We start from the raw sequence: 56,345 nt of genomic DNA, 5'->3' as shown, positions 1-56,345 counted from the left end.
GAAGGCGGTGCCGGCCTCGCCCCACGCGAGGGCGGCCTCGATCCTGGGCTCGGCCCAGTGGCGCAGGATCTCGCCCTGGCGGGTCAGGAACGTGTCCGCCCCGCCGTCGTGCTGGATCGCGGAGTCGGTGGTCGGGTTCTTGCGGGCCATGTCTGCCTCCCGTGCAGTCGGATGTTCGCTGGACTGGTCGTCTCCGGATCAGCCTAGTGGCGTGCGGTGGCCATGGCACGGTCCGAGCGCGCCCCTTCTTCGAGCACCGCCCCGCCGGGGCGCCGCGATTCGGCCCACCGCGAAGACGCGGAGGGCGCGTCGGTCGAGCCGGGGCAGGCGGGGGCCGCGGGTGGAACAATGACGCCCATGACCGCCAACGCAACGCATACCGCGACCATCCACACCAACCACGGCGACATCGTCGTCGAGCTCTTCGGCAACCACGCGCCGAAGACCGTGAAGAACTTCGTGGGCCTCGCCACCGGCGAGCAGGAGTGGACCCACCCCCAGACCCGCGAGAAGAACAACGGCGCCCCGCTGTACTCCGGCACCGTGTTCCACCGCATCATCAAGGACTTCATGATCCAGGGCGGCGACCCGCTGGGCATGGGCGTCGGCGGCCCGGGCTACCAGTTCGGGGACGAGATCCACCCCGAGCTCCAGTTCGACCGCCCCTACCTGCTCGCCATGGCCAATGCCGGCCCCGGCACCAACGGCTCGCAGTTCTTCATCACCTCCGTGCCCACCGGCTGGCTCAACGGCAAGCACACCATCTTCGGCGAGGTGAAGGACGAGGCCTCGAAGGAGATCGTGGACCAGCTCAACGCCGTCGCCACGGACCCGCGCGACCGCCCGCTCGAGGACGTCGTGATCGAGTCCATCGAGATCGCCGAGGCCTGAGCGGCCCGCTCCCGGTGAGCACCACCCCCGAAGGACCGCACGGCCCGGAGTCCGCGCACGGCACACCCCCGGTGTGCCCGCGGCATCCGGGCCGTGCGGCGTATGTGACCTGTCCCGCGTGCGGCCGCCCCGCGTGCCTCGAGTGCCAGCGCCCCGCCGGCGGCGCCATGGTGTGCGCGGACTGCGCCGCGGCGCCCGGCAGCGGCGCCGCCCCGACGCCGTCGTCCGCCCCCGCGCGGGCGTCCCGTGGGCGCGGCGGCGTCCTCGGCGCCCTGACCGCGGCACCGACGACGACCGGCCTCATCGTGCTCACCGCCCTCGTGTACGCGCTGCAGTGGCTGTACCGGGACCCCGTCACCGGCGTGACGCCGTCCCTCTGGTACGCAGGCCTCTACACCTCGCCGCTGGCCTTCGAGCCGTGGCGCCTGCTGACCTACGCCCTCGTGCACGACGTCTCCGGGCCCACTCACCTGGCCCTGAACCTGCTGGCCCTGTGGGTGATCGGCCGCGTGCTCGAGCCGGTGCTGGGCCTGTGGCGATTCCTCGCCCTGTACGCGATCTCGGCGGTCGGCGGAGCCGTGTTCGCCCTGTGGACCTCCGACCCGCTGCAGCCGGTGGTGGGCGCCTCCGGCGCCGTCTACGGGCTCTTCGCGGCGCTCTTCCTCCTCACGCGGATCGGCGGCGGTCAGGTGCGCTCGATCGCGGTGCTCATCGGCCTGAACCTCGCGGCCTCCTTCGCCCTGCCGGGGATCTCGTGGCAGGTCCACGTGGGCGGCCTGCTCACGGGAGCGGCGGTCGCCCTGGTCCTCACCCGGCTCGGCCCGCTGCCGGGCACTCCCGGGCGGGGGCGCGGCGGGGTGGGCGCCCAGGTGGCGGGCCTCGTGGTCGTGCTGGCGGCACTCGGGGGCCTCACCGCCCTGGGTGCCTCCCGGATCGGACTCGACGCGCTGGTGATGTGAGCCGTGCCGGTCCGCCACCGCGCGGGCCGGCAGGCCGGCCCGCGCGGTGGCGGACTGTCCACAGGGGCCCTGTGCAGGAGTGGCCCAGTCACCGTCCACACCTGTGGACAAACCCGGGGACAACTGCTTCAGCCGCGTCAGCGGGCCGATGAAGTTCTCCACAGGGTTGTCCACCGCTGTGGAGAATCACACCCGTGTCATTCGCTCCAGCGGGACATCATGAGGAACCCGAGAAGGGCGAGGCCGAAGCCGATGAGGATGTTCCAGCCGCCGAGGCCCACCAGCGGGAAGAGCCCCTGCGTGAGGTAGTAGGTGCAGACCCACAGCAGGCCGAGGATCATCAGGCCGAACATGACGGCCTTGTACCAGCGGGGCAGGGGAGCGGGCCCGGCGTCGACGACGCCGAGGTCGGTGCTCACGGAGGAGGCGCGGGCGCCGGAACGGGCCCTCTCGAGCTCGGCGCGCTTGCGGCGGGCCGAGTCCTTGCGCTTGCCGGAGGGGGCTGCCACGGTGATGCTCCTTCTGCTGCCCGGGTCCGGGCGTCGCGGGTGGGACGTGGGGGTCCAGGGGCCACGCGGTATCCTTCCCTGACCTGCCGAAGGACCGGCGCGCGGCGTGCCGGGCCAGTCTATGCACCCCGCCCTCGCGCGGCGGGGAGGAAGAAGCGGCCCTCGTGAGCGACTCTCCGGTCTCCGTGCTCGTCGTCGACAACTACGACAGCTTCGTCTACACCCTGGTGGGCTACCTCCAGGAGCTGGGCGCCCGCACCACCGTGATCCGCAACGACGAGGTGGACGCCGAGCGCGTCCTCGCCCTGGCCGCGGAGCACACGGCGGTGCTCATCTCGCCCGGGCCGGGCGCGCCCGCCGACGCCGGCGTCTCCCTCGACCTCATCCGCTCCGCGGCAGACGGCGGCCGGCCGCTCTTCGGGGTGTGCCTGGGCCACCAGGCGATCGCGGAGGCGTTCGGCGCGACCGTGACGCACGCTGAGACGCTCATGCACGGCAAGACGTCCGTGGTGCGCCATGACGGGCATGCGACCTTCACGGGGCTGCCGGAGCGCTTCACGGCCACCCGCTACCACTCGCTCGCCGCCGTGCGCGACACGGTGGACGAGTCCGTCCTGGAGATCACCGCGGAGACCGACGACGGGGTCGTGATGGGCCTCGCGCATCGCACGGCCCCGCTGTGGGGCGTGCAGTTCCACCCCGAGTCGGTGCTCACCGAGGGCGGCTACCGCATGCTGGGCAACTGGCTCGAGTCGGTGGGGCTGGACGGCGCCGCCGAGCGCGGCGCGCAGCTCACGCCGCTCGTCCGCGAGGACGCCTGACCACGAAGGCCCACGAGGACGGCTGAGCGGTCCCCGCCGCCCCGCGGCTCACGTGGAGGGCGTCGGCTCGATCGAGGGCTCGGGGACCACGGGCTCCACGCCGCCCGAGGTCGAGGGGTCCGGATCGGCCGGTGCGGTCGGCTCCGGGTCGGGTGCCGGGCCACTGGGTGAGGGCTCCGAGGGGTCCGGGCCGGGCACTGGATCGCTCGGCGGTTCAGTGCTCGGGTCCGGGGTCGGCTCGACGGAGGTGCTCGGCTCCGGGTCGTCGCTGCTGGGCCGCGGGTCGCTCGGAGGCGCCGGGGCCGCGGTGGTCGGATCCGGCCGCGGGGCCGTGGCGGGCGGCTCCGCCGGCGGGGGGTCCCGCGTCGGCTCGGGCTCGATCCAGGACGGGGCGGGCGCGGCCGGGTCCTCCACCAGGGCGGGTCCCTCCACGGTCGCGATCGCGGAGGAGGACGTGGTCAGCGTGATCGCGGACCGGGTGTCCACGCGAGTCCCCGCGGGCGGATCCTGGCCCACCACGACGCCGGTGTCCACGGCCCCGCCCTCGTCGGACTGGACGCGGGTCGCCAGGTCCGGGGCCGTCCGGCGCAGCGTCGCCTGGGCGTCCTCCACCGTCATCCCCACCAGGTCCGGGACCGGCACCATGCCGGAGGAGAGGTAGAGGACCACGGGAGTGCCGGAGTCCACGCCGCTGCCGAGCGACGGGTCCGTGCGCACGAGCCGGCCCCGCGCCATCCCGCCGGCGTCCTGGTACTCCACGGAGGACACGGACAGTCCCAGCCGCTCCAGCTCCGCGCGCACCGTGGACTCGGGCGCGCCCTGCAGGGACTCCGGGACCACGACGTCGGCGGGGCCGCGGGAGACGTGCACGCGCACCTCGGCGCCCCGGTCCACGGCGGCGCCGGCGGCAGGATCGGTGTCCACCACGTGCTGGGCGGGCACGGAGGCGTGGAACACCGGGACGATGGCGGCGGTGAGGCCCGCGTCCGAGAGCGCCGCCACGGCCTCCGCCTCGGTCCGGCCTTGCAGGTCCGGCACCGTCGAGGGGCCGAGGCCCCGCCCGCCCAGCGTCAGGGAGAGGACGGCGGCCAGGAGCAGCAGCACCGCCCCCATGGCGCCCACGAGGGCCAGGAGCCGACGGCGGGACGTCCCCGGCTCGGGCGGCGGCGGCGCGGCATGGGAGCCCGCGGGCGTCGGGGCTGCGGGCGCGAGCGCCAGGGGCACGGTGGTCGGGCGGGCCGGGGCCACCGCGTGGTGCGAGCCGGTGCTGGGGGAGCGTCCGTCCACGGAGGCCGCGGCGGCGAGCTGGGCGGCCGAGGGTGCTCCGGGCAGGGAGGTGCCGGCCACGGCGTGCCCGGCCACAGCCTGGGTGTCCGCGTCGTCGGGCGCGTCGTCGGGCCGTCCCCCCTCGCCCACGGCGGGCGGCGCCGCCGGGAGCGCGCGGGTGACCGGTCCCTCCTCGGCGAGGGGGAGCGCGGTGGGGTCGGCGACGGCGGCCTCGAGGGCACGGCGGAACTCGGTGGCGGAGGCGTACCGCTCGGCCGGGTCCTTGCGCAGGGCGCGCAGCACCACGGGGTCCAGCGCCGGCGGCAGCCCGGAGGCCACCTCCGAGGGCGCGGGAGGGGTTTCGCGCACGTGCTGGTAGGCGACCGCCAGAGGGGTGTCCCCCGTGAACGGCGGCCGTCCCGTGAGCAGCTCGAAGAGCACGCAGCCCGCCGAGTACAGGTCGGCGCGGGCGTCCACCGCGCGCCCCGTGGCCTGCTCGGGGGAGAGGTAGAGGGCGGTGCCGACCACGGTCTGCTGGGACGTGTTCGCCGAGGTGTCCGCGAGGGCGCGGGCGAGTCCGAAGTCCGTGACCTTCACGTCCCCGGCGGGGGTCACCATCACGTTGGCGGGCTTCACGTCCCGGTGGACGATCCCCTCCGCGTGCGAGTGCTCGAGGGCCTCGAGCACGCCCACCGTCCACGCGGCGGCGCGCCGCCATGGCACGCACCCGTCGTCGAGGACCTCGCGCAGGGTCCGCCCGGAGACGTGCTCGAGGACCAGGAACGGGCAGTCGACGGGATGGTGCTGGTCCTCGCTCATGCAGACGTCGCCCGTGTCGTACACGCCCACGATCGAGGGGTGGTTGAGGGCGGCGGCGGCGCGGGCCTCGCGCCGGAACCGCGCCTGGAACTGGGCGTCCCGGGCGAGGTCCGCGCGCATCAGCTTCACGGCCACCGTCCGGTTCAGGCGCAGGTCCCGGCCGCGGAAGACGTCGGCCATGCCGCCGCGTCCGATCAGCTCGTTGATCCGGTAGCGGTCGTTGAGGATGCGGGGTCCGGGCACGGGCACCTCCGTCGGCCGGCGTCAGCCGGCGGGGGTCGCCGTGGACGTCGGGACGTCCGTGGCCGAGGGGTCGGCCACGCCGGGCGAGGAGGCGCCCCCGCCCGCGGGGGACGGGGTGCTCGTCTCGGCCGACGAGGGGTCGGGGGGAGTCGGGGCCGGGGCCTCCGTGGTCGGCTCCGGGAGGGGCTCGGCGGCCGAGGCGGTCGGGGAGCCCTCGGGGGTCACCGGGGCGGCCGGGGTGCTTTCGGCGGGCTGGGAGGTGCTGGGCGCGGCCGGCGGCGCGGCGGGGGCCGAGGACGACGCCGGGGCCGGCTCCACCGGCGGGGCCGCGGGGGCGGTCCCCGAGCCGGCCGTGGCCACGATCACCTGGACGGGTGTGTCGAAGCGGTGCCGCTCCCCCGAGCCGGGCACGACGCGGACCACCTCGCCGGCGGCGCCGTCGGCCTCCGGATCGTCCACACGGTCCACGCTGAACCCGCGCTCGCGCAGCAGCGCGACCACCGTGTCCACGGGCTGGCCCACGAGGTCCTGGGGGAGTGTCCCGGCGCCGGTGGAGACGGCCAGGGTCACGGTCTGGCCGCGTTGCAGGGGGCCCACGGGGTTCACACCCATCACGGTGCCCTCCGGCTGCGGGTCGTCACGGTCCTCCTGCGCCACGGTCAGGCCGAGCCGCTCCAGCTCGGGGCGCACCTCGGCCACGGGGCGGCCCCGGTAGGCCTCGGCGTCCACCTGGACGGCCGAGGCCGAGGGGGAGGAGCCTGGGGCGCCGCCGTCGCGCGCCCCCATGACCAGGGGCCACAGCAGGGCGCCGAGCACCGCGAACACGAGGAGGGCGAGGAGGGCGATGAGCGGCCAGCGGGGTCCGCGGCGCCGGCCCGCGGGCGCGGAGCCCGACCGGGGCGCCGCCGCAGGGGCGCCCCAGGACTCCCCGGCCGGCGCCACCATGGGCGAGGGGCGGGTGTCCGCCGGGCGCGTGGCGGAGATGTCCTGGTCGGCCTGGGGCGCGGACGCGGCGGCCACGGGCAGTTCCGCGGTGGCTGGGCCGTCCCCGCCGCCCCGGCCGTCCTCGGAGCCGCTCTGATGCGTCGCGCGCATGCCCGCGTAGTCGAGCGTGGCGGTCTCCTGGTCCGCCTCGGCCGGCACGCCCTGCTCCTCCAGGAACGAGGCCAGCACGGGCGCGGCGGCGACGGCGGCCCGTGTGTCCCGCTGGCGCAGGGCGTCCGCCGCGTCGGAGAGGGCCGTGGCGTCGGAGGGACGCTCCCTCGGGTCCTTCGAGAGCATGCACATGATCAGCGCGCGGACCGGCGCGGGGACGGTGTCCGGCAGCGGCGGAGGGGTGTCGTTGACCTGCGCGAGGGCGATCGCGATCTGGGACTCGCCCGTGAACGGCCGGCGGCCGGCGAGGGCCTCGTAGCCGATGATGCCCAGCGAGTAGATGTCCGAGGACCCGGTGGCCTGCTGGCCCGTGGCCTGCTCGGGGGCCAGGTACTGGGCGGTGCCCATCACCTGCCCCGTGGCCGTCAGCGGCACCTGGTCCGCCAGGCGCGCGATCCCGAAGTCCGTGACCTTCACCCGGCCCGAGGGCGTGATCATGAGGTTGCCGGGCTTCACATCCCGGTGCACCAGGCCCTGCGCGTGGGCGGCGGAGAGCGCCGCGGCGGTCTGGGAGATGATCCGCAGGGTGCGCTCCGGGGAGAGGGAGGTCTCCTTCTCCAGGATCGCGGAGAGCGGCTGGCCCGGCACGAGCTCCATGACGAGGTAGGCGGAGCCCTTCTCCTCGCCGTAGTCGTACACGTTGGCCACGCCGGGGTGGTTGAGCAGGGCGGTGTGCTGGGCCTCGGCCCGGAAGCGGCGCAGGAAGTTGGGGTCGCCCGTGTACTCCTCCTTGAGGATCTTCACGGCCGTGATCCGGCCCAGGACCTTGTCCCGCGCCTTCCAGACCTCGCCCATGCCGCCGATCGCGATCCGATCGGTCAGCTGGTACCTGCCCCCGAGGGTGATCCCCGATGTCGGCCTCATTCTGCGACCACCGCTTCCATGATGCTCTTCATGCCCTCCACCACTGTCCGGTGTCCGAAACTCGTGTCCACGTCCTCGATGACGATCGTCACCGCGACCTGCGGGTCCTGCGCCGGCGCGAAGCCGGTGATCCATGAGTGCACGTTCTCACTGTCACCGATCTCCGCCGTGCCCGTCTTCGCCGCGATCCTCATCCTGTCCGAGGCCGCGCCCGTCGCGGTGCCGCTGCGGACGACCTCCTCCATCATCCCCGTGATCTGCCGCGCCACGTCCGCGTCCGTGCCTCGGCCGTGCTCCCGGGGGCTGAACTCCTCCACCGTGGTCAGGTCCGGGCGGCGCACAGCCCGCACCAGCTGCGGCTCCATCACCATCCCCTCGTTGGCGATGCCCGCGGCCACCATGGTCATCTGCAGGGCCGTGGCCTGCACGTCGCGCTGCCCGATGGCGGACTGCGCCAGGGACGCGTCGTCGAGGTCCTCGGGGAAGCGGGACGCGGCGATCGGCAGCGGCATCGAGCCCTCCTCGTTGAAGCCGAAGCGCTCGGCGGTGTCGCGGATCGCGTCCTCCCCGAGCTCGACGGCGGCCATCGCGAAGGGGGTGTTGCAGGACTGGGCCATGATCGTGGTGAGCGTGGCCTTCTCGATGCCGTCGCACTGGCCGCCGTCGTAGTTGCCCATCTGCGCCGAGGTGCCGGGCAGGGTCCACCGCGCGGGGACGTCCAGGACGTCGTCCGGGGCGTAGTCGCCGGACTCCAGCATGGCGACGGCGTCGATCAGCTTGAACGTGGAGCCGGGGGAGACCGTCTGCTCGGACGGACGGTTGCGGTACGCACTCGCGCCCGGGATCGCCTCGAGCGCGGACATGGCCTCCTGGGCCTTCGCACGCGTGTGGGAGGAGAGGGCATTGGAGTCGAAGCCCGGGCGGGAGGCCATCGCGAGGATCTCTCCCGTCTCGGGGTCCGTGACCACCACGGAGCCGCGCACGCCCTCGGGCAGCGCGGCGTAGGCGGCGCGCTGGGCCTCCGGGTCGATCGTGAGCTCCACCTGGTCGCCCTCCGCGGTGGCGCCCGTGATGATCTCCACGGCGCGGTCCATGAACTGCGAGGTGGGGGTGCCCGCGAGCTGCTCGTTCATGGCCTTCTCCAGGCCCTCCGTGCCGTACGTGAGCGAGTAGAAGCCGGTCAGCGGCGCATACAGCGCGGTGTCGTGGTAGACGCGCTGGTAGGTGAAGGCGTCGTCGGACTCCACGGACTCGGCGATCGGCTCGCCGTCCACCAGGATGGGCCCGCGTGGTGCGCCGAACTCCAGGAAGATCTGGCGCGAGTTCAGGGGGTTCTGCTTGAGCCGGTCCGCGGCCACCACCTGGATCACGGAGGCCGCTGCGGCCAGCACCAGGAACATGGCCACCATGACCGTCCACGTGCGTCGGATCGCCTCGTTCATCGCGGACCACCCCCCGTGGAGGAGGAGCCGGAGGCGACGGCGGCGCGCGGCAGCTCCGCGCCCGGGTCGAGGTGGCCGGCGCCGGGGCCCGAGGCGTTCACCATGGCGTCCACCACGACGGGCCGGCGGGCCGCGTGCGAGATGCGCAGCACGAGGCCCACGATGATCCAGTTGGCCAGCAGGGACGAGCCGCCTGCGGCCAGGAACGGCGTGGTCAGGCCGGTGAGCGGCAGCACGAGGGTGACGCCGCCCATCACCACGAAGACCTGCCACGCCATGGTGAAGGCCAGGCCGGAGGCGAGCACCTTGCCGAACGCGTCCCGCACGCCGAGGGCCGCCCGCATCATGCGGGTGACGAGGAGCAGGTAGAGGACCAGCACGGCGGCCAGGCCCACGAAGCCGAGCTCCTCGCCGATGCTGGCGAGGATCATGTCCGAGAAGGACAGCGGCACCTGGGTGGGGTTGCCCGCTCCGAGGCCCGTGCCCATGAGGCCTCCGGAGGCCATGGCGAACAGGCCCTGGACCACCTGGTAGGAGCCGCCGAAGTCCCGGTGGTAGATCTCCGGGTCGAACGCGTGGAGCCAGATCTGGAAGCGGGCGGTCACGTGCGGCATGAACAGGAACGCCAGCACCGCGCCCGCGGCCACCAGGCCCAGGCCCAGCAGGATCCAGGAGAACCGCGAGGTGGCGATGTACAGCATGGCCATGAACATGCCGAAGAAGAGGAGCGCCGAGCCGAGGTCCCGCTGGAACACGAGCACGCCGAGCGCCACGAGCCAGGCCGCCACGAGCGGGCCGAGGTCGCGTACCCGGGGGAACGTCAGCGGGCCCACGCGCCGCCCGGCCAGCAGGATGAGGTCCCGGTTGGCGGAGAGGTACCCGGCGAAGAAGACGGCCAGCGTGATCTTGGCGATCTCGCCCGGCTGGAAGGTGCCGAAGCCGACGTTCACCCAGATGCGGGCGCCGTTGGCGCTCAGACCGAGGCCGGGCACGAGCGGCAGCACCAGGAGGAGGGCGGAGGCCGCCAGGAAGAGGTACGGCCAGCGGCGCAGCAGCCGGTGGTCCCGCACCAGGAACACCAGGGCCGTGGCCACCGCGACGGCGAGGACGGACCACATCAGCTGCGAGTCGGCGCTGGCCCCGCGCGTGTCCTCGCTGAGCCGGCGGATCACGGCGATGCCCAGGCCGTTGAGCAGCGCGGCGATCGGCAGGATGAAGGGGTCCGCGTAGCGCGCGCGCAGGCGCAGCACGACGTGCATCACGAGGGTGGCCGCGGCGAAGACCCCGAGGGGCACGAGGTCCGTGCGGGTCACGGTGCCGCCCGCGCCCAGGATGCCCAGCAGGTCCGCGCCGACGGCCACGGCCAGGGCGAAGACCAGCAGGATCAGCTCGGTGGTGCGGCGCGGCCGCGGCGGGGAGATGACGTCGGGCATCAGCGCTCGCCTCCTTCCGGGGTCTCACCCGTGGGCGCGGGGGCGCCGGGGGCGAGGGACTCGCTCAGCTCGGTCACGATCTGCTCGGCGTGGCCGAGGTCACGGGCCGCCATGCCGGAGCGGACGCGCTCCTGGGCGTACGAGGGGAGGCCGTCCACGGACAGGTCGGTCCGCCGGTCCACATGGGAGAGGTCGAGCGGGCCCAGGTGCTGGGGGACGCCGCGGTACACGGCCACCTGCCCGGCGTCCTCGCCCACGTAGTACTGGGTCTGGGTCCACAGGTAGCCCCACAGCGCCACGGCGGCGAGGAGGAGGGCCAGCAGGGTGGTGAACACGGGGATGAACCAGCCGCGGCGGTACTGCGTCGGCTTCCCGTCGCGCCTGCGGCGGCTGCCGTCGTCGGCGCCGTCCGCCGGGGACTGCGCGGTCGCGGAGCCCTCCGGGGTCCCGACGGCGCCCGCCGCCGGGGTGTCCGAGGCGGACGCGGCCTCCGCCTCCCCGGGGGTCCCGGGACGGCCGGACGGGCCGACGGCGGAGTCGAGCGGCGCGGGGGTGACGGACTCGCCGCCGCTCGTGAGGAGCGCGGCCGTCCGGCGGGGACGGTTCTCCGGGGCGGGCGTCTCGCCGAGCAGGGCGGCCGCGCGGCGGCGGGTGGAGCTGCGGGTGACCACGGGGATGCGGTCGGTCTTCACCGCGGAGGAGGCGGCGCCCACGATCAGGTGGGGCCGCGCCGCGAGGTCCTCGCGCAGCAGGCGCCCGGACACCGCGCCGGCCTCCGGCGCCTGGGCCACGGCCAGGGCGTCCTCCGAGAGGTGCACCTCCGGCGGAGGGGCGAGCTCCTCGGGCGTGCCCTCCGCGACCTCGAACACCACGATGGTGACGTTGTCCGGGGCGCCGCCCTTGAGGGTGAGGTCCACCAGGTTGTCCACCACGGTGTTGAGGGCCTCGCCCTCGGCCAGCTCCTGGTGGATGCGCTCCACCGTGACCACGTCCGTGAGTCCGTCGGAGCAGAGCAGCCAGCGCTCGCCGGCCGCCACGGGCACGTCGAACACGTCGAGCTCGGGGGAGGCGTCCACGTCCCCCAGCACCCGCATGAGGACGTTCTTGTTGGGGTGGAACTGCGCCTCGGCAGCCTCCAGGCGGCCCTCGTCCACGAGCTTCTGCACGAACGTGTGATCGCGCGTGACCTGGGAGAACGCGCCGTCGGCGAGGCGGTAGGCCCGCGAGTCGCCGATGTGCGCCATGTGCAGCGTCTCGCCGGCAAGGAGCGCGGCGGTGCAGGTGGTCCCCATGCCGGCCAGCTTGGGGTTGGCGTGCACGAGCTCGTTGAGGATCAGGTTCGCGTTCTGGATCTCGTCCGGCAGGACCGTGCCCGGGTCCTTGTAGCCGACGTCGTCCAGCGGGGCCAGGTCCAGCACCGTGGAGGCGCTCGCGACGTCGCCGCCCACGTGCCCGCCCATGCCGTCCGCGAGCACCGCCAGGTGACGGCCCACGTAGGCGGAGTCGTCGTTCTTGGAGCGCACGCGTCCCACGTCGGACCGAGCGGCGAAGCGGAGGACGAGGGTCATCGGATCAGGCCTCGAGCCTCATGACGGTCTTGCCGATGCGGATCACCGATTCCGGGCCCACGGGCAGGGCGCGGGTCACGGGCGCGCCGTCCACGGCGGTGCCGTTGGTGGAGCCCAGGTCCTCGAGGAACCAGCGGGTGCCCTGCGGGAAGAGCCGTGCGTGGCGGCCGGAGGCGTAGTCGTCCACGAGGACCAGGCCTGCGTCCTGCGCGCGCCCCATGAGCAGCGGGCGGCCGTCCAGCTCCACCGTGCGGCCCGCGAGCGGGCCCTCCACGACGCGCAGGGTGCGGGCCAGGCGCGGGGCGGGGAGGGTGGGGGCGCTCGCGGCGGCGGGCGCGGCGTGTGCGGGGGACGACGACGGCGCCGCGGGCGAGGACCCGGCCGCGGAGGCTCCGGCGGTGGCCGGGACGGGGCCGGCGGCCACCCGGGCGACGGGGGCCTGGACCTCGGCGTCGCGCCGGGCCTGCTCGAAGCGGGTCTTGTTGCGTCGGCCCACCACGAGGTCTCGTCCCTGGGAGAGGACGATCGAGATGATCAGGATCCACAGGGCCAGCAGGAGGCCGAGGCGCAGCACGGCGATGGCGAGCTCGTTCATGCCCGGGTCCCTCCGGTCGGCGCGGCGGCGTGGAAGACCAGCTCGGTCTGGCCCACGGTGATCCGATCACCCTCGCGCAGGGTGGTGGAGCCGTCGACGCGACGGCCGTTGACGAGCACGCCGTTGCGGCTGCCCAGGTCGATGAGGGTGACCGTGGCGCCCACCCGCACGAGGCGTGCGTGCTCGCGGGAGACCGAGGTGTCCGGCACCACGAGATCGGCGCGCTCGGCGGACCGGCCCAGCACCACGTCCGTGGTGTCGATGCGGTGGTGGACGCCGTCCAGCTCGAGTGCGGGAACGCGGGGCCGGGCCGGCTCGCGGGGCAGGACCACGGTGGGCTGGACGGCCGGCGCAGCGGCTCGGCGCGGGGCCGGCCGGCGTGCGGGCTGCGGTGCTGCCGGTGCCGGCGGCGGTGCGGGGGCAGTCGGCGCCGGAGCGGCGGGGGAGGAGGAGCTCGAGGAGCCGTCGTCGAGGTGCGAGACGACGCGCAGGCTGCCGGGGCGGACCGCCTCGTCCGCGTGGAAGGCCACGCGCACCGCGCCGGGGAGGCCGTACCCCTGGGTCTCGGCGTGGCGGATGACCTCGTCGCAGAGCTGGCTCGCCAGGGGGCTGCCCCACGCGCGGGCACGCTCGAAGTCCGCGGGGGAGAAGTGGACCACGAAGTCGTTGGGCGCCACCGTATGGCCCTCCGACAGGGCGAAGGACTCGTCGTCCATCGCGTGCCGCAGCGCCGTGGCGATCTCCACCGGCTTCACCGAGCGTGAGCCGCCCGCGGAGAACGCGGAGCGCACGGCCTTCTCCAGGCCGTGTTCGAGGTTGTCCAGAAGTCCCACCGATGGGGCCCCTTTCCACAGTCGTCGCCTCCGATAGTACGGGGCCGGACCGTGGCGAGAGGATTTGCGGGGTGGCCGGGCGTGCGGGTAGAGTATCTCTCGCTGCCTGCGGCGGTTCGTGTGAAAAGCGGATCACGAGCAGGAAGTCACTCGCGCGAGTGGCGGAATAGGTAGACGCGCTGGCTTCAGGTGCCAGTGTTCGAAAGGACGTGGGGGTTCAAGTCCCCCCTCGCGCACAGCGGGCCGGACGCCGGCCGCACGGAAGGACCCGTGAACCTCGGAAGAGGATCTCGGGTCCTTTCTGCATGTCCGGGCAGGGGCGTGCTCGTGCCCACGCTCAGGGAGTCAGGCGGACCGGGAGTGGCCCGTGAATCTGTACCCGATCGGGTACTCGGCGTAGAGAACACGGCGCGGGAAGAGGCAGCTCACCTCGTCGGAGAACGCTGCCGCCGCCGAGCGGGATTCGAAGACGCCCAAGACGGTGTTGTCCGGCGTCTCATCCTGGAGGACGATCCAGACACTCGGGCGGTCCTTTTCTGAATTCATGTGGTGATCATGCACTCCAGCCTCACTCGCAGACGACCCCGTCATCGTCGCCGTCGCGGTACCAGGCGTACTCGGGGTCCGAGCCGGACGCGTAGGGGCCGTACCCGGCGTCCTTGGCCTTCTTGCAGCTGCTGAAGCGCGGGTCCGTCGCGGATTCCTCGGCTTCAGCCTCATCCGGTTCGGCCGCCTCGGGCTCGGTGGTCGCCAGCCGGGGCGCGGCCTTGGTCGGTGCGGGTTTCGGGGCGGGAGCGGGCGCCGCGCTGCTCCTCACGGGCTCCGGCGCCGCCTGCGGTTCGCTCATCGCCCCCGGCGACGCGCCGCCGTCGGGAAGCTCCTGGTCCGGGCAGGACTCGAGTACGCGTTCCATCGCGCCCTTCTCCCCGTCGGTGACCCACAGCGTGTAGGTCATCTTCACCGCGATCTGCCGCGCCACGTAGGGGCACCGCGCCGCGCTCCGCGGAGGCAGCCACGAGGCGGCGTCGGCGTCGGACTTCTTCTGGTTGGACGGGCCGTCCACGGCCAGCAGGTTCAGCGGGTCGTTGGCCAGGGCCGTCCGCTGGGCCTCGGAGAGCCCCTGGGCGCCCTTCTGCCACGCGTCCGAGAGCGCCACGACGTGGTCGATCTGCACCGCCTCCGACGTCCCCTGCCCGCGCGTGAAGTGGATCTGGGTGCCCGTGTACGGGTCCTCGAGGACACCCGTGAGCACGACGCAGTCCCGCGTGCCCGGCTTGAAGGTCTCGTCCACGAGGTCACGGGCAAGGACGTCGTTGCGCGTGTCGCAGCCGTTGTGGTCCGTGTCCGTCCACGCCGGGCCGAACTCCGCGCGGTCGTAGCCCGTCTTGGGCGCGCGGCCCTTCACCTCCAGCCGCTCCAGGGCCGCGAGGGCGCTCCCGGATCGGGCCTGCCCCTGGGCCTCCGGCGCGGACGACGACGTCGGCGCGGGCTCGGGAGGGATCGTCGCCTCGGACGTCGCGGACCCCGACGGCGGCACGGCCGTCGTCGTAGGGCTGGAGGCCGCCTCGGGTGCGGGCAGCGTGGGTTCGGCCGCCCGGGTGACGGACGCGGCCGCCCGGCTCGGGTCCGGCGTCGGCGTGGAGGCGGTGCTGTCCGGGGGGACGCAGCCGGACGCGAGGAGCGCGAGGGCGGCCGTGAGTGCGGCGAGGGCGCGGGAGCGGGGGAGGGGCATGCGAGGGGTCCGGTCTGGCCCCAGGCGGACGGCTGTCCCGCGGTCGGCCCTCCTGGGTGCGGGCGGCCGCGGGGGCACCTCGGGGTCAGCGGGACGATCCGGCGCGGGTGCGGGGGCCGGATCGGGGAAGGAGAGTGTTCCACCCTATCGGCGGGGGTCGTCCCCCCATGTCAGGGGCGGGTCCGGCGCGTGTCGTGGGGTGTGACGCGGGCCGCCGTCGCCCGTCCCTGGGGTGTGGCGCCTCCGGCCACTACGCTGGCCGGGTGCCCGCTGACCGTCCACCTGACGGCGCGGGCGTGAATCCGTCCGGACCGGCCTCCCCACTGACGTGGACGCCTGCTCAGGTCCGGCCGGTGACCACCCCCATCACCGACCGAGGACGTTCAACGATGACGACCACCCCGACCGGCGCCGCCACGGCGCCGGCGCCCCGCTCCCCCCTGGACGACGCAAAGGCCCAGCTCGCCGCCGCCGTCGCCACGCTGGGCTACGACGAGGGGCTCCACCAGCTCCTCGCCACCCCCCGCCGCGAGATGGCCGTGGCCATCCCGCTGCGCCGCGACTCCGGTGAGGTCGAGGTGCTGCGAGGCTACCGCGTGCAGCACAACCTCTCCCGCGGCCCCGCCAAGGGCGGCGTGCGGTTCGCTCCCCACGTGGAGCTCGACGAGGTCCGCGCGCTGGCCATGTGGATGACCTGGAAGTGCGCCCTCCTGGACGTGCCGTACGGCGGCGCCAAGGGCGGCGTCAGCATTGACCCGCGCCAGTACTCGGCCGGCGAGCTCGAGCGCGTCATCCGCCGCTACACCTCCGAGATCCTGCCGATCATCGGCCCGGACCAGGACATCCCCGCCCCGGACGTGGGCACGGACGAGCGCATGATGGCCTGGATGATGGACACCTACTCCACCAGCCGCGGCCACACCACGCTCGGCGTGGTCACCGGCAAGCCCGTCGCCCTGGGCGGCTCCCTGGGCCGCGCGTCGGCGACGTCGGCCGGCGTCGTGCACGTCGCGCTCGCCGCCCTGCGGCACCGCGGCATCAAGCCCGAGGGCGCCACCGCGGTGGTCCAGGGCTTCGGCAAGGTCGGTGCGGGCGCGGTCGAGTTCCTCGCGGAGGCCGGCGTCAAGGTCGTCGCGGTCTCGGACCAGTATGGCGCCGTGCACAACGCGAACGGCCTGGACTACGACTCGCTGCTGGCGCACATGAAGGAGACCGGCAGCGTGGTGGACGCCCCGGACACCGAGCCGATGGACGCCGCCGCCATGCTGACGATGGACGTGGACCTGCTGGTCCCGGCCGCCGTCGAGGGTGTGCTCACCGAGGAGAACGCGGGCGACGTGACGGCGCGGATCGTGGTGGAGGGCGCCAACGGGCCCACCACCTCCGCCGCCGACCGCATCCTGACCGAGAACGACGTCCTCGTGGTGCCGGACATCCTGGCCAACGCGGGCGGCGTGGTCGTCTCCTACTTCGAGTGGGCCCAGGCCAACCAGGCCTACTGGTGGTCCCGCCAGGAGGTGGACGAGCGCCTCGAGAAGCGCATGGTCACCGCGTGGGACGCGCTCCTGGAGGCCAGCCAGAAGCGAGGCCTCACCCTTCGTGAGGCCGCCACCGTGACCGCGGTGGAGCGGGTGGCCGACGCGCACCTGCTGCGCGGCCTCTACCCGTGATCGGGGGCGCCTGAGGGCGCCTGTGCACTGCACCTCGGCCCCGCGTCTCCCCCTCGGAGGCGCGGGGCCGACGTCGTCACCGGGGTGCGGGTCAGGGCTTCACGCAGAGCACGGGCACGCGGGCCTCGAGGATGAGCTGCTGGGCGGCGGAGCCCAGGAGGAGCTTGCCCACGGGGGAGCGGTGCTTCACGCCCACCACGATCCGCGTCGCGCCGATGCGCTCGGCGTGGTCCAGCAGATCTCCGACGGCGTCCCGTCCGCGCTCCTGGGCATGCTCCACGGACACCTCGACGCCCGCGTTCCCCGCCTCGGACGGGTCCGGCTCCGTGCCGTCGAGGGAGAAGTACACAAGGTTCTCGCCGCGCAGGGCGGCCTCACTCAGGGCGGCCCGGTGGGCTGCGGCGCTCTCGGGGGAACCGGTGCCGGCGATCACGATAGTCATGGGGTCCACTGTGCGCGATGGGTCGGGCGTTTGTCCCCTCCAGGAGACATGTGGCGCCCTCGATCGAATGTGACCCACATCGCTGATACCGTCTCACCACCACTCGCACCAAGACCCGTCGGCGCGGATGTCTCCGCCCTGCCGGGTCTCGTCAGAAGGACCCCAGCATGCCCTCCTCCTCGACGGCCGATCCGCCTCGCCGCGGCGGCCTCGGCCGCCTCCTGTTCTCCGTGGTGGCGGTGATCACCGTCATCGTCGCCAGCGCGTTCTCCATCGGCTCGGCCTCGGGCGGCACGGACGTCCGCACCAACCTCACCCTGATCGCCCCGGCTGCGGCCGGCGGCGGCTGGGACTCGTTCCAGCGGGAGCTCCAGCAGGCGATGCGCGTGAACGGCCTGGTGAACAACGTGCAGGTCGTGAACATCCCCGGCGCCGGCGGCACCATCGGCCTGGGCCAGCTGAGCACGCTGGAGGAGCCGAACAACCTGATGGTGGGCGGTACGGGACACATCGCGACCCACGCGGCCCGGGGGGCGGGACCGCAGCTGTCCGACGTCACGCCGATCGCCCGGGCCGTGGAGGAGTACAACCTCGTGGTGGTCCCCGCCGACTCGCCGTACCAGAGCATGGACGAGCTCATCGAGGCATGGCGCGCGGATCCGCCGCACGTGGGGTGGACCGGCGGCGGATCCTTCGACCAGCTCGTCATGGCGGACCTCGCCGGGCAGGCCGGGATCGATGTGGAGGAGACCACCTACATCAACTCCGACGGCGGCGGAGAGGCGATCCAGGCCCTGCTGAACGGCACCGCCCAGGCCACGGCGGGCGGCTTCGCCGACATGTACCCCCAGGTGCAGGGCGGCCGCCTCCGGGCGCTCGGCGTGGTGGCCCCGGGGCGACTCACGGGCGTCGAGGACATCCCCACGCTGCGGGAGCAGGGCTACGACGTGACGCTGACCAACTGGCGCGGCCTCTTCGCCCCTCCCGGGATCTCCACCGAGGACCGGGCCGATCTCGAGGCGCTCGTCACCGAGGCGCTGCAGGCCCCCGAGTGGGCGGACGCGGTGGAACGCAACTACTGGAACCTCGTGCCCCTGACCGGGCCGGAGCTCGAGACGTTCATCGACGACGAGGTCCAGCGCATCCAGAGGCTGACGGAGGAGATCCGATGAGCGACTCGACCACCGTCCCCGCCGTCTCGCCCGAGCGCTCCCGCTGGGGGCGTGCCACCGGCCTCTCGGCCCTCGTCATGCCCGGCGTGCTGGCGGCGTTCAGCCTCTACCTGCTGATCGGCTCGCTCCGCATGGACACCGAGGGGATGGACTTCCCCGGCCCCTCGTTCTTCCCGCTGATCCTCGCGGCGGTCGGGCTGGTGCTCGCCGTGGCCCTCGCCGTCCAGGTGGCGGTGACGCGCGAGTCCCCGGAGGGCCAGGCGGACGCGGACGGCGAGGTCGGCCAGCCGGCCGGTCCCCTCACCCGCTTCCACTCCGACTTCTCCGCCCTGGCCTGGGTGTTCCTGGGCTTCCTGGCGTTCGCTCTGCTGCTGCCGTGGCTCGGCTGGATCCTGGCCGGCGCCCTGCTGTTCTGGACCGTGGCCCGCGCCTTCGGCTCGCCGCGGCCGGTGTTCGACATCCTCGTGGCCCTGTTCGTCTCCTCGCTCGCGTACCTCGCGTTCGCGGTCGTGCTCGGTCTGACCCTGCCCTCGGGCGTCCTGGGAGGTGGCTTCTGACATGGAGACGCTCGGTCTTCTGATGGAGGGCTTCGCGGGAGCCCTCACCCCGATGAACCTGCTGTGGGTGGTGCTCGGCTGTCTGCTCGGCACCGCCGTGGGCGTCATGCCCGGCCTCGGGTCGTCCATGGCCGTGGCCCTGCTGCTGCCCATGACGTTCGCGCTCGAGCCCACGGCCGCGTTCATCCTGTTCGCCGGCGTGTACTTCGGCGGCCTGTTCGGCGACTCGACCATGGCCATCCTGATGAACACCCCGGGGCAGGCCTCGGCCATCGCCTCCACCTTCGAGGGCCACCGCATGGCCCAGGACGGGCGCGCGGCCCAGGCGCTCGCGACGGCGGCGATCGGCGCGTTCATCGGCGGCATCATCGCCTCGGTGTGCGTGGTGTTCCTGGCGCCCGTGCTGGCCGAGTTCTCCACTAGCTTCGGACCGGCCGAGTACTTCGCGCTCGCCCTGTTCGCCTTCGTGGCCACCTCCTCCGTGGTCGCCGACTCCGTGCTTCGGGGCCTGGCATCGCTCGTGCTCGGGCTGGGCATCGCCGTGGTGGGCATCGACGGCGTCACCGGGACCGAGCGGTTCACGATGGGCTCCTCGCAGCTCTTCGACGGGATCCCGCTGGTGACCGTGACCGTGGCCGTCCTCGCCCTCGGCGAGGTGTTCCATGTCGCCTCCCGCGTGCGCCGCGAGCGGAGGGACCTGCGGATCCGCCGCACCGGCCGGCCGTGGCTCTCCGGGGCCGAGTTCCGCGAGGCCGCCCCCGCGTGGCTGCGCGGCACCGCGATCGGCCTGCCGTTCGGCATCGTCCCCGTCGGCGGCTCCGAGGTCCCCACGTTCCTGGCCTACTCCGCGGAGCGCCGCCTGGACAGGCGCCGCCGGGTCCCGATGTTCGGCAAGGGCGCCATCCGCGGCCTCGCCGCCCCGGAGGCCGCGGGCAACGCGACCACCGGCATGGCGATGGGCGCCCTGCTCACGCTGGGCCTGCCCGTCTCGGCGACCGCCGCGATCATGCTCGCGGCGTTCCGGCAGTACGGCCTGCAGCCCGGCCCGCTGCTGTTCGACCGCTCGCCCGACCTCGTGTGGGCGCTGCTGGCCAGCTTCTTCATCGCCATGGTGGTGCTCCTGGCCATCAACCTCCCGTTCGCCCAGCTGTGGGCCAAGCTCCTGCTCATCCCTCAGCACTACCTGTACGCGGGGATCACCCTGTTCTGCGGGCTCGGGATCTACGCCACCACGGGCGCCGTGTTCGACCTGCTCATGCTGCTGGCCCTCGGCGTGCTCGGCTTCCTCATGCGCCGCTACGGCTACCCGCTCGCCCCGCTCATGATCGGCATGGTCCTCGGGCCGCTCGCCGAGACCAGCCTCAGGGATGCGCTGCTGAGCTCGGTGGGCGATCCCGCCATCCTGGTCTCCAGCCCCATCACGTGGGTGATCTACGGGATCCTGGCCGTCGTCCTGGCGTTCTCCGTGCGTGCCGCCGTCGTCAGCCGCACCCGCCGGGACGTCTGAGCGGAGGCGGGATCCGCGCCCCCCGAGGCAACACGGGTTGAGTTGTCACCGGTGTGCGGCCTCCGCACCCGTGACAACTCAACCCGCGTTTCTGGTGGGCGACGGCCCCGCTCAGTAGTGGTACGTGTCCGACGGCGCCGTGATCGCGTCGTCCTGGTCCGGGTACCGCGTGGAGTGCACCCCGAACGCGGCGGCCAGCCCGAGGATCTTCTCCGCGCGCGCCTTGCGGGGCAGGTCGGAGCCGTTGCGGATCTCGCCGCCGTCGGCCTCGAAGTCCGCGAGGAACTCGTGGGCCCACGCCAGCTCCTCCTGGGACGGGCTGAGCCCCTCGTTCACGGCCGCGCACTGCTCCGGCGCGAGGCACAGCTTGCCGGTCATGCCGAACTCCGCGGTCACCGCCGTCGCCTCGGCGAGCTTCACGCCGGTGGAACCCACGGTGGGCCCGTCGATCGCGCCCGGCAGCCCCGTGGCCTTCGCCGCGATCGTGAACTGGGACCGCGTGTACGCCAGCGCCATCGGCGACTCGCCCAGGCCGGTGTCGCGGCGGAAGTCGCCGATGCCGAACGCCAGGCGGAACGTGCCCTTCGCGGCGGCGATCGAGTCGATCCGCTGCAGTCCGCGTGCCGTCTCCACGAGCGCCACCACGGGCACGCCCGGCAGCCGCTTCGCGGTCTCGTTCACGTGGTCGGTGGACTCCACCATCGCCAGCACGACGCCGGCCAGGCCGCCCTCGGCGACCGGCCCGCCCAGGTGCGCGGGCAGGGTCGCGGCGAGCGCCGCGACGTCGTCCTCCCACCACTTCGAGCCGTAGCCGTTGAGGCGCACCCACGCGGTGTGGCCCGAGGTGAGCCAGTCGACGGTGTCCTGCAGGGCCTTGGGCTTGTCCGCGGGGGCCACGGAGTCCTCGACGTCCAGGATGACGATGTCCGCGGCCGAGTCCTCCGCGGGCTGGAAGCGCTCGGGCTGCGCGGCGTTCACGAGCAGCCAGGAGCGGGCGAGCTCGGGGTCGATCCGCTGGCCGGGCACGGGGGAGAACGGCTGGGTGGGCGAGGGGGAGAGGGTGACGGTCATGGCTGGGCCTCCTTCAGGCGGGAGGGCGACGCGGGGGCGGGTCGCCGGGGCTGGTGTCGTCGTCGGACGGTCCGCGGGCGGGGTGCCTCACGCGGATCGGTCGGACGGGGAGGACCAGGTGGGGGCCCGTCGTCGTCAGCGCAGGTCGGCGCCGGGAGCGGCCGCGGGTGGGCGGCACGTGTGGCCCAGGTTACAGGACACCGGTCGCGACGACGATGCCCGCGCCCCCGGCGCGCGAACGACGAGATTCCGCGGTTCACACGTGAAGTGTGACGGAGTGTTTCTGACTTTCACGTGCAAGTCCTGGGCGCGCGATGGAGAGAGATGTTTAGATTTGAAACAAGCACGGGGGAGCACCCTGTGACCGCAGATCCGAACATCCTTGAAGGAGCATCCCCATGACGCAGGTCACCCCCGGAACCTGGAACCTCGACGCCTCCCACACCGAGGTGGGCTTCACGGTCCGCCACGCGGGCATCTCCAAGGTGCGCGGCACCTTCCAGGCCGTCTCCGGCACCCTCACCGTCGCCGAGGACTTCGCCCGCTCCTCCGCGGACATCACCGTGGACATGCAGTCCATCGACACCAAGGACGCCAACCGCGACGGCCACCTCAAGGGCGAGGACTTCTTCGACGTGGAGAAGCACCCCACCATGACCTTCCGCTCGACCGAGGTCCGCGGCTTCGACGGCGAGGAGTTCGTCCTGGTCGGCGACCTCACCATCCTGGAGACCACGAAGCAGGTCGAGCTGGAGGTCGAGCTCGGCGGCCAGACCACCGACCCGTTCGGCACCACCCGCGTGGGCTTCGAGGCCAAGACCGAGATCTCCCGCAAGGACTTCGGACTGACCTGGAACGCCGGGCTCGAGGCCGGCGGCGTGCTGGTGGGCGACAAGGTGAAGATCGAGATCGACGCCGAGTTCGTCCAGGCCTGATCCGGGCCCGGCCCGCCGGACCCGCAGACGTCCGGGGCTGATCGTCTCCCCCCCCGGACACCCCACGACGCCGGCCGCCCCCACCCCGGGGCGGCCGGCGTCGCCGTGGCCGGACCGGGTGCAGGTCAGCGGGCCGCGGATGCACGAGAATCGTCACCATGGACTCCGCCTCCCCGGTCCCCGCCGCCCCGTCCGCCTCCCCGGTCCCCCGCCGCCAGGTGGACATGCCCGCCCTCGCCGACGCCGCCGAGCTGCGCAACATCACCGACGTCCTGGAGCGCCGCGTCGCGGGGCACCCCGACGTGGTGGCCTTCCAGGTGCGCCACCCCGCCGCGCCGTTCGACGCCCCGTGGGAGCCGGTCACCACGGCCGCGTTCCACGCCCGGGTGCGCGCGCTGGCCAAGGGCCTGATCGCGCTGGGGATCCGCCCGGGGGACGCCGTGTCCATCGTCTCCGCCACCCGGTACGAGTGGACCCTGATGGACCTCGCCTGCCTCTACGCGGGCGCCGTGGTGGTCCCCATGTTCGACTCCGCCCCGGCCACGCAGATGGCGGCGATCGCCGACGTCGTGGGCGTGCGCGCCGCCTTCGCCGGCTCCCGGGCCGCCGCAGCCACGCTGCGCGAGGCCCTCGACGCGCGGGACGGCGCCGCTCGCGGCCCCCACGGGTCCGCGGTGTGGACCCTGGACGACGCCGACGCCGACGGCGTCCCCGCCGGCGACCTGCGCGCCCTCGAGGCGCTCGGCGCCGACGTCACCGACGGGGCGCTCGAGGCGGCCCGCACGGCCCGAGGCCTGGACGACGTCGCCACGATCGTGTTCACGTCCGGCACCACGGGGGAGCCCAAGGGGACGAGGATCCTGCACCGGTCCTTCGTCCACCAGGTGCTCAACGTGGCCGAGGCCTACCGGGGGTTCGTGCACCCGGGCGGCTCCACCGTGCTGTTCCTGCCGCTGGCGCACGTGCTCTCCCGCGCCGTGCAGATGATCTGCCTGCACGGTGGGATGTCCGTGGCGCACGTGGGCTACCCGAAGGCCGCCGTGCCGTCCATGGGGCAGATCCGCCCGACCTTCGTGATGGTGGTCCCCGGCGTGCTGTCCAAGATCGTGCTCGGCGTGGAGGAGAAGGCGCGCGGCACCCGCGTGGGCCCGCTCTCCGTGGGCGTGCTCTGGGAGCGCGCCCGGGCGGCCGCCGTCGCGAAGGGGCGCGTGGTGCTGGGCGAGGACCCCAAGCTCCTGGTGCCCGTGCGCGCCCAGCTGGCCCTCTACGAGCGGCTCTTCTACCGCCGGGTGCGGCACCTGCTCGGCGGCCGGGTGACCCACCTGCTGTGCGGCGCGGCCAAGCTCGACCCGGACCTGCTGCGCCTGTTCACCGGCATGGGCCTGACCGTGTTCGAGGGCTACGGGCTCACCGAGACCACCGCCCCCGCCGTGGGCCATCGCGAGGGGGACGTGGTCCCCGGCACCGTGGGCCTGCCCCTGCCCGGGATGTCCGTGCGGATCGCTGACGACGACGAGATCCAGATGCGCGGCCCCGGCGTGTTCGCCGGGTACACCGACGAGGATGAGACCGCCGCCGCGTTCGACGGCGAGTGGTTCCGCACCGGGGACCTCGGCCGTCTCGACGACGACGACCGGCTCACCGTGACCGGTCGCGTCAAGGACGTGATCGTCACCGCCAACGGCAAGACCATCAACCCCGCCGCGTGGGAGCGCGAGGTGGAGCTGCACCCCGCGGTCGGCCACGCCGTGGTGATCGGCGATGGCCTGGACCACCCCACCGCCATGATCCTGCTGGACCGCGAGGCCCTCGCCGCGTGGGTGCAGCGTCACCTGCCGGACTGGCAGGTGCCCGACGCCGTGTCCGCCCGCCTGCGGGACGGCGCCGAGACCGCGGAGCGGTTCAGGGACGAGGCCGGGCGCATGATCGAGGTCTCCGAGCAGCGGATCCGCGACTCGGTGGGCGCGGCCATCGACGCCGCCAATGCGAAGGTCCCCGTGCCCGAGCGGCTGCGCTCCTACAAGGTGCTCCTGCCGGACCCCGAGGAGCTCGCCGCGCTCCTCACGCCCACGCAGAAGCTCAAGCGCTCGGCGCTCGCGGAGCGGATCGCGCACCTGCTGCCGAAGCGCTGAGGTGCTGAAGCGCTGACGCTCCGACGCTTCGGCGCTCCGGCGCGTTGTGGTCACGACACGCCGTCCGCCCCGGAGCGTGCGCGGCGTGTCGTGACCACAGCGCGGAGTGCGACCAGCCCTCGCCGCACCCCGGGCGCGATCCGTAGGGTGGGGCGCATGATGGCTTCGAAGACCCCGCACCAGAACACCACGTTCGAGCTGCCGACGAAGGACGCCGCGCACGGCGACCAGCAGGGCCACGGCTACCTTGCCCTCCCCGAGTCCGGCCAGGGCCACGGCGTGATCGTGATCCAGGAGTGGTGGGGCCTCGTGGACCACATCAAGGACGTGTGCGACCGCCTCGCCGAGGAGGGCTTCGTGGCCCTCGCCCCGGACCTCTACGGCGGCTGGATCGCCCATGACGGCGACGAGGCCGGCGAGATGATGGAGAACCTCCCCGCCGAGGAGGGTGCCCGCCAGCTGGCCGGCGCGGTCGACTACCTCCTCTCCCGCGACGAGGTCACCTCCGAGACCGTCGGCGCGATCGGCTTCTGCATGGGCGGCGGCTTCGTGCTCGCCCTGGCGAACCAGCAGGGCGCGAGGGTCTCCGCCGCCGTGCCCTTCTACGGCGTGGGCCAGGGCGTGCCCGGCGACTTCTCCGGGGTGGAGGCCGCCGTCCAGGGCCACTACGCCGAGCGGGACCAGATGTTCCCCGTGGAGAAGGCGCGCGAGCAGGAGCAGCAGATCCGCGAGGAGTCCGGCGCGGAGGTCGAGTACTTCTACTACGACGCCGACCACGCCTTCCACAACGACGAGAACCCGGCGGGCAACTACCAGGAGGCCGAAGCGAAGCTCGCCTGGGGCCGCGCGGTCTCCTTCCTGAAGGAGAAGGTCCGCTGAGCCCCGCACGAGGCGGCCGCGGCGGGGGCCGGTCGCGCGCGAGCCGCGGAGGGCCCGCCCGACCTGCGCGTGCCGCCGGCCGGGGCGGTGCCGCCGGGGGCGGGGGCCGGCGTCGGGACGCCCGGGCCGAGCCCGTGCGCTTCGACCTCCCCGAGACGCCGCCCGAGACCCTGTTCCTGGCCACCATCCCGGGGGCGACGCCGTCCACGTGGGTCGGCCGGTTCACCTCGCGCGAGCGCGCGGTGCAGCTGGTCAACCACGACGAGTCGGCGCAGCTGGCGCACCTCGCCCATGACGACGCCGGGATGCCGCTCCACCCGCTGCCGCAGCTGGGCTACGTGCGGTGGCGGCGGGACCGCAGGCTCGACGACGTGGTGAAGGACGCGGGGGTGGACCCGCGGCACGTGCACACGGTCACCTCCTACTCCGAGCTGCCCGTGGTGTGCGTCGGCAAGGACCACCTGCTCTCCGCGTGGGACGTGGACGCGGACGGCCCCGTGCCCATGGCCGAGCTCGACCCCGAGGAGGAGCTCGAGCCCGCCCGCTTCGCCCCGGCCCCGAGCGAGGACCCCCTGGACCCGGCCGAGGTGCCGGGCGCGGGCGAGCGCATGGCCATCGAGATCGCCGCGTCCGGCACCGGGCACGTCGTGCTGCCGATGTCCGTGGCGCGCATGTTCGGCCGCAAGGACGTCGTGGTGCTGCCCGTGGCCAGCGCGCTGGACGACGTCGTGGGCAAGTCCCGCGCCGACCGCGAGGCCGAGGCGATGCTCCAGGAGCTCGAGGCCGCCGTCGAGGACACGGGAGTGGAGGGCGAGGTGTCCGCGGAGGGGGCCGCCTACGAGGCCGGCGACCCCCGTCATCCCGGCTGGGACGTGGGCCTGGCCTGGCTCAAGGAGGCGGACACGTCGCTGGTCCAGACGTTCGTCGGCGTGAGCCGGGGACGGCGGCCCGGGAGCTCGCGATGACCCGGCGGGCAAACAAGACGAGCACCGCCGACAGGACGAGCCCTGCGCCGCGGGGCCCATCCGCGGTGAAGGGGGCCCACGGCGCAGGCGTCGTCGACGGGGGCGGCCGAGGCGGGCGGGCCTCCCGGACGCTGCGCACGGCCGTGCTGGCCGCGTGCGCCCTGGCGTATGCGCTCTCTGTGGGGTCAGTGGTCCTGGGCCATCCGAAGGGGCTGACCGTCTCCGCCGACCCCTCCGCCCCGACCCTGCCCCTGTGGCAGGTGTTCCTGCCGCCCGTGGTGGGTGTCGCTCTGACCCTCCTGCTGCCGCCCCGTCGGACGTCCCAACCGGCGGTGAGGGGAGAGGCGCGGGCGTTCCGGCACGGCACGGCCTTCCTGGTCGGGCTGGCCGTGCTCACGATCGGGCTCGGCCTCTCGCCGCTGTCCGACGTGGACTTCGTGCTCTCGAAGGCCCTGCTGTTCATGGTGCTGCCCGCCCTCGCGCTGCGCTTCGTGTGGCGTGGCGGGGTGGAAGTGCTCCGCGCCGGAGGGGGGTGGCGCTGGTGGGCGCCGCTCGCCGTCGTCGTGGTGTGGGCGTGGCTGTCCCAGGCGGCGCCGTGGGTGTCGGCCGCGGACTTCTCCGGCGACGACCTGACGTTCCTGCTCCTCGGGGCGGCGGTGACGGCGCTGACGGCGGGCGTGGGCGAGGAGCTGTTCTACCGCCGCTGGCTGCAGACGCGGCTGGAGGTGTGGCTGGGGCCGGCGGCGGGCATCGCGCTGACGTGCGTGCTGTTCGGGCTCATGCACTTCGGCACGCACGGGTCCGCGGACCTGGCCCGGGATGCCGCACTGATCGTGGCGGTGCAGGGCACGTCGGGCCTGTTCCTGGGCCTGCTGTGGTGGCGGTACCGGAACATCGCGATGAACATCCTGGCGCACCTGATCATGAACGGCTGGGCCGTGGCGGCGTACCTGCTGACGCGGTGAGCCCCGGTAGGGCTCGCCGTCCACCTCAGCCGAGGCGGCCGGCCTGGGTGGCCTCGTACCGCTCGGCGTCCTCGTCCTCGGGGACCGGCTCGGTGCCGCGCCAGCGGGCCACGGCCGTCATGAGGTGGTGCACCACGAGCGCGGCGATCGTGCCGAGCGTGATGCCGCCGAACACCAGCCCGCCCGCCGTCAGCTGCGGGTCCGCGATCGCCACGATCAGGCCCGCGCCCGCCGTCATGAGGTGGATGGTGTTGGAGAAGTCCACGCGGTTCTGGACCCAGATCCGCACGCCCATCACGCCGATCATGCCGTAGAGGATGATGCCGGCGCCGCCGGCCACACCGGCCGGGATGGTCGCGACGGCGGCCCCGAACTTGGGCAGGAAGGCGAGGGCGATCGCGGTGAGGCCGGCCACCCAGTACGCGGCGGTCGAGTACACCCGCGAGCTCGCCATGACGCCGATGTTCTCCGCGTACGTGGTGGTGCCGACGCCGCCGCCCAGGCCGGAGAAGGTGGTGGAGAGGCCGTCGGCGATCAGAGCGCGGCCGGTGAGCGGGTCGAGGTCCCGCTTGGTCATCAGGCCGACGGTCCTGACGTGGCCGATGTTCTCGGCGATCAGCACGAGCACCACCGGCAGGAACAGCGGCAGCACCTGGAGGCTGAACTCGGGCGCGTGGAACGGCGGCAGGCCCACCCAGGCCGCCTCGCCGACCGCGGCGAAGTCCACCTGGCCCTGGGCCAGCGCCAGCACGTACCCGGCCAGGATGCCCACGAGGATGGACAGCCGCCCGACGAGGCCGCGGAACAGCACCGCCGTGAGCACCACCGCCAGCGCCGTGCCGAAGGTGGTCAGGGGCACCTCCTGCATGGCCGCCGTCGTCGCGCCGGCGAGGTTCAGGCCGATCAGCGCCACGATGGTGCCCATCACGGCGGGCGGCATGAGCGCGTGGATCCAGCCGGTGCCGGACAGGTGCACGACGACGCCGATCGCCGCGAGCAGCAGCCCCGTCGCCATGATGCCGCCGAGCGCAGCGCCCGTGCCCTCGAGCGCGGTGGCCGCCGTGAGCGGGGCGATGAACGCGAACGAGCTGCCGAGGTAGCTCGGCAGGCGGTTGCCGGTGATCACGAGGAACAGCAGGGTGCCGATGCCGGAGAAGAGCAGCGCCGTCGTCGCGGGCATGCCGGTGATGGCGGGAACGAGCACGGTGGCGCCGAACATGGCCATCACGTGCTGCACGCCGATGCCCACGGTGCGTGGCCAGCTGAGGCGTTCGTCCGGGGCGACGACGGTGCCCGGCGTGATGGTGCGGCCGTCGCCGTGCACGCGCCAGCCGAACCCCCGGGAGGGGTCGGCGTGCCGAGCGGGTGAGGTGGGGGTGCTGTGGGCCATGGCCGCCTTGCCGTTCAGGAGTGGATGAGGGCGCCGGACCGGGCTTCGGATCGGGGCGCGCGTCGGTCTGTAGGGTACCGTTTGAGGTGTGTCTGAGTACTTCGGAGTGATCGGCGAGGCCCTGGTGGACGTGGTCCTCTCGGACACCGCCACGCCCCGAGCGCACGTGGGCGGGAGCCCGCTGAACGTGGCCGTCGGTGTGAGCCGCCTGGAGCGCCCCGTGCTGTTCGCCGGCCGCTTCGGCCAGGACGAGTACGGCGCCATGATCGCCGCCCATCTCGAGGGCAACGGCGTGCGCAGCCTCCTGGAGCCGGACTCCTCCCCGACGTCGCAGGCCACCGCGCGCCTGGACCCGACGGGCGCCGCCAGCTACGAGTTCGACCTCGACTGGACGCTGCCGCCCGCCGCCGCCCTCGTGCGGGACCTCCGCGCGGCCGCCGGCGGGTCGCTCAAGCACGTGCACGCCGGCTCGATCGCCACGATGCTCGCCCCCGGCGACGCCGAGGTCATGGGTCTGCTCGAGGCGCTCTCCCCGGAGACCACCGTCAGCTACGACCCCAACGTGCGGCCCAGCATCGTCCCGGACCGGGTGTTCGCCCGTGCTCGCGCCGAGGAGTCGGTGCGCCTCTCCGACGTCGTCCACGCCTCTGACGAGGACATCGCCTGGCTCTACCCGGACCGGCCGCTGCTCGAGACCCTGAAGGCGTGGCAGGCCATGGGTCCGGCGTTCGTGGTCATGACGCGCGGCGCCGAGGACATCGTGGCCGTCACTGCACACGGCGTGCGCGAGCGCCCGATCGTCCCCGTGGACGTCGCGGACACCGTGGGTGCCGGCGACTCGTTCACCGCGGCGCTCCTGGCCGCCCTCGACGACCGCTCCCTGCTCGGCGCGGCCCACCGGGAGCGGCTGCACGCCATGGACCCGGCCGACGTCGAGTCCGTGCTGATCTACGCCTCCCGCGCCTCCGCGATCACGGCGTCCCGCCCGGGCGCCGACCCGCCGACGCGGGCCGAGCTCGCGGGCTGACGACGACGCGGGCGGACGCCGTCCGACGCAGAGTGGTCACAACACGCCGCGTGCGGACGCCGTCCGACGCAGAGTGGTCACAACACGCCGCGTGCCATGCCTCCAGACGGCGTGTCGTGACCACCCTGAGGGGCGGGCGGCGTCCCGTCGTCCGGTGCCCGCCCGTTCCCCAGCCGGCTCGCTCAGAGCAGCCCGAGCCCCGTGACGGCCTCCCGCTCCTCGTCGAGTTCGGCCACGGTCCTCTCCAGGCGCTCAGCCGCGTCCGGCAGCAGAGCGGCGTCTGGCTCCAGACCCGGCACGATCCGCCACTGCCCGCCCTCGGACTCCACGGGGAACGAGCTGATCAGGCCCTCGGGCACGCCGTAGGAGCCGTCGGACACGATCGCCGCGGAGGTGCGCCGGGCCTGCCCGTCCGTGCCCACGCCCGTGCCGAGGAACCAGTCGCGCATGTGGTCGATCGTCGCGCTTGCGGCCGACGCCGCCGAGGACGCCCCGCGCACGCTGATGATCTCCGCGCCGCGCTCGGCCACCCGCGGGATGAACTCCTCGGCGGCCCATCCGGCGTCCACGACCTCGAGCGCGGGGCGCCAGCCGCCGTCGGCGCCGCCCACCCGCACGCGCGCGTGGGTGAGGTCCGGGAACTGCGTGGCCGAGTGGTTGCCCCAGATGGTGATGCCGTCCACGGCGGTCACCGCGACGCCGGCCTTCGCCGCGAGCTGCGAGACCGCGCGGTTGTGGTCCAAGCGGGTGAGCGCGGTGAAGCGGTCGGCCGGCACGTCCCGAGCGTGGGAGGCGGCGATCAGCGCGTTCGTGTTCGCCGGGTTGCCCACGACGACGACGCGCACGTCCTCCGCTGCGTGGTCGTTGATCGCCTGGCCCTGGGGCCCGAAGATGCCGCCGTTGGCCTCGAGCAGGTCGCCGCGCTCCATGCCGGCCGAGCGCGGGCGGGCGCCCACGAGCAGGGCGTGCTGCACGCCGTCGAAGGCCACCGCGGGATCGTGCGTGACCTGGACGTCCGCGAGGAGGGGGAACGCCGCGTCCGCGAGCTCCATCGCCGTGCCCTCGGCGGCCCGCAGCGCCGCCGGGACCTCGAGCAGGCGCAGGCGCACGGGGACGTCGGCGCCGAGCATCTCGCCGGAGGCGATCCGGAAGAGCAGCGCGTAGCCGATGTTGCCGGCCGCGCCGGTGACGGTGACGGTGCGGGGGGTCTGGGCCGCACTCATGGGGGCGGGGGCGGTGCGCGCGGCGCTGCTCTGGGTGTCCATGCGCTCATCCTGCCAACTGCCCGCGCCCCTCGCGAGGACCCCGCCTAGACTCGACGCATGCCTCTGCCGACCTCGATCCGCCGCCCCCGGCTCGTCGCCACGGACCTGGACGGCACCGTCATCGGCTACGCGCACACCCGCTCGGGGCGGCTCTCCCCGCGGACCATCGCGGCGCTGCGGTCGGCGCACGAGGCGGGCGTCGTCGTCGTGTTCGTGACGGGGCGGCCGCTGCGCTGGCTGGACGCGCTCGCGGACCAGCTGGGCGACGTCGGACCGGTGATCTGCTCCAACGGCGCCGTGGTGGTGGATCCCGCGACCGGCGAGGTGCTCGAGTCCCGCCCGATGGAGCGGGGGACGGTGTGGACGGCGGTCGAGCGGCTGCGGGCCCTGGACCCCACCGCCACGTTCGGCGCCGAGACACTCGACGGCTTCTTCTGGGAGACCGCGTTCACGGAGGCGTCGGCGTTCGAGGACGCCACGCCGGCCGCGGCTGCCCTCGAGGGCGTGCTGCCCGCGGAGGCCGTCGTCGTGAAGCTGATGGCCCGCTCGACCGCCCTCGAGCCGGACGCGTTCCTGGAGGCCGCGCGCGCCGAGCTCGGGGAGCTCGTCAGCGCGACGCACTCCGCGCCCGGCGTGGCCCTCGTGGAGATGTCCGCGCCGGGCGTGCACAAGGCGGCCACCCTCGCGGACTTCGCGGCGAGCCGGGGGATCGCGCCGGCGGACGTCGTCGCCTTCGGGGACATGCCCAACGACGCCGAGATGCTTGCGTGGGCGGGCCTCGGCTGCGCCGTGGCCTCAGGCCACGTGAGCCTGCGCGCGGCGGCGGACGCGGTGGTCGGGGCCTGCGACGACGACGGCGTGGCCGGGGCGATCGAGGAGCTGCTGGCGCTGCCGGAGGTCTGACGGGCGGGCGCGGCCGACCGGCCCGGCCCGGCCGCCGGGGTCACCAGCGCTCGCGGGTGAGGTCGGCGTCCTCGGCGCGCACCGGCTTCGAGCCGGTGACCAGCTTGTGGCCGAGCCACAGGGCCAGGAACAGCGGCAGGCCGAGGTACGCGGTGGCTGCGGCGAGCAGGTCCACGCCCTCGCCGAACGCCCCGTACCCCTGACCCAGGACCACCACGGTGCACAGCAGCAGCGCGACGATCGGGCCCAACGGGAAGAGCGCGGCGCGGTAGGGCAGGTCCTCGAGGCGGCCGCCCTGGACGATGTACGCGCGGCGGAACCGGTAGTGGCTCCACGCGATGCCCATCCACACGATGAACCCGGCCAGTCCGGAGGCGGAGACGAGCCACACGTAGGCGGCCCCGTCTCCGACGAGGGTGGTGAGGAAGCACAGGGCGCCGACGGCGGTGGTGACCAGCAGCGCGTTCATGGGAACGCCGCGGCGGTTGACCTTGGCGAGGAACCGCGGGGCCTTGCCCGAGTCGGCCAGGGCCCAGAGCATGCGGGTGGAGGCGTACAGCCCCGAGTTGCCGGCGGAGAGGATCGCTGTGAGGATCACGGCGTTCATCACGGCGGCCGCGGCCAGCACGCCGGCGTTCTCGAACACCAGGGTGAACGGGGAGATCGAGATGTCCTCCACGCCGCTGCCCAGCAGGTTGGGGCTGGTGTAGGGGATCAGGAAGCCGATCACGGTGATCGCGCCGACGTAGAAGAGCAGGATGCGCCAGAACACGGTGCGGATGGCCTTCGGGACGTTCTTCTCCGGGTCCTCCGCCTCGCCGGCCGCGACGCCGACGAGTTCGGTGCCCTGGAAGGAGAAGCCGGCCACCAGGAAGATCGCGAGGATGCCCGGGGCGCCGCCCACGAACGGGGCCTCGCCGGTGGTCCAGTTCTCGAAGCCCGGGGCGGCGCCGCCGAGGATGCCGGCGATCATCATGACGCCGAGGACGAGGAAGACCACCACGGTGACGACCTTGATGAGCGAGAACCAGAACTCGGACTCGCCGTAGGCCCGGGTGGAGAGCGCGTTGAGGCCGAAGAGGATCGCCAGGAAGAGCGCAGACCAGGCCCACGAGGGGACGTCCGGGAGCCAGTAGCGCATGACCAGAGCGGCCGCGACGAGCTCCGCGGCCACCGTGATCGCCCAGTTGTACCAGTAGTTCCAGCCGATGGCGAAGCCGAACGAGGGGCTGACGAACCGGGTGGCGTACTCCTCGAAGGCGCCCGAGACCGGCAGGTAGGTGGCCATCTCGCCGAGGGACTGCATGAGCAGGAACACCATGAAGCCGATGACGACGTACGCCAGCAGCGCGCCGCCGGGGCCGGCGGTGGCGATGCTGTTGCCGGAGGCCACGAACAGGCCGGTGCCGATGGCGCCGCCCATCGCGATCATCATCAGGTGGCGGGCGGCCAGGGTGCGGCGCAGGCCGTTGTGCGCCTCTGACGGGGCGGGAAGGGCGGCGGTGCTGGCGGCGGGGCCGGCGGCGGTGCTGCCGGCCGGCAGGGCAGAGCCGGGGGTGTCTCTGGAGTTCACGGAGGTCTTTCGTCGCTGGGGGCGGGCGCACGTCCGGCGCCTCCACCCCGGATTCGAGGTCGCAGAACTCTACACCCGGACGGGGCCGCGGCGCGCGTCGCCCTCGGGTCAGCCCGCCGCGGCGAGCTCCTCGCGCAGGGCCGCGACGAACGCGTCGACGTCCTCCTCCGTGGTGTCGAAGCTGCACACCCAGCGGACCTCGCCCGTCGCGGGGTCCCAGTCGTAGAACCGGAAGGACCGGCGCAGCCGGTCCGCGACGCCGGCCGGCAGGGTCGCGAAGACCGCGTTGACGTCGGTGTTCTGGGTCAGCGCCACCCCGGGGAGGGAGCCGTCCGCGATGCCGGCCGTCACGGCGTCGCTGAGGCGCCGGGCCATGGCGTTCGCGTGGCCGGCGATCCGCAGGTGCAGGTCCCCGTCGAAGAGCGCGATCAGCTGCGCCGAGACGAAGCGCATCTTGGACGCGAGCTGCATCTGGTGCTTGCGCAGGTAGGCCAGGCCCTGCACGGCGTCCGGGTTCAGCACCACGATCGCCTCCGCGGCGAGCGCCCCGTTCTTGCTGCCGCCCAGGGAGAGCACGTCCACGCCGGCGTCCGTGGTGAACGCACGCAGCGGCAGGTCGAGCGCGGCCGCGGCGTTGGCGATCCGCGCCCCGTCCAGGAACACCGTCATGCCGCGCGCGTGCGCGTGCTCGGTGATCGCGCGGATCTCCTCCGGCGTGTACAGGGTGCCGAGCTCGGTGGACTGCGTGATCGCGACGACGAGGGGCTGGGCCCGGTGCTCGTCCCCCCATCCCCACGCCTCGGCGTCGATCAGCTCCGGGGTGAGCTTGCCGTCCAGGGTGGACACGGGCAGGAGCTTGATCCCGGCGGCCTTCTCCGGCGCGCCGCCCTCGTCCACGTGGATGTGGGCGGTGTCCGCGCAGACCACCGCGCCCCAGCGCGGCAGCATGGACTCCAGGGCGACGACGTTCGCGCCCGTCCCGTTGAACATCGGCCAGGCCTGCGCCTGCTCGCCGAAGTGCCCGCGGACCACCTCCTGCAGCCGGGCGGTGTAGGCGTCCTCGCCGTAGGCGGTCTGGTGGCCGCCGTTGGCCTCGGCGATCGCCGCGAGGACCTCCGGGTGCACCCCGGAGTAGTTGTCCGAGGCGAACCCGCGGCTCTCGGCGTCGTGGATCCTCTGCATGTCGGTCCCCTTCCGGTGGGTGGTCATCGTGCGACGCGCCTCAGGCGTCCGCGGCGCGGATGCCGGCCGTGGAGACGATGACGCCCCGCATCTTCTTCTCGAGCGCCTCGAAGAACATGGAGAGCGGGAACTCGTCGTCGAGCACGAGGTCGGTGAGCCCCTTCGGCGGGCCCGCCAGCACGTCCTGGGGGAGGCCCTGCGCCCACGCCGAGGCCGGATGCGGGGCCACCACGGACGCGACCAGCTCGTGGGCCTTGAGCCAGTGCACGGTCTTGGGGCGGTCGATGGACTCCCAGTACAGCCGGTCGATCGCGTCGCCGAGCGCGACGACGGCCGGCGCCAGGCCCTCCCAGTCCACGCTGAGCTTCACGTCCCGCCACTCCACCACGTGCCGGCGGTGGAGCCACGCGAAGAGCAGCTGGCCGCCGAGGCCGTCGTAGTTGCGCACGCGGGAGCCGGTGAGCGCGAAGCGGAAGACGCGGTCGAAGAGCACGGCGTAGTGCACGAGCTTCGCGTGACGCAGGGTCGCCTGCTCCGTCTCGCTCAGGTCCTCCCCGGCCTCCGCGCGGGCGGTGAGGGCCTGCTCGATCCGGACGCACTCGCGGAACGCGGTCAAGTCACAGCGCATCTCCTCGAGCGTGTAGAGGAAGAACGGCATGCGCTGCTTGATCATGAACGGGTCGAAGGGCAGGTCGCCGCGCATGTGCGTGCGGTCGTGGATGAGGTCCCACATGACGAACGTCCTCTCGGCGAGGTCCTGGTCCGCCACGAGCTCCGCGGCGTCGGCGGGCAGGTCCAGCTTCGTGATGTCCGCGGCCGCGGCGACGACGCGGCGGAAGCGGGCCGCCTCGCGGTCCTGGAAGATCGCGCCCCACGTGAACGTGGGGCTCTCGCGCATCGCCACGGTCTCGGGGAACAGCACCGCTGAGTTCGTGTCGTAGCCCGGCGTGAAGTCGATCAGCCGCAGGGACAGGAAGAGCTTGTTGCCGTGGTCGCCGGCCTCGAGGTCCGCGATGAACTCCGGCCAGATGGCATCCACGATCAGGGCCTCGACGTGTCGGTCGGGCGAGCCGTTCTGGGTGTACATCGGGAAGACCACGAGGTGACGGATGCCGTCCACGCGGTGCTCCTGCGGCTGGAACGCCACGAGGGAGTCCAGGAAGTCGGGCACGCCGAAGCCGTCCGCCTCCCAGCGCGCGACGTCGCGGGGCAGGGCGGCGAGGTAGGCGGCGTCGTGCGGGAAGAGCGGGGCCAGCGTGGCGACGGCGGCGGTGATCACGGCGACGTGGTCGCGGGCGGCGGGGTGGTCGACGGGGTCAGGCACCGAGCCGTCCTCGGCCTGGTGTCCCTGGAGTGCCGTGGCGGCCGCCTTGAGTCGCAGCCAGGCCGGGTGGGACTCGGCGTGGCGGGCGTCCTCGACGACCTCCGGCTCGCCGATGATGGCCTGCTCCGTGGGCAGAGAAGTGGTCATGAACGCCTCCTGTCGCTGTGTCGCCGGTAAATCTCCTGTGATCCGCGTGCCACCCTCGCCCAGCTCTCGGAGCGGGTCGGCCTCTCCTCGTCCGCGGTGCAAGCGCGGCTGCGCAAGCTCGAGGGGAGCGGGGTGATCACCGGATACCGGGCGCTGCTGGACCCCGAGGCGGTCGGCAAGCCGCTCGCGGCCTTCACCGAGATCACGCCACTGGACCCCCGGCAGCCCGACGACGCGCCGCAGCTCCTGGAGGGGGTCGCCGCGATCGAGGCCTGCCACTCCGTGGCCGGGGACGCGGCGTACATGCTGTTCGTCCGGGTGGGCTCGCCACGCGAGCTCGAGGCGCTCGTCAACGAGATCCGCCACGTGGCCTCCGTGAACACGCGGACCACCGTGGTGCTGCAGACCTTCTACGAGCACCGCCCGATGCTGCCCCTCGAGGAGCCCGGCCCGGTGCGCTGACGCACGGGCCCCGGTGGCTCAGAGGAACTCGAGCGGATCGAACTCGGCGACGTCGATGACGCGCAGGCGCGGCAAGGACGAGTCGAACGCCTCGACCTTGTACTCGAGGTCGAAGAACTCCACGCCCGGGATGGCCCGCAGGATGCCGGAGAGGAACTCCTCGAAGCCGATGATGCCGGTGCGGCGGCCCGGGGTGGAGGCCAGGTCGGCCAGCTGCGGGGCGAAGTCGGCGTCGTGGCTGACGAGGACGACGTCGTCCTCGCGTGCCTGGAGCGCGGCCATGGTCTTCTGGATGCCGAGGTCCACGACCTTGCCCTCGCCGCGCAGCATGATCGGCTGGTAGCCGAGTGCGGTGAGCGCCTGCACGAAGGGGATCGGGATCTCGCCGTCGATGGCGAGGAAGAACAGGCCCTTGACGGGCTGGTTCCAGTGGTCCTGCATGAAGTGAAGCAGGCGCTTCCAGCGCGGCCGCTCGTCGGACTGGGGGCGCCGCTGGAGGATGGACGTGCCGAGGGTCGCGTCGATGTTCTCGCCGTCGACCAGCAGGTAGGTGGTTCGCTCGCTCACGGTCTCGAGGCTACCCCGCGGGGCGGACGCGGTCCGCGGGGCGGTGGCGGTGGCGGGGTGGAACTCGACGGCGGGCGTCTCGAGCGAGCCCGCGGGAAGGTCGGCGCGGCGGGCCATCAGCGGCCGCCGATCCGGTCCGTCACGAGGCGCGCCACGCCCTCGATCGGGCCCGCCCGCCAGGGCCGCGACCGCACGTACGTGCGCCACAGCAGGGGCAGCGCGACCGCGCCGAGGATCAGCACGACCACGTTGAACCACGTGTCGTCCGCGCCGCCGGGCGTGCGCCACGGGCCCGGCCCCGCCAGGTGCGCCACCCACCCGAGGTAGGCGTGGTGCGCCACGTACACGGACAGGGTCATCGCTCCCGGGATGGAGAATAGCTCGGTGGCGGGGTTCGCGTGGTTCGGCACGACGGCGGCGCACAGTCCCAGCACCAGCAGCACCAGGCCGGTGTCCACGAGGACCTCGGGCACGGTGCCGGAGTACGGGACGGGCATCGCACCGGTCCTCGCGCGGGAGGACGCGAGGACGACGCCGGCCAGGGCCGCCCCGCCGACCGCCCACCACACCGCGTCCACGCGCATGCGGCGGGCCGGGTCCTCGCGGGTCCCGTGCAGGGTGCGCAGGACGACCGCTCCGAGCAGCGCCCACGCGAGCAGCAGGGGCAGGCGGTAGGGCGCGTCGGTGAGCATCGTGGCCACGCCCGTCGCGAGGCGGTCCGCGGGCAGGCCCACCGCGTCGGCCAGCGGCAGGAGTGCGGCGACGGCCGCCGTCGTGCCCTGGGCCACGAGGGCGACGCCGCCGGACGCCGAGAGGAGGGCGAGGACGAGCTGCGCGGCGAGCGGGAGCGCGGCGAGCAGGCCCGTGAGGAGGGCGACGACGGCGAGGTGCGGCAGGATGTCGTGCACCTGGGCGCCGAAGAACCCGACGAGCCAGGAGCACGCCGCGAGGACGAGCGCCCGGATGACCGCGCGGGCCGCCGCGCGGCCGATGCCCAGGTGCTGGACCTCGAGGCGGGCGGAGACGCCCACGAGCGCCGCGAACAGGGCCGCCGTGAGGTGCTCGGTGAGGTTCAGGACACCGCCGGGGCCGCCGGTGGGCGCGGTGTGGGCGAGCATCATCGAGATCAGCGCGAGGCAGCGGGCGACGTCGACCCAGATCAAGCGGTGGTGGACGGGGCGCGAGGACGGCCCGGCCCGGCCACGCGAGCGGGACGAGGTGCGGGGCACGGAGGGCTCCTGAAGACGGGGACGAGGTGGGTCCAGTCTAGGAAGCACCCTCGTCGCCGTCGGACTCGCAACGGGAGGTTTCCGGGCGCCCGCTACCCTGACCCCGTGACCCGCCGAACCGTGCCGTCCTCAGGCCCGTCGCCGTCCCCGCGTGCCCGTCCCGCGCGCTCCCTGCGTGCGCCCCGGCCAACGCCCCGTCCCGCCCCCGCCTACCTCGCGGACTCCCTGCCCGGCCGTGTCGGCCGGCCCCTCGGCTTCGCGCACCGCGGCGCCGGGAACGAGCGGGAGAACTCGCTGGCGGCGTTCCAGTCGGCCTGTGATGCGGGCTTCGCCTACCTCGAGCTGGACGTGCGCACCACGAAGGACGGCGTGCTCGTGGTCTTCCACGACGAGACCCTGGACCGCGTCACCACCGGCCGCGGCCGGATCTCCGACGTCACGTGGGAGCAGCTCCACTCCGTCATGGTCGGCGGCGAGCCGCTCCTGCGCTTCGCCGACCTCCTCACCGCACTCCCCGAGGCCCGCCTCAATGTGGACCTCAAGGACCGCGCGGCCGCCCCCGCCATGGCCCACCTGCTCGCCGAGCACGAGGCGTGGGACCGCGTGCTCGTCGCGTCCTTCCACGACTCCCGCCGCCGCCTCTTCCGGCGTTCTCTCACCGCCCTCGGCCACGCCGAGCGCGCGCACGGCCCGCACCGCATCGCGACGTCGGGCGGGGCCGCCGCCATCGCCGCGCTCGTCCTGCTCGGCCCGCTTGGCCTCACGGGGTGGCTGCGCCGCCACGCCCTCGACATCGACTGCGTGCAGGTGCCGATCCGGCACGGGCGCATCCGGGTGGTGACGGCCGACTTCGTGCGCCGCTGTCACGCTGCGGGCCTGCCCGTGCACGTGTGGGTCGTGGACGAGGCCGAGGAGATCGAGCGGCTCCTGGACCTCGGCGTCGACGGCGTCATGACCGACCGTGCCGACGTCCTCGCGGAGGTCTTCACGCGCCGCGGCCTCTGGCCGCAGCGCTGAGCCTCACCGGCGCGGCGTCAGCACCAGCTCGACGCCGGCCCGCGTCAGGGTGAGCGCGCCGTCCTCCGCCTCGTCCACGGCCACCGGGCCGTCGAAGAGCCGACGCACCGCCTCGGACGCCGAGGCGGTCTCGTCCTCGGGCAGGCACGCGACGGCCGGCTGGCCCTCGCTCGGGTGCGCCTGCCACCCGTCCGGCATCACGCTCAGGACGTCCACGCGCGGCTGCCCGCACAGTTCCCGAGCGGTGAACGTGAACGGCGCGCCCGTGTCGACGTCCACGCTCGTCCACGGACCCGTCGCCACGGGGCGCCCGTCCCAGGCCAGGGACGTCACCGCGTGGGGCTGCGTGCCGACCGGCAGATCGCCGCCCCGGCCCCGAGCCGCGCCGGGCGCGGCGAGGTCGGAGGCGGAGATGCGCGACGGCGTCGCCCCGCTCGGGGACCCGGCGCCGGCACCCTCCGATGACCCTCCCGACGTCGGACCGGCACCGCACCCGGTGACGGCGAGGAGGCCCGTCATCACCAGGGCCGGCGGCAGGCGGCGCAGCCGGCTGTCCATGTCAGAGCATCTTCGGGATCATCTTGCGCTTCATCCAGCCGTACGGCGGGTACGCGGTCTTGAGCGTGTCCACCTGGTCCGACTTCGTGATGGACGGGCGCAGGTGGGAGAACGTCTCGAAGCCCGCCTGCCCGTGATACGCGCCCATCCCGGAGGATCCGATGCCGCCGAAGGGCAGCGTGGTGATGCCGGCGTGCAGCAGGGCGACGTCGTAGCCGAGGCCGCCGGCCTGGACCTGCTCGTCGAACGCGCGGTGCAGGCGCGGGCGGTCCGTGAAGAGGTACGCCGCGAGGGGGTGCGGGCGGTCGGCGATGAAGTCCAGCGCGTCCTGGAACGCCCCCACCTTCAGCACGGGCAGGACGGGGCCGAACAGCTCCTCCTGCATGAGCGCGCCGTCCGGCTGCACGCCCGTGACCACGGTGGGCGCCATGTAGCGCGCGGCCGGGTCGACCTCGCCGCCCACGAGCACCTCGGCGCCGGCAGCCACGTCCTTCTCCACCATGTCCGCGAGGCGCTGGGCGTGCTCGGCGGAGATGAGGCGGCCGTAGTCCTTGGACTCGCGCGGCTCCGCGCCGTAGAACTCGCGGATCGCCTTCGGCAGCTCGGCCACCACCTGCGCGTGGGCCTCCTCGCCCACGGCGAGGATGTAGTCCGGGGCCACGCACGTCTGGCCCGCGTTGGTGAACTTGGCCCACGCGAGGCGGCGGGCCATCGCCCCCGTGTTGCGCGCGGGCGTCACCACCGCCGGGGACTTCCCGCCCAGCTCCAGCGTGACGGGGGAGAGCGTCTTGGCCGCGGCCTCGTACACGATCCGCCCCACGCGCTCGCCGCCCGTGTAGAGGATGTGGTCCCACGGCTCCGCGAGCAGCGCGGTGTTGCAGTCCCTGCCGCCGGCCACCACGGAGATCAGCGCGGAGTCCAGGTACTGAGGCAGCAGCTCCTGCAGGGCACGGGCCGTGGCGGGCGCCTTCTCCGAGGGGCTGATGACCACGGCGTTGCCCGCCGCCAGCGCGCCCACCAGCGGGGCGAGCGTGAGCTGCACGGGGTAGTTCCACGCGCCGATGATCAGCACGAGCCCCTTGGGCCGTGGCCGCACCTCGGCGCTCGCGGGCTGCAGGGTCAGCGGCAGCTTTGCGGGCCGCGGCTCCATCCACTCGCTCAGGTGCAGGATCGCGTGGTCCACCTCCGAGCGCACCGAGATCACCTCGGTCATCAGCGCCTCCGTGGGCGCCTTGCCGAGGTCCTCGCCCAGGGCGTTCACGAACCGCTCCTGCTGCTCCGTGAGCATCCGCTTCAGCCCGCGCAGCTGGTGCAGGCGCACGGTGCGGGGGTGGGCGGCGCGCAGGCGGGCGGCGGCGCGCAGCCTCCCGACGGCGGCGTGCGGCTCCTCGGGTCGGGTGCCGGCAGGCATGATCGGCAGGGCCTCGGTGGGCAGCGGCTCGCGCAGGGGCTCGGCGGTCTCCTCCTCGGGCTCGTCCTCGCCGAGGTCCCAGCCGACGTCCGCGGCCAGGCCCTCCGGGAGGGCCCCGGCCGTCGTCAGGAGGGCCGGGGTGCCGGTCGCCGCTGCGTCGTCCGCGGTGTCCGCGGTGTCCGTGACGTTGCCGTCGTGGGGGGAGGCGGCGTCGGTGCGGGTCGTGTCCGGCTCCTCGCTCGCGTGGCGGGGACGGGGCTGCTCGGGGGTGCCGTTGCTCATGGAGCCCACGCTACCCAGGCGGGCTGGGCGGCGGCAGGGTGCGCCTCCGCGCTCAGCCGATGACGCCGTCCACCAGCCGCTGCGCGTCCTGCTGCACCTGCGCCAGGTGCTCCTCGCCCAGGAAGGACTCCGCGTAGATCTTGTAGACGTCCTCGGTGCCGGAGGGGCGCGCGGCGAACCACGCGTTCTGCGTGACCACCTTGAGCCCGCCGATCGCCGCCCCGTTGCCCGGGGCGGTCGTGAGGGCGTGGAGGATCTGCTCGCCGCCCACGGTCTCGGCGGTGATGTCGTCCGCGGTGAGCTCCTTGAGGCGGGCCTTCTGCTCGGCGGTGGCCGGGGCGTCGATGCGCGCGTAGGCCGGGGCGCCGTGCAGGGCCACGAGGTCCCGGTAGCGCTCGGACGGGGACTGGCCCGTGACCGCGATGATCTCCGCGGCCAGCAGGCACAGCAGGAGGCCGTCCTTGTCCGTGGACCAGGCGTCGCCGTCGAAGGTCACGAAGGACGCGCCCGCGGACTCCTCGCCGCCGAACACGCCCGTGCCGGTCAGCAGGCCGGGCACGAACCACTTGAAGCCCACCGGCACCTCCACGAGGTCGCGCCCGAGGTCGCGCGCCACGCGGTCGATCATCGACGAGGAGACGAGGGTCTTCCCGACGCCGGCGTCCTGCGGCCACCCCTTCCGGCTGCGGTAGAGGTAGTCGATGGCCACCGCGAGGAAGTGGTTGGGGTTCATCAGCCCGCCGTCGGGGGTGACGATGCCGTGACGGTCCGCGTCGGCGTCGTTGCCGGTGGCGACGTCGAAGGGGGCCACCCCGTCCGCGTCCGGGGTCATGCGCTCGATGAGCGAGGCCATCGCGTGGGGGGAGGAGCAGTCCATGCGGACCTTGCCGTCCCAGTCCAGCGTCATGAAGCCGAACCGCGGGTCCACCTCCGGGTTCACCACGGTCAGGTCCAGCCTGTGCCGCTTGCCGATCTCGCCCCAGTACGCCACCGACGCGCCGCCCATGGGGTCCGCGCCGATCCGCACGCCGGCCTCGCGGATCGCCTCGAGGTCGATCACCTCGGGCAGGTCCGTGACGTAGCGGTCCAGGAAGTCGAACTCGCCCAGCTTCGGATGGCCGGCGACCTCGTCCGCACCCACGCGGCGCACGCCGTCGAGGCCCGCGGCGAGCAGCTCGTTCGCGCGGTTCGCGATCCAGGACGTGGCCTCGGTGTCCGCGGGGCCGCCGTGCGGAGGGTTGTACTTGAAGCCGCCGTCGGCGGGCGGGTTGTGGGAGGGCGTGATGACCAGCCCGTCCACGAGACCGGTGTTGTCCCCGTCGGCGGAGAAGCCCGCCGGCGTGAGGTCGCGGCCCTCGTTGAGGTGCAGGATCGCGTGGGAGACGGCCGGGGTCGGCGTGTAGCCGCCGCGCGCGTCCACGAGCACCTCGACGTCGTTGCCGAGCAGCACCTGCACCGCGGTGTCCTGCGCGGGCTCGGAGAGGGCGTGGGTGTCACGGCCGACGAGGACGGCGCCCGTGATGCCCTTCTCTGCGCGGTACTCGACCACGGCCTGCGTGATCGCCGCGATGTGGTCGTCGTTGAAGGAGGTCTTGAACGCGGAGCCGCGGTGGCCGGAGGTGCCGAAGACGACCTTCTGCGCCGGGTCGGACGGGTCCGGGTGGCCCGTGCGGTAGGCCTCGAGGAGGGCCTCGACGTCGATCAGGTCCTCCGGCAGTGCGGGGGTGCCAGGGCGCTGGGAGGCGGGGACGGGAGCGGCGTTCTCGGTCATGCCCCTCACCTTGGCACGCGCGGGTGAGCGGGGGAAGAACTCGCGGTTGCCGCACGGTCCTGGCCTGACGCACCCGCCCCCCACGACGACGGGCGCCCACCCGCGAGGGTGAGCGCCCGTCGTCGTCCGGCCAGGACCTCGGCGCGTCCGGGCGTCCGAGGCCCAGGGGCGTCAGCCCTGGTTCGTGGACTCCTTGGCGGCGCGGCGCGCGTCGAAGCGGTCCGCGTCCATGACCGTGGCCCACGCGGCCACGAAGTCGCGCACGAACTTCTCCTTGGCGTCGTCGGCGGCGTACACCTCGGACAGGGTGCGCAGCTCGGAGTTGGAGCCGAACACGAGGTCGTCACGGGTGCCGAAGAGCTCCTTGCCCTCGGCGGTCACACCGCGGTACCGGCCCTCGGCCACCTTCTCCCACTGCGTGTCGATGTCCGTGATCGCGGTGAGGAAGTCCTGGGACAGGACGCCCACGTTCTCCGTCCACACGCCGTCCTTCGAGCCCGCGGGCACGGCGCCCAGCACGCGCAGGCCGGCCACGAGCACCGTCATCTCCGGGGCGGAGAGGCCGATCAGGTTGGCGCGGTCCACGAGCGCGAACTCGGACGGGAACTGCTTGGACGGGCGCGGATCCCAGTTGCGGAAGCCGTCCACCTTGGGCTCCATGTGGCGGAAGGACTCCACGTCCGTCTGCTCCTGGGTCGCGTCGCCGCGGCCCGGGGTGAAGGGCACGGAGACGGGCACGCCGCCATCGGCGGCCGCCTTCTCCACGGCCCAGTTGCCCGCGATCACGAGGGTGTCGGCGAAGGAGACGCCGGTCTGCTCGGCGATCTGCTCCAGCTTCGCGATGACCGGGCCGATCACGGCCGGCTCGTTGACCTCCCACGAGCGCTGCGGCTCGAGGCGGATGCGGCCGCCGTTCGCGCCGCCGCGCTTGTCCGAGGAGCGGAAGGAGGAGGCCGCGGCCCACGCGGTCTTCACGAGCTCCGTCACGGACAGGCCGGAGCCGGCCACGGCGTCCTTGACGGCCTGGACCTCGGCGTCGCCGGGGACCGTCGCCGGGGCGGTGACCGGGTCCATCCACACGAGCTCCTCGGCGGGCACCTCGGGGCCGTAGTGGCGGGCGATCGGGCCCATGTCACGGTGGGTCAGCTTGAACCACGCGCGGGCGTAGGCGTCCTGGAACGCGCCGAAGTCGTCCTTGAAGCGCTGGGAGATCTCGCCGAACACGGGATCGAAGCGCAGGGCCAGGTCCGAGGTCAGCATGCGGGGCTCGCGGCGGCCCCGGAAGTCGGACTCGGGCACCATGTCGGAGCCGCCGCCGTTGACGGGGCGCCACTGCTTGGCGCCGGCCGGGGACTCCATGAGCTCCCACTCGTACGCGTAGAGGATGTGGAAGAACTCGTTGTCCCAGCGGGTGGGGTGGTAGGTCCAGGTGACCTCGAGGCCGGACGTGATGGTGTCGCGGCCCTTGCCCTCGCCGTAGGCGTTCTTCCAGCCCAGGCCCATCTGCTCGATGTCCGCGGCCTCGGGCTCGGCGCCGATGTTGCCCTCCACGGGGCCGGCGCCGTGGGTCTTGCCGAAGGTGTGGCCGCCGCCGATCAGCGCGACGGTCTCCTCGGCGCTCATGCCCATGCGGGAGAACGTCTCGTGGATGTCCTTGGCGGACTTCAGCGGGTCAGGCTCGCCCTCGGGGCCCTCTGGGTTCACGTAGATCAGGCCCATCTCGACGGCCGCGAGCGGGTTGTCCAGCTCGCGGTCGCCCTTGTAGCGCTCGGCGCCGCCGTTGGTCCACTCGGTCTCGGGGCCCCAGTAGACGTCGTCCGCGGGCTCGTAGGCGTCGATGCGGCCGCCGGAGAAGCCGAAGGTGGGCATGCCCATGACCTCGTGGGCCACGGTGCCGGCCAGGACGATCAGGTCGGCCCAGGAGAGGGACTGGCCGTACTTCTTCTTGACCGGCCACAGGAGGCGGCGGGCCTTGTCCAGGGAGGCGTTGTCCGGCCAGGAGTTCAGGGGCGCGAAGCGCTGCTGGCCCTCGCCGGCGCCGCCGCGGCCGTCGGTCACGCGGTAGGTGCCCGCGGAGTGCCAGGCCATGCGGATCATGAACGGGCCGTAGTTGCCGAAGTCGGCCGGCCACCAGTCCTTGGAGGTGGTGAGCACCTCGGCGATGGTCGCCTTCACCTCGGCGAGGTCGAGCTTCTCGAACGCGGCCGGGTAGTCGAAGCCGCCGTCCTCGGGGCGCTGGACCGGCTGGTCCTTCGCGAGGATCTTCAGGTTCAGGCGGTTCGGCCACCACTGCTGGTTGGCGTCGCCGGAGGTCGGGTGCGCCAGCGGGGCGCCGTGCGCGACGGGGCACTTGCCCTCGGCGGCGTCCGACTGCGGGTTCCTGGCCGCGGCGTCGGTGGCCGTGTCCGGGCCGTCGGCGTCGTGGCGGGGCACGGTGGGCTGGCCGACGGCGACCGTGTCGTTCATCTCGCCGACGGTGGTGCTCTCCTCGCCGTGCGGGAGGTTCTTCTCTTCAGCGCTCATGGCGTGATCCTTTCGGGGACGGAAGGTGGGGTCGCGGGATGGATGGGGGGCTCAGGGGGCCGCGGCGGACGACGACGGCGGGGCCGCCTCGTCCTGCCCGTCGCGGCACGCGGGGCACAGGCCCCAGTAGTAGACCTCGGCCTCGTCGATGAGGAACCCGTGGTCCGACTGCGCCTGCAGGCACGGGGCGGACCCGGTGTGGCACGGCACGTCGACCACGGCGCCGCACCCGCGGCACACGAGGTGGTGGTGGTTGTCATGGCGGCGGATCTCGTAGCGCGCGGCGGAGCCGGCGGGCTGGATCGAGTGGACGAGCCCGGCCTCGGTGAGCGCGTGGAGGCAGTCGTAGACCGCCTGGTGCGAGACGGAGGGCAGGACCTCCCGCGCCGCGGTCAGGACGGCGGCCGCGTCCGCGTGCGGGTGGGAGCGCAGGGCGCTCAGCACCGCGAGCCGTGGGCGCGTCACACGCAGCCCGGCGTCGCGCAGGAGCGCGTTCTCGGGGAGCGGGGCTGTCGACGACGGGCGCATGGGCCCCATGTCACCGCCTTTTCTGGAACTTGTCAAGAAAGCGCCCCTGCCGCGTCCGTCTCCGCGTGTGACGCCCCGGCCCCGGGCCGTTCCCCCGCTCCGGGGCCGCTCGCTAGGGTGAACGCCCAGTGCGGCACCGCGGCCGTACGCGGAAGAAAGGCCCCGTCATGAGCGCACCCGAGCCCGTCCGGCTCCCCCTGGTCTCCGGGGAGCGGCCGTCGACACGGGGAGCGCGGGGGCCGCTCCCCACGGGCGCCCGCGTGCTTCCCCGCGACGACGCCGCCTTCCTCTCGACTGCTGCGGCCTGCGGGGGCGACGTCGCCCCGATGGTGGCGCTGCTGAGGGAGGGCGCGGCCGACGGCGACGCCCCTCTCGACCTCCCGCTGACCGGCGAGGGCGCCACCCGCGAGCAGTGGGAGCTGCTCGCCTCCGTGGCCGCGCAGGACCTCTCCGCCGCCCGGGTGCTCGAGCCCCACCTGGACGCGCTCTCGATCCTGTCCCAGGCCGGCGTCCCCGCCCCGGAGGGCATGCTCGGCGTCTACGCGTCCGAGTCGGGCGGGCAGACCCCGACGGTGCGCCGCACCGCCGACGGCTGGCGCCTCGACGGCGAGAAGCCCTGGTGCTCTCTCGCAGACGAGTGCTCCCACGCGGTCGTCACCGCGAAGGACGGCGACGGCGTGCGCCACGCCCTCCTCGTGGACCTCGGCGATCCCGGTGTGACGGCGGCCGACGCCGCGTGGCCCGCCCTCGGCCTGGCCCCCATCACCACCGTCGGCCTGCGCTTCGCGGACGTCCCCGGCGAGCCCGTCGGCAAGGACGAGTGGTACCTGACCCGCCCGGGCTTCGCGTGGGGCGGCATCGGGGTGGCCGCGGTGTGGTTCGGCGGGGCCGTCGGCATCGCGCGCACCCTGCGGGACTCCCTGCGGCGGCGGGCGGCGGGCGCGGGCTCCGGCCCGGACCAGGTCGGCGAGGCCGCGCTCGGCCGGGTCGACCGCCTCCTGCACGCGATGGGCACCCTCCTCGCGCGCGCGGCCGCCGACGTGGACGCGGGGCGCCTCGACCACGGGGACGGCATGCTCGAGGCCGACCGCATCCGCGGCACCGTGACGCAGCTGTGCACGGAGGTGCTCGACGTCGTCGGGCAGGCCACCGGTCCCGGCCCGCTCACGGGGAACGCGCGGCACGCGCGGGCCGTGGCGGACCTGCAGGTCTACCTGCGCCAGCACCACGGCCACCGCGACGACGCACGCCTCGGCCGGGCCCTGCTGGAGCGCGGGGACGCTCGGGACGCGGCGCCGGTCCCCACCACCGACGGTGCGTGGGCCTGGTGAGCTTCTCCCACCTGGACGCCGGCACCTCCGAGGACGCCTGGGCCGCGGGGGGCATCGCCGAGCTGCCCGCCCTGACCCCGCCGGACTGGACCCCGCGCACCCTGCTGCTGGTCGCCGTCGCGCATCCGGACGACGAGACGCTCGGCGCCACCGGCCTGATCCGCGCGGCGCTGCGGGGAGGGGCCGGCGTGCGCGTGCTCGTGGCCACCGCGGGCGAGGCCTCCCACCCGGACTCGCCGACCCACACGCCGGAGGACCTCGTCCGGATCCGCCGCGGGGAGATGGACCACGCGATGGACGCGCTCGCGGCCGGCACCGGCCCGGACGGCGGGGACCGCCGCGAGGCGCTGACCTGGGCCTCGCTCGGCCTGCCCGACTCCGGCGTCGCGGACCACGCGGACGCGGTGCGGGAGGCGGTCGTCGCGGCGATCGAGGAGCACCTCCGTGCGCACCCGGACGGCGCCGTCGTCCTCGCCTCCCATGACCCCGGGGACGGGCACGCGGACCACGAGGCGGTGGGCGCCGTCGTCGCGGACCTGGCCGGCGAGCGCGACCTGCCGCTGTGCGCGTTCCCCATCTGGTTCTGGCACTGGGGCGACCCCGCGGACCTGCCCGCGCGCCGCTACCGGCGGCTGCCCCTCACCGATGAGGACCGGGCGGCCCGCCGCGCCTCCCTCGCCGCGCACGCCTCCCAGGTGGCGCCGCTGTCCGAGGCGCCCGGCGACGAGGCCATCCTCGGCCCGAACGTCCTGGCCCACCACGAGCGGCCCTTCGAGGTGCACCGCTACTCCGGCCCCGAGGACGCCGACGCCGGCCGCGCCGCGGCCGTGTTCGACCGGCTGTACCGGGAGCACGCGGACCCGTGGCGGTACCTCAGCTCCCCCTACGAGGCCCGCAAGCGCGCGCTCACCCTCGCGATGCTGACCCGCCCGCGGTACCGCACCGTGGTGGAGGCGGGCGCGTCGATCGGCGTGCTCACCGCGCAGGTGGCCGAGCGGGCGGAGCGCGTGGTGGGGCTCGAGGCCTCTCCGGTGGCGGTGGAGCGGGCGGCCGAGCGGCTCGCGAGCCTGCCCGATGCCGAGGTGCGCCGCGCGGTGCTGCCGGGGGAGTGGCCCGCGGACGCGGCCGGGGCCGACCTCGTGATCGCCTCGGAGATCGGCTACTTCCTGCAGCCCGAGGAGTTGGACGCCATGCTCGACCGCGTGGCCGAGGACCTCGCCCCCGGCGGGGAGCTGCTGCTGTGCCACTGGCGCCACCCGATCCAGGGCTGGCCCCTCGACGGGGACACGGTGCACGCCCGCGTGGCCGCCGACCCGCGTTGGCGCCTGCATGCCGAGCACACCGAGGACGACTTCCGGATCAGCCTCCACGTGCGCGCGGCCGCGGCCACCCACGCCGTGGTCGTGGTGCCGGCTCGGAACGAGGAGGCCCTGCTGCCCGGCTGCCTCGCGGCGCTGAGCACGGCCATGGACCGCTGGGAGCAGCACCACGCACAGGGCTCCGTGGCCGTCGTCGTGGCGGCGGACGGGTGCGAGGACGCCACCGTGTCGGTCGCCGAGCGCGCCCGCCACGCGGACCCGCGTCTCCACGTGCTCGAGCTCGGCGACGGCGAGGGCGGCGTCGGCCGGGCCCGCAGGGCCGCGGCGGGGCACGCGCGCGGCCTCTTCCCGGACGTGCCCGCGGAGCGCCTCTGGCTCGCCTCCACGGACGCGGACTCGCGCGTCCCCGCCGACTGGCTCCTCGCCCAGACGACGACGGCGGGCGAGCGGGAGGCCCTCGTGCTCGGGACCGTGGACGTCGAGCTGGAGGCAGGCGGCGCGGGCTCCGGTGAGGGCTCCGGAGCGGCGGAGGGCGCCGCCGGCACCGCCCGCCACGCCGCGCTCGAGGCCTGGCGGGCCGCCTACCGCCACGGCGAGGGGCACCCCCACGTGCACGGCGCCAACCTGGGCCTGCCGTGGTCCCTCTACGAGGCCGCGGGCGGCTTCCCGGCCGTCCCCGAGCACGAGGACGTGGAGCTCACCGGGGCGGTGCGGGCACTCGGTGAGGAGCGGGTGATCGCCACGGACCGCGCGCGCGTCTGCACCTCGGCCCGCCTGGTGGGCCGCACCCCCGGAGGGTTCTCCGGGTTCCTGCGGGAGGCGGGCGGGGAGTGAGCGGGCCCAGGGCGCATCGGCCTGGAGCGCCTGTCCGGCGCGCCTGCCCTTCAGCTGGGCGCAGTACTGCCAGGCAACCCCCGAGGTTGCCTGGCAGTACTGCGCCCAGCTCGCGCGGAGGCGGGTCCGGTGGGGCAGGTTCGGCAGCGCGGTGACCGGCGGGCGGGTCCGGTGGCCAGTGACCGGGCCTGGGTCGCGTGAGGCCCTGCCGACTAGACTGGTGACATGACCGAGCCGAACGCCCAGCCCGACCCGCACCGCGCTCCCGCGTCCCAGCCGAGCTGGTACGGGAGCGGTTCCGCCGACGGCGCGAACGGGTCGAGCGCCGCCGGCTGGCCGGACGCCTCCGGCACGCGTGGGCCGGAGACCACCGCGCCCGGACCGTACGGCCGGGGCGGCGACGGCGCATCCCCGGGTGCCCACGGGACCGCCCCGGGGTCCTACGGCGCGTACGGCGGCGGCATGTCCGCCTACACGTACGGCGGCCAGCCCCTCGCACCGGGGCAGACCGCGGGCACAGGGCTGTCCGTGTCCTCCATGATTCTCGGCATCGTGTCCCTGGTCGGCGGCGTCATGCTGTTCTTCCCGCCCATCGTGGGCGTGGTGCTGGGCCACATGGGCCTCAAGCGGGAGCCCAACGGCCGCGGCATGGCCATCGCGGGGCTGGTGATGAACTACATCTCCCTCGCGCTGCTGGCGCTGCTCGTCGTGGGGTTCATCCTCCTGATCGTGGTGATGGGCATGTCCATGGACGCCGTGTACAACGACGCCGTCCAGGGCCTGGACGCCTGATCACCGGAGACCGCGGGGCCCCGCTCACCCCGCCAGCAGCAGCTCCAGGTGCGCCGCCAGCTGCAGCAGGGCCCCCTCGGTGCCTGCCCGGCCGATGAGCTGCACGGACCAGCTCAGGCCGTCGTCGTCGGTGAGCACGGGCACGGACACCGCGGGCAGGCCCATCACGTTGACCATGGACGTGTAGGGGGTGAAGGCGCACTGCGCCGCGTAGTTCTCCTCCGGCGCCATGGCGAGGAAGTGCCCCACGAGGGGCGGCGCCGTGGCCAGCACGGGCGTCATCACGACGTCCACGTCCGAGAACTGCGCGCGCATCCCGTGCGCCCACTCCTCCAGGCGCGCGACGGCGGCGCTGATCTCCTCGGCGCCCGTCGCCCGCGCGGAGCGCAGGAACGAGGCCGCGACGGCGCCCAGGTGCACCTCGGCGCCGTCGGGCAGGGGCGCCTCGAGCAGGCCCGAGGTCCACGCCGTGCGGAAGTCCCGGTGGTAGTCCTCGCCGTAGTAGGGGCTGAACTGCTCCACGCGGTGGCCGCCGCCGCCCAGGGCGGCCGCGGCACGGGTGAGGGCGGCGATCGCGGGGCGGGCCAGCGTGATCTCCACGTCCGGGCTGAAGGGCGAGGCCATGGTCACCCCGATCCGCCGGGGGTCCCCGCGCTCGCCCGCGCTCGCCCGCTCCACGGTGCTGCGCACGTCCGTCAGGGCGCGGCCGGCGAAGCCCTCCGTGCCGGCGAGGACGTCGAAGAGCAGGGCCGCGTCCGCCGCGGTGTGGGCGAGGGGGCCGGCCACGGTGAGGTTGCGGACGGTGTCCTCCGACCGGTCCGTGGGCAGCGTGCCACGGCCCGGCTTGAGGCCCACGAGCCCGCAGGCCGCGGCGGGGATGCGCACCGAGCCGCCGCCGTCGGAGCCGGGGGCGAACGGCAGGATCCCGGCGGCCACCGCCGCGGCCGAGCCGCCCGAGGAGCCGCCGGGCGTGCGCGCCGGGTCCAGGGGGTTGCGGGCGGGGGCGTCCACGAGGTTCTCCGAGTACGAGTCGAGGCCGAACTCGGGGACCGTGGTCGTGCCGAGGGTCACGGTCCCCGCGAAGCCGAGGCGGGCCACGAGCGGGTCGTCCTCGGCGGCGGGCGGGGCGTCGGCCAGCAGGGCGGAGCCCTGCCGCGTGGGCAGCCCGGCCACGTCGACCAGGTCCTTGAACGCCACCGGCAGGCCGTGGAGGGAGGCGGGGACGACGTCGTCGCCCGCTGCGCGCCGGGCGTCCGCGCCGGAGCCGGCGGCGTGCGAGCCGCGGCGCGCGGACTCGGCGTCGAGCGCGTCCGCCCGGGCGAGAGCGCGCTCCTCGTCCAGGACCACGAACGCGCCGAGGTCGGCGTTCGCGTGGGCGGCGTCGAGCGCGGCCCGGGTGACCTCGCGCGCGGACAGCTCGCGTGCGGCCAGCGCGTCCCGCAGCTCCACGGCGGAGCGGTCGAGGAGTCGGGCGGTGCGGGCGGCGGAGTTCTCCATGGGGACGAGGGTAGCCAGCCTTGTGGTGTCCGGGCGCCGCCGTAGGGTGGAGCCATGAGCAACTTCGAGACCGTGACCGTGGACCAGATCCCCGCCGACGCCCCCATCCTGGACGTGCGTGAGGACGACGAGTGGGCCCTGGGGCGCGCCGCCGGCGCCCAGCACATCCCGCTGGGCCAGCTGCCGGACCGCCTGGAGGAGCTGGACCCGGACACCGACTACCACGTGATCTGCCGCACGGGCGGCCGTTCCGCGCGCGCCGCGGAGTTCCTCGTGGGCCGCGGCTACTCGGCGATCAATGTGGCCGGCGGCTCGGGCGCGTGGCTCGAGGCCGGCAAGCCCATGGAGGCCGACGGCGACGCCGAGCCGACCGTCAAGTGAGCCCTGAGCGTCCCCGCTACGCCTTCCTGGGCCCCGAGGGCACCTTCACGGAGGCGGCGCTCCGCCGGGTCGCGGATGAGGAGGGCTCGGAGTTCGTGCCCGCCGCGTCGGTGATCTCGGCCCTGGCCGCGGTCCGGGCCGGCGAGGTGGACCGGGCGATGGTGCCCATCGAGAACTCGGTCGAGGGCGGCGTCTCCGCCACCCTGGACGACATCGCCCTGGGCGACGAGCTGCAGATCCTGGCCGAGGTGCTCGTCCCCATCAGCTTCGTGCTCGTGGGGCGGCCCGGGATCACGGGGCTCGGGGACGTCCGCCGCATCACCACGCACCCGCACGCGTGGGCCCAGGTGCGGGGGTGGGCGGAGGCGACCCTGCCCGCGGCGGAGTTCACCCCCGCCTCCTCCACCGCCGCGGGCGCGCGCCTGCTGCTGGAGGGCGCGGCCTTCGACGCCGCCGTGTGCGCACCGCTCGTGGCCGAGCAGACCGGTCTGCCCGTGCTCGCGGAGCGGGTCGAGGACGTGACGGGCGCCGTGACGCGCTTCGTGCTCGTCTCCCGGCCCGGCTCACTGCCCGCGCCCACCGGCTCGGACAAGACCACCCTCACGGTGCCGCTGCCGAACGACCACCCGGGTGCGCTGCGGGAGATCCTCGACCAGTTCGCGACGCGCGGAGTCAACCTCTCGCGCATCGAGTCCCGGCCCACGGGCACGGGGCTGGGCCAGTACTTCTTCTCGATCGACCTCGAGGGGCACCTCGCCGAGGAGCGCGTGGGGGCGGCGCTGGCCGCCCTGCACCGGATCTTCCCGGGCGTGCGGTTCCTCGGCTCCTACCCGCGGGCCGAGCACCGGGCCGCCGTCGTGGCGCCGCACACCTCGGACGAGGCCTATCGGGCCGGCCGGGAGTGGGTCGAGGGGCTGCGCGGGCGCTGACCCGGGTCCTCGACGCCGAGGCCGGCTCGTCCGCCGGCTCACTCCACCGAGGCGCGCTCCTCGTTCCCGATCATCACGGTGAGCGTGTCCGGCTGGACGCGGGCGTCGATGGCCACGACGTCGCCGGTCGCGTCGCCGTCGAGCTGGGAGGGCATCGGCTCGGCGAGGCGGATCGAGACCCGCGTGGCCTGCTCCGTCTCGAGCACGGGGATGGGTCGCTTCGAGCGGACCAGGGTCTTGGCGGCGATCCGTGCCCAGTCGAGGGCGTGCTTCGGGGAGAGGACCACCACGTCCAGCAGGCCGTCGTCGAGCTTGGCCTCCGGCAGCAGCTCCAGGCCGCCCGTGAGCATGCCGCAGTTGGCCACCATCACGCTGCGCACCTTGAAGCGCTTGGTCGTGCCGCCGTCGAGGGTGACGGTGACCTCGTGGCGCGCGCCGCCCAGGTGGCGAAGCCCCGCCTCGCTGTAGGCGAGCCACCCCGCCCTGCTCTTCAGGTCGTCGCGGGTGTCGCCCATGATGTCCGCGTCGTAGCCGGCGCCGGCGATCACCGTGAACGTGTTCCGGCGCTGACCGCCGTCCGCGTCCGTGAGGCGGATGTCCACCGTGTCGATCACGCGGCGGCGCCCGTGGAGGGCGATGCGGATGCACTCCTCGAGGTCGTTGATCGGCAGGTCGAGGTTGCGGGCCAGCAGGTTGCCCGTGCCCATCGGGACCACGCCCAGCGGGATGCCGGAGCCGGTGAGCTCCTCCGCCACGAGCCGCACCGTGCCGTCGCCGCCGGCCACGATCACGAGCCCGACGCCCGCCTCGATCGCGTCCCGGGCCATCTGGGTGCCGGCGTCGTCCTCCGCCGTCTCCAGCACGAGCGCCTCGCCGAACCCGTAGTGCCGCACGGCGTCCATCACCTTGCCGCGGACCTGCTCCGCGTCGTTCTTCACGGGGTTGAGGATCAGCGCCACCTCGTGGGAGGGCGCCGCGGCCTCCTCGGTGGCGACGACGCGCTCCCGCAGCTCCTCGACACGGGCGGCCAGGGACTGGCGGTCCGCGCGCAGGGCGGCGATCTCGCGGTCGCGGCGCCGGCCGGAGACCACGTGGCCGATCACGACGACGGCCAGGGCCACCACCGCGACGAGGGCGAGGACGGCCAGGATCAGTTCGAGGGGCATGCGGCCAGTCTAGAGGGGCGCGGGTTCGCTAGTCTGGGCGGGTGATCGACGTCAAGGACCTCATCGAGCAGCCCGAGAAGTACCGCGCCTCCCAGGAGGCCCGTGGGGCGGACGCGTCCCTCGTGGACCGCCTCCTCGAGGCGGACGCCGCGCGGCGCTCCGCGATCACCCGCTTCGAGGAGCTGCGCGCCCGGCAGAAGGCGTTCGGCAAGCAGGTGGCGCAGGCCCAGGGCGAGGAGAAGCAGGCCCTGCTCGCCGAGGTGAAGGACCTCGCCGCGCAGGTGAAGGCGGCGGAGGTGGCCTCCGGTGAGGCTGAGGCGCAGGTGGCCGACCTGCAGCGGGGCTTCCCCAACCTCATCGTGGAGGGCATCCCGGCCGGCGGCGAGGACGACTTCGAGGTGCTCAAGGAGGTCGGCACGCCGCGCGACTTCGCGGCGGACGGCTTCGAGCCCCGGGACCACCTCGAGCTCGGCGAGCTGCTCGGCGCGATCGACATGGAGCGCGGTGCGAAGGTCTCCGGTGCCCGCTTCAGCTTCCTCAAGGGCGTGGGCGCCCGCCTCGAGCTGGGCATCATGCGGATGGGCCTGGACCTGGCGATCGAGAACGGGTTCGTGCCCGTCATCCCGCCCACGCTCGTGCGCCCCGAGACCATGCAGGGCACCGGCTTCGACGTGCAGCACGACGACGAGATCTACCGCCTCGAGCGGGACGACCTCTACCTCGTGGGCACCTCCGAGGTCGCCCTGGCCGGCTACCACGCGGACGAGATCATGGATCTCTCCGAGGGGCCCGTGCGCTACGCCGGCTGGTCCACGTGCTACCGCCGCGAGGCCGGCTCGGCCGGCAAGGACACCCGCGGCATCATCCGCGTGCACCAGTTCAACAAGCTCGAGATGTTCGTCTACACCACGCAGGAGGAGGCCGAGGCGGAGCACGCCCGCCTGCTCGCGTGGGAGGAGCAGATGCTCGCGGCCGTCGAGGTCCCCTACCGCGTGATCGACACCGCCGCCGGCGACCTCGGCCTCTCCGCCGCCCGCAAGTTCGACTGCGAGGCGTGGGTCCCCACGCAGGGCACCTACCGAGAGCTGACCTCCACCTCGAACTGCACCACGTTCCAGGCGCGCCGCCTCAACATCCGCGAGCGGATGAAGAATGACGACGGCGCCAAGGGCGGCACCCGCGTGGTCGCCACGCTCAACGGCACGCTGGCCACCACGCGGTGGATCGTCGCGATCCTGGAGAACCACCAGAACGCGGACGGCTCCGTGACCGTGCCGGAGGCGCTGCGCCCCTACGTGGGCGGGCTGGAGCGGTTCGAGGTCCTCTGACCCCGTGCCCCGTTACCTTTCTCGTGGCTCCTCCATCGATCAGGATGAGCAGGTGCCGGCCAGCCGGTCCTCGGCATGATCGTTGCCCCCAGTCGACTGCATGATCCGGGGGGTGTTGTCACCGAGGACCGGTCTGGTGACCACGGATCGCTAATAGAGGCGCGAGCCCCTCACCGGGGCCCTT

Annotated in this window: 49 protein-coding genes and 1 tRNA gene (1 of these 50 running past the window's edge); 23 read left to right on the top strand and 27 right to left on the bottom strand. The window is 74.0% G+C overall.

The window, feature by feature from the left end; translation table 11 throughout:
• Nucleotides 1-150, bottom strand: partial view of a hypothetical protein gene (locus tag KZX60_RS06725; RefSeq protein WP_248116706.1) — the 5' end (the start) only. 1,020 nt of this gene lie to the left of the window's left edge; 150 of the gene's 1,170 nt are visible here — the first part of the coding sequence; the start codon lies at nt 148-150; the stop codon falls past the left edge of the window.
• A 207-nt stretch (nt 151-357) separates the two neighbouring features.
• Between KZX60_RS06725 and KZX60_RS06720 the strand changes: the two genes are divergently transcribed.
• Both KZX60_RS06720 and KZX60_RS06715 read left to right on the top strand, forming a co-directional pair.
• Nucleotides 358-891 (top strand): peptidylprolyl isomerase, encoded by a 534-nt coding sequence (locus KZX60_RS06720; RefSeq protein WP_282442663.1) that lies wholly within the window; start codon nt 358-360, stop codon nt 889-891.
• A 104-nt stretch (nt 892-995) separates the two neighbouring features.
• On the top strand, nt 996-1,850 hold the full coding sequence (locus KZX60_RS06715) for a rhomboid family intramembrane serine protease (protein ID WP_248116702.1): 855 nt from the start codon (nt 996-998) through the stop codon (nt 1,848-1,850).
• A 197-nt stretch (nt 1,851-2,047) separates the two neighbouring features.
• Here the strand turns inward: KZX60_RS06715 and KZX60_RS06710 are convergent, their stop codons facing one another.
• A complete protein-coding gene (locus KZX60_RS06710) occupies nt 2,048-2,359 on the bottom strand; it encodes a cell division protein CrgA (RefSeq protein WP_248116700.1) in 312 nt (103 codons plus the stop codon).
• Between the two features lie 164 nt (nt 2,360-2,523).
• On the opposite strand from KZX60_RS06710, the gene KZX60_RS06705 reads away from it, so the two are divergent.
• A complete protein-coding gene (locus KZX60_RS06705; protein ID WP_248116698.1) occupies nt 2,524-3,180 on the top strand; it encodes an aminodeoxychorismate/anthranilate synthase component II in 657 nt (218 codons plus the stop codon).
• 48 nt (nt 3,181-3,228) lie between these two features.
• Here the strand turns inward: KZX60_RS06705 and pknB are convergent, their stop codons facing one another.
• Genes pknB through KZX60_RS06670 form a run of 7 tightly spaced genes read right to left on the bottom strand, consistent with a single transcriptional unit; the run spans nt 3,229 to nt 13,398 of the window.
• On the bottom strand, nt 3,229-5,508 hold the full coding sequence (gene pknB / locus KZX60_RS06700) for a Stk1 family PASTA domain-containing Ser/Thr kinase (protein ID WP_248116696.1): 2,280 nt from the start codon (nt 5,506-5,508) through the stop codon (nt 3,229-3,231).
• Between the two features lie 21 nt (nt 5,509-5,529).
• Nucleotides 5,530-7,527: a protein kinase gene (locus KZX60_RS06695; protein WP_248116694.1), complete on the bottom strand. Its 1,998-nt coding sequence runs from the start codon at nt 7,525-7,527 to the stop codon at nt 5,530-5,532.
• Nucleotides 7,524-8,969, bottom strand: coding sequence for a penicillin-binding transpeptidase domain-containing protein (locus KZX60_RS06690; RefSeq protein WP_248116692.1), 1,446 nt, complete (start codon nt 8,967-8,969; stop codon nt 7,524-7,526). Before KZX60_RS06690 ends, KZX60_RS06695 begins: the two co-directional genes overlap by 4 nt.
• The gene (locus KZX60_RS06685) at nt 8,966-10,402 is read right to left on the bottom strand and encodes an FtsW/RodA/SpoVE family cell cycle protein (RefSeq protein ID WP_248116690.1); all 1,437 of its coding nucleotides are present in this window, start codon (nt 10,400-10,402) and stop codon (nt 8,966-8,968) included. The genes KZX60_RS06690 and KZX60_RS06685 overlap by 4 nt, the downstream gene beginning before the upstream one ends.
• Nucleotides 10,402-11,970: a PP2C family serine/threonine-protein phosphatase gene (locus KZX60_RS06680; RefSeq protein ID WP_248116688.1), complete on the bottom strand. Its 1,569-nt coding sequence runs from the start codon at nt 11,968-11,970 to the stop codon at nt 10,402-10,404. The genes KZX60_RS06685 and KZX60_RS06680 overlap by 1 nt, the downstream gene beginning before the upstream one ends.
• Nucleotides 11,971-11,974: 4 nt before the next feature.
• Entirely contained in the window at nt 11,975-12,565 is a 591-nt protein-coding gene (locus KZX60_RS06675; protein WP_248116686.1) for an FHA domain-containing protein, read from the bottom strand.
• Nucleotides 12,562-13,398 (bottom strand): DUF3662 and FHA domain-containing protein, encoded by an 837-nt coding sequence (locus tag KZX60_RS06670; RefSeq protein ID WP_248116684.1) that lies wholly within the window; start codon nt 13,396-13,398, stop codon nt 12,562-12,564. Before KZX60_RS06670 ends, KZX60_RS06675 begins: the two co-directional genes overlap by 4 nt.
• Nucleotides 13,399-13,550: 152 nt before the next feature.
• Between KZX60_RS06670 and KZX60_RS06665 the strand changes: the two genes are divergently transcribed.
• Nucleotides 13,551-13,634, top strand: a tRNA-Leu gene (locus tag KZX60_RS06665).
• A gap of 109 nt (nt 13,635-13,743) precedes the next feature.
• Here the strand turns inward: KZX60_RS06665 and KZX60_RS06660 are convergent.
• Nucleotides 13,744-13,944 carry a hypothetical protein gene (locus KZX60_RS06660; RefSeq protein WP_248116682.1) on the bottom strand — a complete coding sequence of 67 codons (201 nt, stop codon included), beginning with the start codon at nt 13,942-13,944 and terminating at the stop codon, nt 13,744-13,746.
• A gap of 22 nt (nt 13,945-13,966) precedes the next feature.
• Nucleotides 13,967-15,130: a DUF1524 domain-containing protein gene (locus tag KZX60_RS06655; RefSeq protein WP_248116680.1), complete on the bottom strand. Its 1,164-nt coding sequence runs from the start codon at nt 15,128-15,130 to the stop codon at nt 13,967-13,969.
• Between the two features lie 389 nt (nt 15,131-15,519).
• Between KZX60_RS06655 and KZX60_RS06650 the strand changes: the two genes are divergently transcribed.
• Nucleotides 15,520-16,800 (top strand): Glu/Leu/Phe/Val dehydrogenase, encoded by a 1,281-nt coding sequence (locus KZX60_RS06650; protein WP_248116677.1) that lies wholly within the window; start codon nt 15,520-15,522, stop codon nt 16,798-16,800.
• Between the two features lie 91 nt (nt 16,801-16,891).
• On the opposite strand, the gene KZX60_RS06645 is transcribed toward KZX60_RS06650, so the two are convergent.
• Nucleotides 16,892-17,242 (bottom strand): universal stress protein, encoded by a 351-nt coding sequence (locus KZX60_RS06645; RefSeq protein ID WP_248116675.1) that lies wholly within the window; start codon nt 17,240-17,242, stop codon nt 16,892-16,894.
• 167 nt (nt 17,243-17,409) lie between these two features.
• Here KZX60_RS06645 and KZX60_RS06640 point away from each other — a divergent pair, with 167 nt between their 5' ends.
• From KZX60_RS06640 to tctA, 3 genes are read left to right on the top strand one after another with little or no spacing between them, the layout of a single operon-like run.
• Nucleotides 17,410-18,414 carry a tripartite tricarboxylate transporter substrate binding protein gene (locus tag KZX60_RS06640; protein ID WP_248116673.1) on the top strand — a complete coding sequence of 335 codons (1,005 nt, stop codon included), beginning with the start codon at nt 17,410-17,412 and terminating at the stop codon, nt 18,412-18,414.
• A complete protein-coding gene (locus tag KZX60_RS06635; RefSeq protein ID WP_248116671.1) occupies nt 18,411-18,971 on the top strand; it encodes a tripartite tricarboxylate transporter TctB family protein in 561 nt (186 codons plus the stop codon). Before KZX60_RS06640 ends, KZX60_RS06635 begins: the two co-directional genes overlap by 4 nt.
• 1 nt (nt 18,972) lies before the next feature.
• Nucleotides 18,973-20,478 (top strand): tripartite tricarboxylate transporter permease, encoded by a 1,506-nt coding sequence (tctA, locus tag KZX60_RS06630; protein ID WP_248116669.1) that lies wholly within the window; start codon nt 18,973-18,975, stop codon nt 20,476-20,478.
• A gap of 111 nt (nt 20,479-20,589) precedes the next feature.
• On the opposite strand, the gene KZX60_RS06625 is transcribed toward tctA, so the two are convergent.
• Nucleotides 20,590-21,549 (bottom strand): CoA ester lyase, encoded by a 960-nt coding sequence (locus tag KZX60_RS06625; RefSeq protein ID WP_248116667.1) that lies wholly within the window; start codon nt 21,547-21,549, stop codon nt 20,590-20,592.
• 398 nt (nt 21,550-21,947) lie between these two features.
• Here KZX60_RS06625 and KZX60_RS06620 point away from each other — a divergent pair, with 398 nt between their 5' ends.
• The 5 genes from KZX60_RS06620 (at nt 21,948) to KZX60_RS06600 (ending at nt 27,425) form a co-directional block, all read left to right on the top strand.
• Nucleotides 21,948-22,484, top strand: a complete 537-nt coding sequence (locus KZX60_RS06620) for a YceI family protein (protein WP_248116665.1) — start codon at nt 21,948-21,950, stop codon at nt 22,482-22,484.
• Nucleotides 22,485-22,642: 158 nt separating this feature from the next.
• On the top strand, nt 22,643-24,616 hold the full coding sequence (locus tag KZX60_RS06615; protein ID WP_248116664.1) for an AMP-binding protein: 1,974 nt from the start codon (nt 22,643-22,645) through the stop codon (nt 24,614-24,616).
• A 156-nt stretch (nt 24,617-24,772) separates the two neighbouring features.
• Nucleotides 24,773-25,495, top strand: coding sequence for a dienelactone hydrolase family protein (locus KZX60_RS06610; protein ID WP_248116663.1), 723 nt, complete (start codon nt 24,773-24,775; stop codon nt 25,493-25,495).
• A 134-nt stretch (nt 25,496-25,629) separates the two neighbouring features.
• The gene (locus tag KZX60_RS06605; RefSeq protein WP_248116662.1) at nt 25,630-26,460 is read left to right on the top strand and encodes a hypothetical protein; all 831 of its coding nucleotides are present in this window, start codon (nt 25,630-25,632) and stop codon (nt 26,458-26,460) included.
• 143 nt (nt 26,461-26,603) lie between these two features.
• On the top strand, nt 26,604-27,425 hold the full coding sequence (locus KZX60_RS06600; protein WP_248116661.1) for a CPBP family intramembrane glutamic endopeptidase: 822 nt from the start codon (nt 26,604-26,606) through the stop codon (nt 27,423-27,425).
• Nucleotides 27,426-27,450: 25 nt separating this feature from the next.
• Here KZX60_RS06600 and KZX60_RS06595 read toward each other — a convergent pair whose 3' ends face one another.
• Nucleotides 27,451-28,815: a solute carrier family 23 protein gene (locus tag KZX60_RS06595; RefSeq protein ID WP_248116660.1), complete on the bottom strand. Its 1,365-nt coding sequence runs from the start codon at nt 28,813-28,815 to the stop codon at nt 27,451-27,453.
• A 106-nt stretch (nt 28,816-28,921) separates the two neighbouring features.
• Between KZX60_RS06595 and KZX60_RS06590 the strand changes: the two genes are divergently transcribed.
• Entirely contained in the window at nt 28,922-29,842 is a 921-nt protein-coding gene (locus tag KZX60_RS06590; protein WP_248116822.1) for a carbohydrate kinase, read from the top strand.
• A gap of 182 nt (nt 29,843-30,024) precedes the next feature.
• On the opposite strand, the gene KZX60_RS06585 is transcribed toward KZX60_RS06590, so the two are convergent.
• Complete coding sequence (locus KZX60_RS06585; RefSeq protein WP_248116659.1) at nt 30,025-31,107, bottom strand: malate dehydrogenase; 1,083 nt, start codon at nt 31,105-31,107, stop codon at nt 30,025-30,027.
• A gap of 57 nt (nt 31,108-31,164) precedes the next feature.
• On the opposite strand from KZX60_RS06585, the gene KZX60_RS06580 reads away from it, so the two are divergent.
• Nucleotides 31,165-32,010: an HAD-IIB family hydrolase gene (locus KZX60_RS06580; RefSeq protein ID WP_248116658.1), complete on the top strand. Its 846-nt coding sequence runs from the start codon at nt 31,165-31,167 to the stop codon at nt 32,008-32,010.
• 40 nt (nt 32,011-32,050) lie between these two features.
• Here KZX60_RS06580 and KZX60_RS06575 read toward each other — a convergent pair whose 3' ends face one another.
• The 3 genes from KZX60_RS06575 to KZX60_RS06565 all read right to left on the bottom strand — a co-directional run bounded on the left by KZX60_RS06575 (nt 32,051) and on the right by KZX60_RS06565 (nt 36,236).
• Nucleotides 32,051-33,475, bottom strand: a complete 1,425-nt coding sequence (locus tag KZX60_RS06575; RefSeq protein WP_248116820.1) for an amino acid permease — start codon at nt 33,473-33,475, stop codon at nt 32,051-32,053.
• 216 nt (nt 33,476-33,691) lie between these two features.
• The gene (locus KZX60_RS06570) at nt 33,692-34,765 is read right to left on the bottom strand and encodes a beta-eliminating lyase-related protein (RefSeq protein WP_248116657.1); all 1,074 of its coding nucleotides are present in this window, start codon (nt 34,763-34,765) and stop codon (nt 33,692-33,694) included.
• A 40-nt stretch (nt 34,766-34,805) separates the two neighbouring features.
• On the bottom strand, nt 34,806-36,236 hold the full coding sequence (locus KZX60_RS06565) for a DUF6421 family protein (RefSeq protein WP_248116656.1): 1,431 nt from the start codon (nt 36,234-36,236) through the stop codon (nt 34,806-34,808).
• 30 nt (nt 36,237-36,266) lie between these two features.
• On the opposite strand from KZX60_RS06565, the gene KZX60_RS06560 reads away from it, so the two are divergent.
• Complete coding sequence (locus KZX60_RS06560; protein WP_248116818.1) at nt 36,267-36,698, top strand: Lrp/AsnC family transcriptional regulator; 432 nt, start codon at nt 36,267-36,269, stop codon at nt 36,696-36,698.
• 18 nt (nt 36,699-36,716) lie between these two features.
• On the opposite strand, the gene KZX60_RS06555 is transcribed toward KZX60_RS06560, so the two are convergent.
• Entirely contained in the window at nt 36,717-37,265 is a 549-nt protein-coding gene (locus KZX60_RS06555) for an NYN domain-containing protein (protein ID WP_248116655.1), read from the bottom strand.
• A 116-nt stretch (nt 37,266-37,381) separates the two neighbouring features.
• A complete protein-coding gene (locus KZX60_RS06550; RefSeq protein ID WP_248116654.1) occupies nt 37,382-38,494 on the bottom strand; it encodes a hypothetical protein in 1,113 nt (370 codons plus the stop codon).
• Between the two features lie 171 nt (nt 38,495-38,665).
• On the opposite strand from KZX60_RS06550, the gene KZX60_RS06545 reads away from it, so the two are divergent.
• The gene (locus KZX60_RS06545; protein WP_248116816.1) at nt 38,666-39,511 is read left to right on the top strand and encodes a glycerophosphodiester phosphodiesterase; all 846 of its coding nucleotides are present in this window, start codon (nt 38,666-38,668) and stop codon (nt 39,509-39,511) included.
• A gap of 3 nt (nt 39,512-39,514) precedes the next feature.
• Here the strand turns inward: KZX60_RS06545 and KZX60_RS06540 are convergent, their stop codons facing one another.
• The 5 genes from KZX60_RS06540 to KZX60_RS06520 form a co-directional block, all read right to left on the bottom strand.
• Nucleotides 39,515-40,069 carry a hypothetical protein gene (locus KZX60_RS06540; protein ID WP_248116653.1) on the bottom strand — a complete coding sequence of 185 codons (555 nt, stop codon included), beginning with the start codon at nt 40,067-40,069 and terminating at the stop codon, nt 39,515-39,517.
• Between the two features lies 1 nt (nt 40,070).
• Nucleotides 40,071-41,762, bottom strand: a complete 1,692-nt coding sequence (locus tag KZX60_RS06535) for an aldehyde dehydrogenase family protein (protein ID WP_248116652.1) — start codon at nt 41,760-41,762, stop codon at nt 40,071-40,073.
• Between the two features lie 52 nt (nt 41,763-41,814).
• On the bottom strand, nt 41,815-43,533 hold the full coding sequence (pgm, locus tag KZX60_RS06530; RefSeq protein WP_248116651.1) for a phosphoglucomutase (alpha-D-glucose-1,6-bisphosphate-dependent): 1,719 nt from the start codon (nt 43,531-43,533) through the stop codon (nt 41,815-41,817).
• A 171-nt stretch (nt 43,534-43,704) separates the two neighbouring features.
• On the bottom strand, nt 43,705-46,056 hold the full coding sequence (katG, locus tag KZX60_RS06525) for a catalase/peroxidase HPI (protein ID WP_248116650.1): 2,352 nt from the start codon (nt 46,054-46,056) through the stop codon (nt 43,705-43,707).
• A 51-nt stretch (nt 46,057-46,107) separates the two neighbouring features.
• Nucleotides 46,108-46,584 (bottom strand): Fur family transcriptional regulator, encoded by a 477-nt coding sequence (locus tag KZX60_RS06520; protein WP_248116648.1) that lies wholly within the window; start codon nt 46,582-46,584, stop codon nt 46,108-46,110.
• A 167-nt stretch (nt 46,585-46,751) separates the two neighbouring features.
• On the opposite strand from KZX60_RS06520, the gene KZX60_RS06515 reads away from it, so the two are divergent.
• The 3 genes from KZX60_RS06515 (at nt 46,752) to KZX60_RS06505 (ending at nt 50,860) form a co-directional block, all read left to right on the top strand.
• Nucleotides 46,752-47,915: an acyl-CoA dehydrogenase family protein gene (locus KZX60_RS06515; RefSeq protein WP_248116646.1), complete on the top strand. Its 1,164-nt coding sequence runs from the start codon at nt 46,752-46,754 to the stop codon at nt 47,913-47,915.
• On the top strand, nt 47,912-50,068 hold the full coding sequence (locus KZX60_RS06510; RefSeq protein WP_248116644.1) for a PIG-L family deacetylase: 2,157 nt from the start codon (nt 47,912-47,914) through the stop codon (nt 50,066-50,068). The genes KZX60_RS06515 and KZX60_RS06510 overlap by 4 nt, the downstream gene beginning before the upstream one ends.
• Before the next feature lie 225 nt (nt 50,069-50,293).
• On the top strand, nt 50,294-50,860 hold the full coding sequence (locus tag KZX60_RS06505) for a DUF4190 domain-containing protein (protein WP_248116643.1): 567 nt from the start codon (nt 50,294-50,296) through the stop codon (nt 50,858-50,860).
• Nucleotides 50,861-50,884: 24 nt separating this feature from the next.
• On the opposite strand, the gene KZX60_RS06500 is transcribed toward KZX60_RS06505, so the two are convergent.
• Complete coding sequence (locus tag KZX60_RS06500) at nt 50,885-52,357, bottom strand: amidase (protein WP_248116641.1); 1,473 nt, start codon at nt 52,355-52,357, stop codon at nt 50,885-50,887.
• A gap of 54 nt (nt 52,358-52,411) precedes the next feature.
• On the opposite strand from KZX60_RS06500, the gene KZX60_RS06495 reads away from it, so the two are divergent.
• Nucleotides 52,412-52,738: a rhodanese-like domain-containing protein gene (locus tag KZX60_RS06495; RefSeq protein WP_248116639.1), complete on the top strand. Its 327-nt coding sequence runs from the start codon at nt 52,412-52,414 to the stop codon at nt 52,736-52,738.
• On the top strand, nt 52,735-53,667 hold the full coding sequence (gene pheA / locus KZX60_RS06490; RefSeq protein WP_248116637.1) for a prephenate dehydratase: 933 nt from the start codon (nt 52,735-52,737) through the stop codon (nt 53,665-53,667). The genes KZX60_RS06495 and pheA overlap by 4 nt, the downstream gene beginning before the upstream one ends.
• Before the next feature lie 38 nt (nt 53,668-53,705).
• Here pheA and KZX60_RS06485 read toward each other — a convergent pair whose 3' ends face one another.
• Nucleotides 53,706-54,833 carry a diacylglycerol kinase family protein gene (locus tag KZX60_RS06485; protein WP_248116635.1) on the bottom strand — a complete coding sequence of 376 codons (1,128 nt, stop codon included), beginning with the start codon at nt 54,831-54,833 and terminating at the stop codon, nt 53,706-53,708.
• Between the two features lie 41 nt (nt 54,834-54,874).
• On the opposite strand from KZX60_RS06485, the gene serS reads away from it, so the two are divergent.
• Nucleotides 54,875-56,161 carry a serine--tRNA ligase gene (gene serS / locus KZX60_RS06480; protein WP_248116632.1) on the top strand — a complete coding sequence of 429 codons (1,287 nt, stop codon included), beginning with the start codon at nt 54,875-54,877 and terminating at the stop codon, nt 56,159-56,161.
• The last annotated feature ends 184 nt before the right edge of the window (nt 56,162-56,345 follow it).

The organism is Micrococcus sp. EYE_212 (genome assembly GCF_023147585.1).
In the GTDB taxonomy this organism is placed as follows: Bacteria; Actinomycetota; Actinomycetes; order Actinomycetales; family Micrococcaceae; genus Micrococcus.
The sequence above is the reverse complement of the archived record's forward strand: the minus strand, read 5'-3'. Positions and strand labels throughout refer to the sequence as shown.

Bases quoted from the DNA above. Each gene is read 5' to 3' on its own strand.
- KZX60_RS06655 (WP_248116680.1), bottom strand. From the start codon at position 15,130: ATGCCCCTCCCCCGCTCCCGCGCCCTCGCCGCACTCACGGCCGCCCTC.
- KZX60_RS06680 (WP_248116688.1), bottom strand. From the start codon at position 11,970: ATGACCCTCGTCCTCCGCTTCGCCGCTCGGTCCGACGTGGGACGCGTG.
- KZX60_RS06615 (WP_248116664.1), top strand. From the start codon at position 22,643: ATGGACTCCGCCTCCCCGGTCCCCGCCGCCCCGTCCGCCTCCCCGGTC.
- KZX60_RS06620 (WP_248116665.1), top strand. From the start codon at position 21,948: ATGACGCAGGTCACCCCCGGAACCTGGAACCTCGACGCCTCCCACACC.
- KZX60_RS06695 (WP_248116694.1), bottom strand. From the start codon at position 7,527: ATGAGGCCGACATCGGGGATCACCCTCGGGGGCAGGTACCAGCTGACC.
- KZX60_RS06515 (WP_248116646.1), top strand. From the start codon at position 46,752: ATGAGCGCACCCGAGCCCGTCCGGCTCCCCCTGGTCTCCGGGGAGCGG.
- KZX60_RS06540 (WP_248116653.1), bottom strand. From the start codon at position 40,069: ATGGACAGCCGGCTGCGCCGCCTGCCGCCGGCCCTGGTGATGACGGGC.
- pgm (WP_248116651.1), bottom strand. From the start codon at position 43,533: ATGACCGAGAACGCCGCTCCCGTCCCCGCCTCCCAGCGCCCTGGCACC.
- KZX60_RS06645 (WP_248116675.1), bottom strand. From the start codon at position 17,242: ATGACTATCGTGATCGCCGGCACCGGTTCCCCCGAGAGCGCCGCAGCC.
- KZX60_RS06625 (WP_248116667.1), bottom strand. From the start codon at position 21,549: ATGACCGTCACCCTCTCCCCCTCGCCCACCCAGCCGTTCTCCCCCGTG.
- katG (WP_248116650.1), bottom strand. From the start codon at position 46,056: ATGAGCGCTGAAGAGAAGAACCTCCCGCACGGCGAGGAGAGCACCACC.
- KZX60_RS06485 (WP_248116635.1), bottom strand. From the start codon at position 54,833: ATGCCCCTCGAACTGATCCTGGCCGTCCTCGCCCTCGTCGCGGTGGTG.
- KZX60_RS06580 (WP_248116658.1), top strand. From the start codon at position 31,165: ATGCCTCTGCCGACCTCGATCCGCCGCCCCCGGCTCGTCGCCACGGAC.
- KZX60_RS06595 (WP_248116660.1), bottom strand. From the start codon at position 28,815: ATGGCCCACAGCACCCCCACCTCACCCGCTCGGCACGCCGACCCCTCC.
- KZX60_RS06570 (WP_248116657.1), bottom strand. From the start codon at position 34,765: ATGCAGAGGATCCACGACGCCGAGAGCCGCGGGTTCGCCTCGGACAAC.
- KZX60_RS06650 (WP_248116677.1), top strand. From the start codon at position 15,520: ATGACGACCACCCCGACCGGCGCCGCCACGGCGCCGGCGCCCCGCTCC.
- KZX60_RS06505 (WP_248116643.1), top strand. From the start codon at position 50,294: ATGACCGAGCCGAACGCCCAGCCCGACCCGCACCGCGCTCCCGCGTCC.
- KZX60_RS06535 (WP_248116652.1), bottom strand. From the start codon at position 41,762: ATGAGCAACGGCACCCCCGAGCAGCCCCGTCCCCGCCACGCGAGCGAG.
- KZX60_RS06720 (WP_282442663.1), top strand. From the start codon at position 358: ATGACCGCCAACGCAACGCATACCGCGACCATCCACACCAACCACGGC.
- KZX60_RS06640 (WP_248116673.1), top strand. From the start codon at position 17,410: ATGCCCTCCTCCTCGACGGCCGATCCGCCTCGCCGCGGCGGCCTCGGC.
- KZX60_RS06675 (WP_248116686.1), bottom strand. From the start codon at position 12,565: ATGAACGAGCTCGCCATCGCCGTGCTGCGCCTCGGCCTCCTGCTGGCC.
- KZX60_RS06500 (WP_248116641.1), bottom strand. From the start codon at position 52,357: ATGGAGAACTCCGCCGCCCGCACCGCCCGACTCCTCGACCGCTCCGCC.
- KZX60_RS06565 (WP_248116656.1), bottom strand. From the start codon at position 36,236: ATGACCACTTCTCTGCCCACGGAGCAGGCCATCATCGGCGAGCCGGAG.
- KZX60_RS06690 (WP_248116692.1), bottom strand. From the start codon at position 8,969: ATGAACGAGGCGATCCGACGCACGTGGACGGTCATGGTGGCCATGTTC.
- KZX60_RS06610 (WP_248116663.1), top strand. From the start codon at position 24,773: ATGATGGCTTCGAAGACCCCGCACCAGAACACCACGTTCGAGCTGCCG.
- tctA (WP_248116669.1), top strand. From the start codon at position 18,973: ATGGAGACGCTCGGTCTTCTGATGGAGGGCTTCGCGGGAGCCCTCACC.
- KZX60_RS06495 (WP_248116639.1), top strand. From the start codon at position 52,412: ATGAGCAACTTCGAGACCGTGACCGTGGACCAGATCCCCGCCGACGCC.
- KZX60_RS06685 (WP_248116690.1), bottom strand. From the start codon at position 10,402: ATGCCCGACGTCATCTCCCCGCCGCGGCCGCGCCGCACCACCGAGCTG.
- KZX60_RS06660 (WP_248116682.1), bottom strand. From the start codon at position 13,944: ATGAATTCAGAAAAGGACCGCCCGAGTGTCTGGATCGTCCTCCAGGAT.
- KZX60_RS06585 (WP_248116659.1), bottom strand. From the start codon at position 31,107: ATGGACACCCAGAGCAGCGCCGCGCGCACCGCCCCCGCCCCCATGAGT.
- KZX60_RS06520 (WP_248116648.1), bottom strand. From the start codon at position 46,584: ATGCGCCCGTCGTCGACAGCCCCGCTCCCCGAGAACGCGCTCCTGCGC.
- KZX60_RS06635 (WP_248116671.1), top strand. From the start codon at position 18,411: ATGAGCGACTCGACCACCGTCCCCGCCGTCTCGCCCGAGCGCTCCCGC.